Raw genomic sequence first — 46802 nt, forward strand, 5'->3', positions numbered from 1 at the left:
AAAAGAAAAGTAGACGGGCGATAGCGGCTCTCTCGTGATAGTATAAGCAGACGTAGCAGTTGCGGCGACAGGTTGCTCCGTTTGTACAGGTTGTACCGTTTTTTCAGCCTTTCCACGCTGTACCAGCCGCAATGTCTCGCTGGTCGTTATCGTTGTGGCTTCGTAAACCGGAGCTTCCTCTCCCCTGCCATCTTTCGCCGACTCATCCACCACAGAGGCCAGACGGTAGTCCTCCAGTTCTGAACGGTCGAACAAAGGGTCGTCTATACGGTAGACCTCACGATCGAACCCTTTCAATTCGCCACGGCGGTAAAGGTCTACATAAGGGATTTCGCCATATTTCTTCAATTGTATCCTGATTGCTTCCGGATAACGGCTTTCACTGTACCAGATCGCTGTGTTGACAAACCACGGCAGCGGTTCATAGACCAGGTAGACATGCACGCTGTTGGGAAAGTTACTGCTACGGTCGATATAGAAAGCGACACATTCATGGGGAATATCCAGCCTTCTTCTTATATAGGCACGGACACGGTTCGCACGAAGCGACGCCTCATTTATGACATCTGCCAGTACATCCGGCTTTTCTTTGGCAATGGAACCGACATGCGAGATAATTAACAAATGATAACGACCTGAAGATAATTGCTCGCGACGTACACGCAGCACCTGTCCCATACGTTCCAGCTGGTAGGCGTTGTCACCGTAATCGGCCAGGAACATGTCATTATTTTCTTTAAAAGAGAACAAAAAGGATTCTGCTTTTATGTATGTAGTAGTCTGAGCTTCACTTCCTAAAGAGAAAAACAGGGACAGGCAAAACAGGATTATCATCATCACTTTTTTACTAATACTTTTTTGCTCTTTCATTTTATCCATCTGATTACTGAGTTTATTATTCAATCGATTCCCGAAAAGGCATCCTTATTTATGAAATAAGGGAGAAAGTAATCAAAGGGGACTCCTTAAAAGAGTAAAATTGTCTCCCGAAGGGGTAAATTAGTACAGGATTGGGATCTTTTTAGAGAGATTTTTGGGAAAACAAGAGGAAATAGTTATTGTTTTTTTCCAAATGAACTTTAAAGGGATGACAGTCCCGGTCCCCTTCGTGCCTGTGTTACATTATTTTCGATTTACAGGGAAATAAAGCAGATAAATATGTGAAAAGTATTTAAAACGAAGTGTTTTTTTTAATAAACAGCCCTATACCGTTTGTTTTTTAAGGGAAAACTGTCTATGTTTGTACCGTTTCCTGTCGCAAATAAATTTTCGAAGGGCTCGTAAGACCCTATATTTGAGACTAAAAAGGATACACCTCCCTTATTTCATAAATAAGGATAAATTACCCTCTGACCAGCATTTCTATTCTTCCGGAAACCTGTTTATTCGCTTGCGCCAGTTTATCGAGTCCGAATTCTGCCAGATAGTCGCGTGTCATCATCTCCGTGCTGTGTCCAAGCCCCTGGCTGATGATACCGATCGCCACATGACGGTGATAGGCCTCAGAAGCCCAGGTATGGCGGAACACGTAAATCGTCAGTTTTCCATCCATTCCCAACTGCTGACGGATTTCATCCAGATAACGGTTTTGAGTAGACAGACAATGTTTATACTGTTCATGCGTAGCATCTTCCGGCAGGACAGGGAAAAGATATTTGGCACCTGCACAGCTGTAACGATCTATCAGGGCCTGCATACCCGGAGTAACCTCCATCCGGATCAATGCACCCGTTTTCTGACGATGATAAGACAGAACTTTGCCGCCATCGGTCAGGTTTTCACGTGTCAGGTGCACCAGATCGACGAAAGGCATACCGCAGGCCACAAACGAAAAAAGCGCCAGATCGGCCGCCTGTTGTTTCCTAGGTTCGTCCTTCAGATCAAGAGAAGCGATACGGACAATCTCTTTAACCGGGATCGCTCGTTTACGGCTCTTTTCGCGCCTCAGCCGAAGCCCGGCAAAAGGCGATTCCTGCGGTTTCTTTTTCCAGCCAAGACAGGCACGGTTATACATGGCACGCAGGTTACTCAGATAGCTGTTCACACTGTTCACACGCAATCCTTTTTCGCGTAGCCACTCGATAAAGCCATAAATCACTTCCGTTGTCATATCGGTGAGGAAGAACTCCCGACCACGATTGTAATCCTTAAAATGTCTACGGACGGCACGATACAGGTCGGCCGTACTTTCATCGCCTGCAGAGCGTTTATCTCTTTCCTGCAAGCTCATTAATTTGTAAAATTCCTTATGTTTCATAACTTATCCTTCATTTTTGGGAAGGCAAAGATACAACAATCAGGAAATGAGAAAAGTTAGCCACCTTTAGCTATCAGAATGACAGCAATAAACAATTTATACTTTCAATAAGTTTCATTTTTTTTATTTTTCACAAACAGACATCCGGATCAAAAAAGGTATAACAGAAAAATAAACCATCATTTTGAGAAATTCATCACAATCATTTTTCAAAACATCACAATAATCCGAACAAAACATTGTAATAACTCCGGACACTTATCACAATAAATCCGGCAAATCATCACAATCATTTTTTTTGTCTGTCGAAAGACAAAGATAAACCGGAGAAAACCAGTCGTTTTTATCGTTCCCCTACCCTCATCACAAAGCCAGAAGAGACTTCGACGCCTTCATTTACAAACTAACAGATTGTAAGATATATATATCCTTTCCGACTTCATTCACAAAAATCATTGCAATCCTCTTGACTTTTCTCTACTAAATGTTATCTTAAAAAAGAAAATGCATCCAAATCGATATTCATTACCCCCATATAGTGCGCATAAAATCTCCTACTCCTCGCTCCCCCCCATACATAGCGAGGAAACAAGGGATCTATTATCAATATGACATTTTCTTCAGTAAAAAAAACTGCCTTCAGTTGAAAAACAGACTTTCTCTTTAAACAAAACTTCACGGCTCATTGTTCTTTTTTTATAAAAACACACAAACCATGAAAATTTTGTTGGCTTTGGATAATAGTATTTATGCAGAATATATATCCTTAAAATTGAAAAAAAAAGGGTACGGGGTGACTGTTGTTCCGGATGGGTTGGTTGCTTCAGAGCTATTGGAAAAAGAAGTATGGGACAAACTTATCATTGGCATTGCAATTAATTTTTTCAGTGGGCTGGAAGTGGTAGAACAGATAGATAAAGAGCGAAAAAAAAATATGCAAATTATTGTAATTACCCACATCAGAAATGAAAAAGTGAAGAAAAATGCTTATGCATTAGGGGTTACAGACTTCCTGCTCCTTCCCTTGGATACGGAGATATTAATGGATAAAATAGGGTGATATGAAAAGAAATACAAATTACTTACTACTGCTATCGGTCTGTTGTTGTACCATAATGCCAGCCCAAGCACAATCAGAAGGGACAGGAGTTAAGAGTGTAGCTCTGAATTACTTTCTGGAACATGTCTCAGAACCCGTGGAGCTAAACTGGCAGATATTGTCGACCGAACTAGCCTGGGCTGTGACAGCCAAAGAAAATAAAACGACATTACTATTGATTCCCCGCCTGAATATGGGACAGCGTACCGGAGCCGGTGTATCATGGTTTGATCATGTAGCTCTGCAAGGACAACTGGATGCTTACTGGAATATATCGTCTCGTTTCTCACTCTTTGCCGGATACGGCTACTCCGGTGCTAACACCTTTGCCAAACATCAGTTTTTCGGCGAACTGACATATGCCTTGCCAAAAGGGTGGGCTATGACAGGCGGGGTAAAAATGACACAATGGGAGCACACAAACATGACCTACCTGCTGGAAGTTGAAAAATATGTGCATAACTTTCACTTTACATTGCGCCCAATGTGGGTGATAGCAAATAAGGATAATTTCATGGCTGTACGTTTCAGTACCCGCTATTACCTGAATCAAACCACCAACTTCATACATCTGGCGGTATTTTACGGAAATTCACCGGAATATGCAAACTATATGCCCGACCTGCAAAAAATCCTCTCGCTGGGAAGCTGGGGCGGTTATGCCTATTGGCAACAAGATCTGGGGAAAAAACTAGCTCTGAGACTGGGAGCATCCTGGAGACATGAAGAATATAAAAACAATACCTGGCGAAGTGTATGGGGTATAAACACCGGTATCACCTATAAATTTTAAGGCTATGAACTTCTATGAATCATATTACCAGAGTATCCCGACCTATTTTCATGGGTTATTCCTGATAATGTTGTTGTATATCATACTCATAACAACCATCCCGATCATTACATTGGGGGTAAGATTCCTACGCAAACAAAGCCAAAAAAGGCAGGCAGGTATAGCAGAAATATACAAGACTGCTGTTTTCAATTACCTGATGGATACGGAGCACTCTATTCCCGCCGTTCTGGAAAAATGTAAAGGCAACGTAAAGAAAGACATTATACTGGATATTATATATGATCTGCAACGCTATATGACCGGGAAAGAAAAACAATTACTGATCGAACTGGCCGCCCGGTTACAATTGGAAGATTATGTAATAAATCGCTTACAACATTTTTATTGTTACAAGAATGCTTATTATCTGCATCGGGTAGCCTCCCTCTCCTTCCCGAAGATTTCAGAGGAACTGTTGAAGCAAAACCTGCACAGTAAGAATGCAGAACGTAGGTTATATGCACTGGAAGCTTTGATACGAAAACATCCAGAGCAGATAATCCCGTTACTGAATACATACCGTTATCCACTGACACTGTGGGAACAAATGAATCTGTATGATTTCTTTACCTCAATAGATAAAGGATTGCCTGACTTCCATCCACTGGCTTTATCAGACAATAGTTCAGTAGCTGCATTTGCCATCCGTATGGTGAGAGTATTCAATCAGAAGCGGGGAAACATTGTCGGCTATGAGTCACTCTTACAGCATCCGAATCCGGAAGTACAGGGAGAAATGTTCCGTACGTTAGCAGAATTCGGGTATACCAACCTAGATAGCTTATTCAAAGATTTTATAGGAAAATATCCCTTACAGATTCAAAATAATATTATTACGTATCTGGCAAAGCAAACGGATGCAGGACCAGAAGAACTAATGCGTTATTTCAACGCAAACAAGTCCGCCGACTTCAGGATGCATGTGTTGTACTGCATTTACAACTTTGTGGCAGGAGGAAAAGAAGCCATAGATGGTTTTATCAGCCAAAAAGAAGATAAAATATTACATGATTTAAGTAACCATTTAGTCACAAACGTATTATGATATATAAGGTAGTAGAATTACTGACTCCGATAATAGATAAGCTGGTATTTGCCTATTCACTGGCTTTGATTGTGTCTTATATCCTGATGGGTATATTGGCCACATATGCACTGATGCGCTACATAAATCATAACAGATCAGCCGATTACAATACAATTTTCCATTCCGATTCACTGGTCCCCGGCATTTCGATCATTGCCTCCTGTTATAATGAGTCGGCTGTAGTTGCCGACTGTGTCCGCTCGCTCCTCAATCTACATTATCCGGACTATGAAGTTATAGTTGTGAATGACGGTAGCAAAGACAATACCCTGGAGATTCTTTGTAAAGAATTTTCGCTGGAAAAATCAGACTATTATGTCGACATGAAGTTGTCTACTCAAGTGGTCAGGGGTGTATACAAATCTAAAAATAAAGCATTTCACAACCTGCTGGTGCTCGATAAAGAGAACGGAGGAAAGTCTGATGCTATGAATGCCGGATACAATGTAGCATCGAAATTGTATACGGTTTCCATCGATGTGGATTCAATTCTCGCATCGGATGCCCTGCTGAAACTTGTAAAGCCTATTACAGAATCGGCTGCAATGGCTGTTGTTTCGGTGGGTGGTGCGGTACATGTGGCAAATGGATGCCGTTTCAACCGTGGAGTACTGACAGAGCGGCGGGTACCGAAAGGATACAACACACGTATGCAAGTGGTGGAATATCTGCGTGCTTTCCTGATCGGGCGTATGGCTTTCGGACAAATCAACGGATTATTTCTGGTATCCGGAGCACTAGGTATTTTTCGAAAAGACCTGGTATTGGAGATTGGAGGCTACCGTACAGATTGCATCGGCGAAGATATGGAGTTAACGATACGTTTACGTAAATATCTTTATGAGAGGAAACTCCCCCATAAGGTAGTCTATATCCCCGAACCATTATTGTGGACCGAGGTCCCTCCAACACTGAAAGTTATGGAACGGCAACGGACACGCTGGACACGAGGATTGATAGATTCACTCCGTCTGCATAAGAATGTATTCTTCAACCCACGCTATGGTGTAATGGGGCTGGTGACATATCCTTACTTTGTTTTCTTCGAATGGCTGGCACCTTTTGTTGAAGTATCGGGATTGATGTTTGTAATACTTCTTATAACACTCGGCATGATAAAATGGAAGATTTTCCTCTTTTTGTTCCTGTTCATGTATCTGTTTGGCATCAGCTACTCCTTTTTCAGTATTTTCCTTGGTGAAATGACATATCATGTGTATGACAAAAAGCGTGATTTGTGGAAACTCTTCTTCGTTTCACTTACAGAGATCATGTTCTATCATCCTTTATTAGTCTATTGGTCCTTAAAAGGAAACTGGATGTTTTTGCGCGGCAAGAAAAGCTGGGGAGAAATGACACGACGAGGGTTCGGTAGTTCGAATAATTGAGTGGACGAAACTCACACCTGACATGGCATACGGACAGCTAATCTTCTACAGAATCCGTTTGCTCAAACACTTACGCTTCAGCCATTTCCAAAACATAGGGAAAACCTCCTCACTCCGTCTTTATTGACTTCACCGGATTGGCAATAGCAGCTTTCAGCGACTGGAAGCTTACCGTCAGTAAGGCGATTAAAGATATAAATAAGGCTACACCTGCAAAAATATCCCAACCAAGCGTAATCCGATAGGCATAATCCTTCAGGTAATGATTGGCTGCATACAATGAGATAGGGATACCTATCACAAAAGAAATAAATAAAAGCATCATATATGCTTTGCCTAATAAGAACAGTATATCGATTATTTTAGCACCCAACACCTTACGAACCCCGATTTCTTTGGTTCGTTGTTCGGCAGAGAAGGCACTTAAACCCAACAATCCTAAACAAGAGATAAAGATAGCTAGAGCAGCAAACAAGGCTGACAATTTTTCCACCAGATGTTCATCTTCAAACATACGATCGAAACGTTCGGTCATAAAAGTCGGCTCAAACGCATGATAAGGAGTAAAAGAACGTAATACAGCCTGTATCCGTACTATTGCTTCTGCTGCATCGACATCCGATTTCAAGCGAACAAACAAATAATTGGTTCTCTTGGGTCCATAGTAAAATAATACCGAACCGGGGCGGATCGCATAAAGATCTTCAAATACAAAATCTTTCATGATACCGACTATCTCCCATTTATCGTCCGGCGACTGACCGATTTTCCCTCCTACACGACCTTCCTTTCTCATCCTTTTAGCCAAAGTTTCATTGATAAGAACCCCTCTGCTACCTTCATCATTTTTCTTAGCCGGATCGATATCTGTACCATCGATCAATTTGATTCCGGCTGCATCGATCAGACCATCCGATACAAAATTAAAAAAAACAGAGGTATCATCATCCGGGTCTTTTCCGTTCCAATACCAGGGATTAGTCCCTAAATATGACTTCAAAAGCGGACTGCTTGAAAACCCGCTACTCGCTACCATACCTGTATTCATGAGCTCATTTTGCACAGCGGACGACGAATTATACAACTCTGCGGTGACAGGAAAACTTATCAGATTTTCTCTTTTTATCCCCAGATCACGTTTTTGTGCCAACTGTATCTGAAGATAAATCACAAAGGTGATACAGATCAGGATAAATGCCATCGTAAACTGGAAAACAACCAAACCCTGACGGATCCATGCAGCACTCCCCGTTTTGGTTACTTTCTGCATTTTCAAAGTGGTCAGCGGATTGAAAGAGGATAAATACAATGCCGGATAACTACCGGCCAGGAAAGTACAGAACAAACCTATCATTACCAATCCTATCACAATTGTCGGATTAAAAAGGCTGAAAACAAGCTGAGTTCCTATAAATCCGTTAAAGAAAGGAAGACTCAACCAGATCATCCCGACCGAGAGCAGAAGAGCGATTACAGTGATCATTCCCGACTCGATCAGAAATTGCTTGATCAGATATTTTCGTTTGGTTCCGAATGTTTTTCTGACTCCGACTTCCAATGCCCGTTTCTGCGAACGTGCCGTCGAAAGATTCATAAAATTAATACAGGCGATAACCAAAATCAGTATGCCGATAAGAAAAAAGAGGGAAACCGTTTTAATATACCCGCCATTGGTTTCCACCCCATTCTCAAATTGCCCGTACAATAGTTTTTTGTTGAGAGGATAAAGGAATATTTGTAAAAAGTTATAATCACCACCCGCTTTTTGGTAGGCCAACCCTTTCAGCTTCTCATTCAATTGATACAAATCCACACCGGGTTGCAGTTCGACATACGTTTGTAGCCAGGAATAGCCCCAACCATCTATATCGAAATATTTTCTCTGAGCCTGTTCCTGCACACGAAAAGGGATCAGCCATTCAAATTGAAAGGAGGTGTTACGTGGCATATCTTCAAACACGCCTGTTACCTGGTATATGGCTCCCTCATTCAGTAACCCCTTCCCCATGGGATCTTCCTCCCCATATATTTTCCGGGCCATAGACCGACTGATGACAATCGCTTGCTGTGGTGTAAAAACCGAGGAAATATCACCACTTAAAAACTTCATGTCGATCATCCTGAAAAGTGTAGAATCGGCGTATGCTCCTTTTTCTTCGAAAAAGTTGGTCGTATTTTCGGGTACAAAAATGAGCGTGCGATCATAGTATCTTGCAGAGCTTTTCACTTCAGGAAACTCGTCATCCAGTGTTTTTTTCAGCGGATTATTCGTTTCGAAATAAGTTTCACATTCTCCCGAAGCAGAGAAATAATTGAATGCACTGACATACATATTCCGGGAGTTGGGGATCGCTTTATTAAAATTCACTTTACTCTCCACCCAAAGAAAGATAAGTGCGGCCGAAGTTATTCCTATTGCCAATCCCACAATATTCAATAAACTGTATGTTTTATTCCGGAAAAGAATCCGGAGAGATCTTTTTATATTCATTGGTATAAGTCTTTTAGTTTGCAGTATAAGCTAATTCTTTCAAAAAGTTCTCCGTAATCGGTTTGCCATCCAACATGTGAACGATCCGATGGCTGTAACGGGCATCATGCTCGCTATGGGTTACCATGACGATAGTGGTTCCCGCATCATTAAGCGTAGTGAGCAAATCCATTATTTCCAAACCGTTGCGACTATCCAGATTTCCGGTAGGCTCATCTGCCAGGATCAGTTTGGGATCGTTGACAATAGCCCGGGCAATCGCCACACGTTGTTGCTGTCCGCCGGAAAGTTGGGACGGGAAGTAGTTACGGCGATGATTGAGCAAGACGCTTTTCAGCGCTTTCTCGACTTTCATTTTCCGAAGTGAAGCTTTCATCCCACAGTTTTCCAGCGGTAATTCTATATTTTCAAATACGGTTAGTTCTTCTATCAGGTTGAAACTTTGGAAAACAAAACCTATATTTTCTCTTCTCAAGTCGCAGCGTCTATCTTCGTTCAATCCGGTCACCTCAGCGCCATTAAAAAGATAGGAACCCGTATCAACATCGTCGAGTAATCCCAGAATATTCAGCAAAGTAGACTTACCACATCCCGAAGGCCCCATGATAGCTACAAATTCATGTTCCTTTACATGGAGCGACATGTTATCCAAAGCGATCGTTTCTACTTCATCCGACCTGTATACCTTCCGCAAATCATTTATTCGAATCATAGTCTTATGAATTATTTATCATGTTACATACAATCAGATACAAGTGTTATGCCAAATATTTATTCAACTAACTATCAGGACACTAACAAAACAACACCTTCTAAAAAGTGTCCATAAACGGACACCGGATGTCTGCCAACAGACAAAAAACAGGAACGACTTGGGCATTCACCTCATTCTTGATATATTTGCAATCTATTAAAAAGAGTTATTATGAACTTACACCAGGCAAATATACTGATTGTTGATGATGATAAAGACGTTCTGACCGCAGTACGTTTCTTGCTGAAGATGGAAGTAAAAACGATATTGACCGAAACAAATCCTGAAAATATCCATAAGTTGATCATGACCAACGATATCGACATTGTTATGTTGGATATGAATTTCAGAAGTTCGATCAATACGGGCAACGAAGGGATCTTCTGGTTGAAGGAAATAAAGAAATGGAAGCCTGCCCAATCCGTCATCATGATCACCGCCTATGCTGATATCGATCTGGCTATCAAAAGCCTGAAAGAAGGGGCGGCCGATTTTATCGTCAAGCCCTGGCATAATGAAAACCTGATAAATATCCTGAGGGAAACGCTTCACAAGCAGACATCTTCCGATATCAAAGAAAAGATAAATGAAAGGAAGACAGATGTAAAGATTGTAGGAGCTTCGGAAAGTATGCAGCTATTGTTTCATAAATTACAAAAGATAGCACCTACCGATGCCAATATACTAATACTGGGAGAAAACGGGACAGGTAAGGATCTGGTAGCCCGTTATATCTATCAGTTATCCCTGCGTCGGAACTACCCGTATATAAAAGTGGATGTAGGTTCCCTGACAGAGACTCTTTTCGAAAGTGAGCTTTTCGGACATAAAAAAGGAGCCTTTACAGATGCACGCGAAGACCGAACCGGATTAATCGAGGCGGCCGACAAGGGCACGCTCTTTCTGGATGAAATAGGTAATATCACTTTACAGCAACAGGCCAAACTGCTGACGGTATTACAAAACCGGGAGGTAACACGTCTGGGAGCCAACTCACCGACACCGGTGGATATCCGTTTGTTATCCGCCACCAATCTACCACTACGGGAATTGGCTAATGAGACACGTTTTCGTAAAGACTTGATCTACCGGATCAATACGGTAGAAATAACGGTGCCCCCTCTCCGTGAACGGGGTGAAGATATTATCTTGTTGGCAGAACATTTCCTGGAGATGTATGAGAAAAAGTATTTCAAGCAAAAGTTCCGTTTATCCGACTCAGCCAAAAAGAAACTGATGTTGTATCATTACCCGGGAAACGTTCGCGAATTGCAATATACTATTGAAAGAGGTGTTATCATGTCAGACAGTAATGTTCTGAAAGCCGAGGATATCACCTTCTCTCCTATGGAACAACCGGAAGAGAACAACCAGCCGATACCTACCCACAATCTGGAAGATCTGGAAAGAGCCGCTATCGAGCAGGTGATCCAAAAACATAACGGAAACATATCACAGGCGGCCAAAGAACTGGGACTGACCCGGGGAGCTTTATACCGCCGGTTAGAAAAATACGGACTATGACCATCCTGTTATCCATCCTAATCGTCCTGCTCCTTATATATATAATATATGTACGGAGAAAAACAAACCGGGAAATCGACGAGTTTGCCGAGTCGATTCTTTACAAAGACTTTTCAAAAAAATATCCGCGCTTCCAGACCATCACGGATGCATTCCTGAACCTGGCACGTGAAAAAGAAGCGCAGCAACATTATCTGAAAGAAATGCTGGAACTGGTCGATACCGGCATTCTCGCCTACAACATAGAAACCTATGAAACGTTATGGATGAACGACGCTTTTACAACGATGCTCAACATTCCTCATATCAAGAATATCAACTGGCTGAAAAAACAGAACGAAGACCTGTTCAATGAATTACTCGATATTCCGGTAAACGAAAGTACCCTGATGACTATCCATGCCCGAAAACAAACCATCAAAACAATGACCAATGCTTCCGTCTTTCAAACAGGAGGAAAAACCTATAAGCTGATAGCTTTCCACAATGTAAGCGCCACAATGGAAGAGGTTGAATCGGGCGCCTGGAAAGGATTGCTAAATGTGATGACCCATGAGATAATGAATTCTATCGTACCCGTCTCCTCTCTTTCTGATACACTCAGAAGAAAGATACATGCACTGAAAGAGACTTCTTCCCCACTATCGGAACCGGATGTGGAAGATATGGAGTTTGCGCTGGACACCATTCACCGGCGGAGTGACGGATTGTTACGTTTTGCCGAGACATATCGCAGTTTAAGCCAGAAGATAGTGCCTGAAATGAAATTCTACAACATCTACGAGCTGTTAAGCGCTATTCATTCCCTGATGAACCCATCTTTGCAGCAGAAAGGGATCGGATTCACTCTTAAAACAGATAATCCGGACGTGACAGCCTATATGGACAGGGATCTGATCGAACAGGTGATAATTAATTTTGTCACCAATGCGACCTATGCCGTAAAAGAAAAGGAGAATCCGGAAATCCATCTTTTTTCAGGTTGTGATAACGAAGGACATCCCTACATCACTGTTGCCGACAATGGATGCGGTATATCCGATACGATACGTGACAAGATATTTATCCCATTCTTCAGTTCTAAAAAGAACGGTAACGGTATCGGACTGAGTATTTCGCGGGAAATCGTCAAACTCCATAACGGAAAGCTGCATGTGCAAAGCCAGGAAGGTGCAGGAAGTGCTTTCACCGTTTTATTCAGCTCCCAAAACAAACATTAGCCTCATCCCGATGATACAAAATAAAAAAGCGGAACATCCTTCCGGACATTCCGCTTTTCTTATTCTTTCGAGTAAAGCGAATTATGCTTCTGCTGTAATTTCCTGGATAGAAACGAAAGATCTGTTTTCTTTACCTCTACGGAAAGTAACAACACCATCTTTCAAAGCGTACAACGTATGATCTTTACCGATACCAACGTTTTCTCCCGGATGATGAGCTGTACCTCTCTGACGAACCAAAATGTTACCAGCTTTAGCAACTTCACCACCAAAAAGCTTAACACCTAATCTTTTACTTTGTGATTCACGGCCGTTCTTAGAACTACCCACACCTTTTTTATGTGCCATTTCTTTTTTTCTCCTTTAAACGTTAAGCAACAATTTCTTTAATACTCACTTCAGTGAACTGCTGACGGTGACCGTTCAGTTTACGATAACCTTTTCTTCTCTTCTTGTGGAAGATCAGCACTTTATCACCTTTTACCAGCGGAGACAGTACTTCGCATACTACCTTTGCGCCTTCTACGGTAGGAACACCTACTTTAACTTCTCCATTGTTGTCAACCAACAACACTTTGTCAAACTCAACAACAGCACCGCTTTCTGCGTTCTGAATGTGATGAACGAACAACTTCTTACCTTCTTCAGCTTTGAACTGCTGTCCGTTAATTTCTACGATTACGTACATCTGTCTTTTTATATTTAAACAGGTTATGTCCCGGGGGTGGATATATATTCCATATCACTTGTTTACCCTCTGCGGAATTTCAGACTGCAAAAGTACTGTTTCCGAATATATTATGCAAGAATAACCCCTTTTTTTTGATTAAAAATTCTTCAATTCCTGATATAACCGCTGTACCGGCAAGCCCATTACATTATAAAATGATCCGTTGATGGCCTCTACACCGATATAACCGATCCATTCCTGTATACCATAACTTCCGGCTTTATCGAAGGGACGGTATTTATCTACATAGTACAAAATATCCTCTTCTTCCAGTTTTGCAAAGCTCACTGCCGAATCTACGGAAAATGAGACTGTTTTTTCTTTGGTTGTCAGGCAGACCCCGGTTATTACTTCATGTACATGACCGGACAAATAACGAAGCATCTCAACCGCATTCTCCCTGCTATCGGGCTTACCCAGGATTCGATCGTAGGTAGCCACGATCGTATCGGCAGTAATAAGCAGTTCGTCGTCGGACATCTTTTCAAGATAGGCTTCAGCTTTTTTGCGCGCTATATATAAAGGTATAGCAGCAGAGGTTAATGTGTCGGGATACGATTCGTCAATACCCGGAATTACCTCCACGTCAAATTCAAGATCGAGTCCGGCAAGCAATTCTTTTCGGCGGGGAGAGTTAGAACCCAGCACGATTCGATATTTTTGTAAATTTGCTAGCATATTGTTTTTCGTGTTACTACCATCCGAAGGCTTCGTCGCTCATCCAATGGCCTTGTGCTTTCATTGTCTGTTCAATTATATCGCGGGCAACACCTTCGCCGCCTTTGCGCAAAGAGATATATTTAGCAATCTGCTTGATTTCCGGGGCTGCATCAGCCGGAGCGACAGGTAAACCGACCTGCTGCATAACTTCATAATCAGGGATATCGTCACCGGCATACATTACCTCTTCCGGCTTCAATCCGGTCTTTTGTAAAAAATCATTGAAATCATGAATTTTCACGGCACTCCGCATATAAATATGCCTGATACCTAACCGGGAGAAACGAATCTGCACAGCTTCTGTATACCCTCCCGTTATAATACCGACATGATAACCTTTCTTTACAGCTAACTGCAGCGCATACCCGTCCTTGATGTTAACCGTACGCATCGGATCACCATTGGGATGTAGCGAAACCACATCACACGACAGCACCCCATCGACATCAAACACAAATGCTTTTACTTTTGTCAGGTCATAATTGACACTACTCATTTTGGGCCTCCTTATATATACTTCGGCTCAAAAGCTGATAAATCGATCTCATATCGGGATCGTTCAGCATAGCCAAATGTTTATTTATCACATTTTCATCATAACGGATAGCCGGTCCTGTCTGAGCGGCAGCCGGCGACATGAGATGTATCTTTGCAGCCGTTTCATCTATCAGCGGCAAAAGCACATCGGCAGAGATACCTTCTTCTTCAAGCAATTTATAGGACAATGCATAAATATGATTGGTAAAATTGCAAGCAAAGACAGCTGCCAGGTGTAAGCTACGCCGTTTTTCCGATGACATAAAACGGACATTCTCCGAAAGCGCACTGGCTATATTTTTCAGATAGTCGGCATCCTTTTGTGTATTGGCTTCCAGAAAAAGCGGGATCACATCGAAGCTGACTTCCCGACCCTTACTGAATGTCTGTAAAGGATAGAGTACGCCATAACGCGCGGCGTGTCCTTCAAAAATATTCATCGGCATACTTCCGGCAGTATGTATCCACAAACCGTTGTTCGGCCTTACCTTTGCGACCGCCTCAGCCAGAACTGTATCTTTCAGTGAAAAAACATACATATCCGCATCCGGCTGCAAAGCTGAAAGGTCTGTAGTCCAGGGACACCCCAGCTTAATAGCCAACTGCCGGGCATTCTCCGGAGTATGGCTGTATACCTGTCCGATCTGCATACCGACCCGCTGCATAGCTAACGACAGACGAGTCGCCAGATTACCGGCACCTATGAATACTATTTTCATACTTCACTATTTTCTTCCGGCATCTTATAGGTGCCGAGATGTATTTTTTCCCATTGCAAATGTGCATCGTCAAATGGTTTACGTTCCTGATCTTTATATCCGAAACCGATAATCGATAACACTTCGAGCTGATAAGGGACATCCAAGAGATTACGGACATATACGTTCGCATCCGTATCGTCTTCTGTCTGCCGGTTACGAATCTGGCACCAACAACTTCCCAACCCCAGATCTTCCGCCTGAAGTTGCATGTAGATAGAAGCAATCGAGGCATCTTCTACCCAGACATCACTTTCCATCACATTTGCCATCACCACAACAGCCAGGGCACAACTTTCAAGGAAAGAAGAACCTGCCGGTTTACAAGCAGCCAGTTTTTTTAACATCTCCTTGTCTTCCACAACCACGAACTGCCAGGGATTTTTACGTTTGGATGCCGGAGCCATCAATGCAGCTTTCAGTATCATCTCCACTTGTTCGGGCGAAAGCAACCGGTCGGTAAACTTACGTGTACTTCTTCTATTCTTGATAAGAGTTGCAAAGCTGTCCATTTTTATCTTATTTTTGTAGCTGTTAATTAAATTCTTTATGTTGAGAATGCATTCCCCATAGGGCAAAGATAAAGATTTTTTACATGCTGAATATACGCTTCCTTTATTTTTCGCGTTAGTAAAGCTATAACATTATTAATTATGAAGATTCGTGCGATAGCTGCACTGCTATTTATATTATTTTCTATCAGTGCTTTTGGACAAAAGCATGTTAAAATCACAGGATATGTTCGTGACGCCGATGGCAGTCCGCTTGAATTGGTTCTTGTCCAGATAAAAAACACCCTGAACGGAGCGATGACCAATGAAAAGGGATATTATTCGCTCACAACGTCTCCCGGAGATTCCGTTTCCGTCATTTTCTCGTGTCTGGGATATAATAAAGCCGAACGTATTTTACCAAGCGTACAGCAGGACATGCGCCTGAATGTACAAATGAACTATACCAGTATCGACCTGGGAGAAGTGGTTGCAACTGCCATCCGCAAACAGACAACAACCCTTGAAACACTCGACGCTAATCGGGTCAAACTCCTACCCGACCCGGCCGGTGGCAGTATCGAAAGTCTGGTAGTGACTTTCGCGGGTGTTTCATCCAGCAATGAGTTGAGTTCACAGTATTCGGTTCGTGGTGGTAGTTACGATGAAAATATCGTCTATGTGAACGGACTGGAGGTGTTCCGCCCTCTGCTGATACGCTCCGGACAACAGGAAGGATTGAGTTTTATCAATCCCGACATGACCGAGTCGGTCAATTTTGCTGCCGGAGGATTCGAAGCCCGCTACGGAGATAAAATGAGTTCGGTACTCGATATCAAATATAAAAAACCAAAAATATTCGAAGGTTCGGCATCTGCCAGCCTGCTGGGAGCGAATGCCTACGTGGGCAGTTCGATCGGCAAATTCACACAGGTTACCGGCATTCGCTACAAAACAGGCCGTTCACTACTAAAAACAATGGATACGGACGCTGAATACCAACCGGACTTCGTCGATCTTCAGTCATACATGACCTACCAACTGGCTCCCAAATGGGAAGTTAATTTCCTTGGGAACCTGGCTTCAAACACATTCAAATACACACCGCATAAACGCGAAACAACTTTCGGCACAGTTGAAAATGCTAAAAGATTCGAAGTTGCTTTCCCCAACAGTCGCGAAAGTGATAAGTTTCAGACCTTATTCGGGGCATTAACATTAAAACACAATCCAAGCGAAAATACCGAACTGGGTATCCAGGCTTCCGCCTTCACCAGCAAGGAAATAGAGACATACGACATCACCGGCGAATACTGGCTGGGAGATGCTGCGGAAGAAAATGAGCAAGAACAAGTCCCTCTTTCCGTTGCCCGTTATCATGAACATGCACGCAACCGATTGAACTCTACCATTATGAACGCCGGACATTATGGTAGTGCGCGCATTAAGAACAATACGATCAAATGGGGAGCAACCGTACAGATGGAAAAGATCAACGACCGTATCAGCGAATGGGAAAAACGCGACTCGGCAGGCTATTCGCTTCCACAAACGGGAACGGGCGTAAACGTTATCTCCAACCTTTATTCCGATAATGACCTGTCCAGCACACGACTATCCGCTTATGTGCAGGATGCTTTTAAGTTCCGTACAAAACAAGGAATGTTTACACTGGTAGGTGGCCTTCGCGGAAGCTATTGGAGTTACAACAAGGAATTTATCATCAGCCCGCGTGTATCTCTCGGATTCATCCCGAACTTCGACCAAAACCTCACATTCCGGGTCGCGAGCGGTATTTACTATCAATCACCGTTTTATAAGGAACTACGTACGACTGTACGGGATGAAGCGGGAAACGATATTATTGCACTGAATAAAGAGATCAAATCGCAACGTTCCATCCATTTCATTGTGGGAGGAGATTATACATTCCGTGCGGCAGACCGGAACTTTAAGGTAAGTGCCGATCTATATTACAAAAAACTGGACGACCTCATCCCTTATACTGTCGACAACGTCAAGATCCGTTATTACGGGGAGAACTGTGCCAAAGGACATTCAATGGGTATCGATGTCAAATTCTTCGGCGAATTCGTACCCGGCACCGACTCATGGATCAGTTTCTCACTAATGAAAGCCGAACAAACGATACGCGACCAGGTTACCGTTCCGATGCCTAACAGCCAGGGATATAATGTATCACTTTTCTTCCAGGATTATTTTCCGGGATATAAACGAGTCAAACTGAACCTGAAAGGTGTTCTTTCAGGAGGTCTTCCCTTTATTGCTCCACGAACGAAATACGAAGATGTAAAAAGCGTCTTCCGTACTCCGGCATACAAACGTGTCGACCTGGGATTCTCTTACCAACTCGCCGGAGAATCGGACGCAATCATGGACCGGGGCTTTTTCCGCCATTTGAAAAATATCTGGGTCGGAGTCGACGTATTCAACTTGTTTGACATAAAAAATGTAAGTTCATACTACTGGATCACCAATATAGACAACCAGCAGTTCGCCGTACCGAACTACCTGACAGGCCGACAGCTTAATGTCCGTCTGATAGTTGATTTCTAAGAATATACTAATCATATAACAAAGCAAAGAGCCAATAAAAGATACCCCCTTTCATTGGCTCTTTTAATTATTGGCAAAATGACACATTATTAGCTTTAATAATTGATGAAATTTTTCTTGATTCTTCAAAAAAGAATGTACCTTTGCCTGCAAAACAAAAAGCATTATAAATTTTTAAATTATTATTGACATGGAAATTACACATATTGAGCATCTGGGCATTGCAGTAAAAAGCATCGAAGCTTGTCTGCCGTATTACGAAGAAATTTTAGGTATGAAATGCTACAACATCGAAGAAGTTGCAGACCAAAAAGTAAAAACAGCATTCTTCAAAGTAGGCCAGACAAAGATTGAATTACTGGAACCGACCAGCGAAGACAGCACTATCGCTAAATTCATCGAAAAGAAAGGTGAAGGCATTCATCATATCGCATTTGCCGTACCCGATGTACAGGCTGCTTTAAATGAAGCAGAAGAAAAAGGCGTTAAGCTGATCGACAAAGCTCCCCGTGGTGGTGCAGAAGGTTTGAACATCGCTTTCCTTCACCCGAAATCAACCTGCAGCGTTCTGACAGAACTTTGCATGCCTGGTAAAAAATAACAAAAACACTTCATTTCTAACAACAAATCAGAAATACAATGAGTAACCAACTTGAAAAAGTAAAAGAGCTTATCGCTCTTCGCGAACAAGCCCGTCTCGGTGGTGGAGAAAAAAGAATCGAGTCTCAGCACAAAAAAGGCAAGTACACAGCACGCGAACGTATCGCCATGTTACTTGACGAAGGTAGTTTCGAGGAGTTCGATATGTTCGTTCAACACCGTTGTACCAACTTCGGTATCGAAAAAACAAAATTCCTGGGTGATGGCGTTGTAACAGGTTATGGTACGATCGACGGCCGTCTTGTTTACGTCTATGCACAAGATTTCACAGTATTCGGCGGTGCTTTGTCAGAGTCATTAGCTATGAAGATCTGTAAAGTAATGGATCAGGCCATGAAGATGGGTGCCCCTGTCATCGGTCTGAATGATTCAGGTGGAGCACGTATCCAGGAAGGTGTCAACGCTTTGGCCGGTTATGCCGAAATTTTCCAGCGTAACATTCTGGCATCAGGTGTTGTTCCACAGATTTCCGGTATCTTTGGTCCATGTGCCGGTGGTGCCGTTTATTCTCCTGCACTGACAGACTTCAACATCATGACACGCGGAACAAGCTACATGTTCCTGACCGGTCCGAAAGTTGTAAAAACTGTTACCGGAGAAGACGTGACTCAGGAAGAACTGGGTGGCGCAAGCGTACATACAACCAAATCAGGTGTTGCCCATTTCGCTGTCGACACAGAAGAAGACGGTCTGCAGTTGATCCGTAAATTGATCAGCTTCCTGCCGCAGAACAACCTGGAAGAAACTCCGCTGATCGAATGTAAAGATCCGATCGATCGCCTGGATGACGTATTAAATGATATTATCCCGGATAACACCAACCAATCATACGACATGTATGAAGTGATCGGTACAATCATCGACAACGGTGAATTCCTTGAAGTACATGCCGATTATGCTAAAAACATCATCGTTGGTTTCGCCCGTTTCAATGGACAGACAGTTGGTATCGTAGCCAACCAGCCAAAAGTTATGGCCGGATGTCTTGACAGCAATGCTTCACGTAAGGCTGGCCGTTTCGTTCGTTTCTGCGACGCATTCAACATTCCTCTGGTCACATTGGTCGACGTTCCGGGATTCCTTCCGGGAACAGGACAGGAATACAATGGTGTAATCCTTCACGGTGCTAAATTGCTTTATGCTTACGGTGAAGCTACTGTACCTAAAATTACAGTTACTCTGCGTAAATCTTATGGTGGCGCTTATTGTGTGATGAGTTCTAAACACCTGCGTGGCGATATGAACTATGCATGGCCGACAGCTGAAATCGCTGTAATGGGCCCGAGCGGTGCAGTAGAAGTTATCTTTGCAAAAGAAGTTGCCGCATCTGAAGATCCTGCAAAAGCAAGCGCAGAAAAAGAAGCAGAATACAAGAAAGCATTTGCCAATCCGTACAATGCTGCCCAATACGGTTATATCGACGATGTGATCGAACCGCGTAACACTCGTTTCCGTATCATTCGTGCTTTACAACAATTGCAGACTAAGAAGTTAAGCAATCCTGCTAAGAAACATGACAATCTGCCTCTATAATTCTTAAAACAGGAAAATGAATATGACTAACAAAAGATTTGGAGTATTGCTGCTGTTCGTGCTGCTCGTTTCATTCGGGGCACAGGCGCAGCGTGCAACCTCCATGCGAATAAATGAAGTGCTGGTCATCAATGACGACAATTTCGTTGACGACTATGGCAAACGCCACCCCTGGATAGAATTATTCAATACTTCTGCCGGAACGGTTAATATTGCGGGATGTTTTTTGACAGATGACAAAAACAACCCCAGAAAATATCCGATCCCCAAGGGTGATGTACTTACTCAGATTCCCCCCCGCCAGCATACATTATTCTGGGCTGACGGAGAACCGAGCCGTGGTACTTTCCATGTCAACTTCACATTAGATCCGTCCAAAGAGAATTATATCGGTCTATACGATGCTGATGGTAAAACGCTGATAGATGAAATTACTATTCCGGCTACACAGAAAAGTGACATTAGCTACGGTAGAGTAATCGACGGAGGAGAAGAATGGGGCATACTTCCAAAAGTAACTCCCAGCACAAACAACCTGACGTTAGACTCTAACGAAAAGATTGAAAACTTCAAAACGAACGATTCTCTGGGTATTGGTATGACTATTACAGCTATGGCTGTTGTATTTCTGGGGTTACTCCTCCTCTTCCTTATCTTTAAACAGGTAGGTAAAGCAGCTATTGCAGCCAGCAAACGTAACGCTCAGAAAGCCGGAGCTCCGGTTTCAGCCAGCGCTCCGGACGAGGTATCGGGAGAAGTTTTTGCAGCAATATCCGCTGCTTTGTATGAAATGAGCGACGACAACCACGATGTTGAGAACACTGTTCTTACCATTCGTAAAGTTGCACGTACTTATTCTCCGTGGAGCTCGAAGATCTATAGCTTACGTGATGTACCCAGAAAGTAATTATCTCTAAAAACAAACAAGAATGAAAAGTTTTAAATATACCATTAACGGTAACGTATATAAAGTACACATCAATTCAGTGGTCGACGATATCGCTGAAGTAGAAGTAAACGGTACTCCCTATCAGGTTAAGATGGAAAAACCGGCGAAGAAACAAATGGTTACACTGAAACGCCCGGCACAGGCTCCGACCACTCCCAGTGGCGAATCGGTTATCACCCGTCCGGCTGCATCTACCACACAGGGTGCTATTAAATCTCCGCTTCCCGGCGTAATCCTTCAACTGAAATGTAACGTAGGCGATACTGTCAAGAGAGGACAGGTTCTACTTATTCTCGAGGCCATGAAGATGGAAAACAACATCAACGCAGACCGCGACGGTAAGATCATTGAAATTAAAGTACATAAAGGAGATTCTGTACTGGAAGGTGCCGATCTCGTTGTAATCGGATAAGAGTATGCAAGAGAGTTTTATGTCATTCCTGGGTGATAACCTACAGTTGTTCCTCACCTACACAGGAGTATATAACGCAACTCCGGGGCATCTCGTTATGCTATTGGTCGGTTTGCTTTTTATATTCCTTGCGATTAAATACGAGTTTGAACCCATGCTTTTGATCCCTATCGGATTCGGTATCCTGATCGGTAATATTCCTTTCAAAGATGCAGGACTACAGGTAGGTATTTATGAACAAGGGTCTGTACTGAACATCCTCTACCAGGGTGTAACCTCCGGATGGTATCCGCCATTGATCTTCCTCGGTATCGGGGCCATGACCGACTTCTCCGCTTTGATATCCAATCCAAAGCTGATGTTGATCGGTGCTGCAGCCCAGTTCGGTATCTTTGGTGCTTATATTATCGCTCTTCAGATGGGATTCGAACCGAACCAGGCAGGTGCTATCGGTATTATCGGTGGTGCCGATGGTCCTACGGCTATCTTCCTGTCATCCAAACTAGCACCGAACCTGATGGGGGCTATTGCGGTGTCGGCTTACTCGTATATGGCGTTGGTACCTATTATCCAGCCACCGTTTATGAGACTGCTTACTACACAGAAGGAACGTTTGATCCGCATGAAACCGCCGAGAGCCGTTTCTTCTACAGAGAAGATTATCTTCCCGATTGTTGGTCTGTTGCTGACTTGCTTCCTTGTACCTTCGGGTCTGCCCTTGCTGGGTATGTTATTCTTCGGAAACCTGTTGAAAGAAAGTGGTGTAACACGTCGTTTGGCTGAAACAGCCCGTGGTCCGCTGATCGACACGATCACGATCCTGTTAGGTATTACAGTAGGTGCTTCTACACAGGCTACACAGTTCCTGACGCTGAACTCTATTAAGATTTTCGGTCTGGGTGCATTGTCATTCGTGATCGCAACCTGTGCTGGTATACTGTTCGTTAAGTTCTTCAACCTGTTCCTGAAAGAAGGCAACAAGATCAACCCGCTTATCGGTAATGCCGGTGTATCTGCGGTACCTGACTCTGCACGTATCTCTCAGGTCGTAGGTTTGGAATACGATCCAAGCAACTATCTGTTGATGCATGCTATGGGGCCGAACGTAGCAGGTGTGATCGGTTCTGCGGTAGCAGCCGGTATCCTGTTAGGATTCTTAGGATAATCTGATAGATTATAAATCCAAAAGGGATTGAATCGTTAAGATTCAATCCCTTTTTATTTGCTTGTACTTTCAGTTAAACATTCTGTTCGATCATCATCGGATCGGTTTCAGGATTAGTTACTTCTTCCAACGTCGTTCCCACAAACAACCATACCATCAGGAGGATTATTGCAACTATCACACCAAATATTAACCATACATTTTTCTTTTTCATACACTGTTTCTGCTTTTGTTATATATGAACATAGAACAGTAGAAACAATGATTTAGTTTATTTTATAACATATTTGCTTCCAGTTCTTCCAGTGGCAGGAATATATGTCTTTCTTTAGTTACCCCAGCACCTTGTTCTTCGCAATCGTTGCCTGGAATTCTTTCAGGTAGAACGGTTCGAAATAGGCCACATCTTCAAACTTGCTTTCGGCAAAGGCCTTTTCCGAAAGAGGGATCATATTGACCGCCAACGGATGAATGTCATCGATAAAGAGGGCGTTCGGAGAAGTAATCACTTCGCGGCACTTGGCTGCACCGTTTCCGAAGAAGCAGACTTTTCCCTTTTCCTGGTAAGAAACATATGTATCCGCTTCGACAATATCGGCCGAAGTTTCACGAACCGTATTCAGGTTTGCATCATAAATAGCAGCATATACTTCCATACGACGGGCATCCAGCATAGCGCAATACAAACAGTCGGCAGCGTTCTCCTGCTCTTTCAAAGCAGCAACCGCCAACACTTCCAATGTATGAATGCTGATTAAAGGAATACCATACCCGAAACAAAGACCTTTGGCTACCGACACACCAATACGCAATCCGGTATAAGAACCGGGACCGCTGCTGACAGCCACTGCATCCAGCTTTAATCCTTTGCTTTTCATCACGACCAGCGCCTCTTCGACATAAACGCCCAGCAAGGCAGCATGTGAAGGACCTTCAAACGAACTTTTCTCAAAAAGTACCTCACCGTTAGCAGACAGTGCTACGGAACACACCGAGGTTGATGTTTCGATATTTAATATATAAGACATAATAGTCAACAATTAGGGGTTGACGGTTGACAGGTATTTTCTTATACAATTCCATCAATCATCAACCGGATTAATTGACCGCAAAAGTACAAAAACGTCCTTGTACGGAAGCGAAAAAAACGAACTTTTTCTTTACACGAACGAATAAATGTCAACTCTCGACTCTCAACTCTCAATTGAATACCCTATCTTTGCACAAATTTTTAGAACAATGATACAATCAATGACTGGATTCGGTAAGGTTACAGCCGAACTTCCTTCAAAAAAGGTAACCGTAGAAATAAAAGCGCTCAACAGTAAGCAACTGGATTTATCAACCCGCATTCCGTCTATCTACAAAGATAAAGAAATGCAAATCCGTAGCCAGCTGCTTCAGTCGCTCGAACGGGGTAAGGTCGATTTCAGCATTTACATTGAATATATTGGGAAAGATACTCCTACACAAATCAATCTGACTGCATTTGAAAGTTATTACAGCCAGATCAAGGATATAGCCGATAAACTGAATATAGCACTTCCTACAGACTGGTTCCAGACATTACTGAAAATGCCGGATGTTATCAAGTCGGAAATTGTAGAGGTAGACGAAAGCGAATGGGAAGTTGTTTTCACAGCAGTAAAAGAAGCCGTCAAGCATCTTTGCGATTTCCGTATCCAGGAAGGAGCTATGCTACAGAAGCTGTTTGAAGAAAAGATCGGCAACATCGCCCGCTTACTTGCAGAAGTGGAAGAATACGAAGGCGAACGTATTGAAAAGATCAAAGCACGTATCATGGATAACCTCGAAAAGGTGGCAAACCAGGACTACGATAAGAATCGTTTTGAACAGGAAATGATCTATTATATAGAAAAACTGGATGTAAACGAAGAAAAGAACCGTCTCGACAACCACCTGAAATATTTCATCAGCACAATGAAAGATGGACACGGCCAGGGCAAAAAGCTTGGTTTCATCGCTCAGGAAATGGGACGCGAGATCAACACACTCGGTTCGAAAAGCAACCATGCAGAAATGCAAAAGATCGTCGTTCAGATGAAAGACGAACTGGAACAGATCAAAGAACAGGTATTAAACGTTTTATAAAATGGCTGGTAAACTAATTATATTCTCTGCCCCGTCAGGCTCAGGTAAATCAACCATTATCAACTATCTGCTAACACAGAACCTGAACCTGCATTTTTCCATTTCGGCAACAAGCCGTGCTCCTCGCGGAACAGAAAAGGACGGTGTGGAATACTATTTCCTGACTCCCGACGAATTCCGCAGCCATATCGCAGCCGGTGATTTCCTGGAATACGAGGAAGTATATACCGACAAGTATTACGGGACACTGAAAAGCGAAGTGGAACGTATCCTGGACAAAGGTAATAACGTGATATTCGACGTTGATGTAGTAGGCGGTTGTAATATCAAGAAGTTCTATGGCGACCGTGCTTTGTCGGTTTTCATTCAGCCTCCCAGTATCGGTCACCTGCGTGAACGTCTGAAAGGTCGTGGAACAGATACACCGGAAGTGATCGACAGCCGTATTGCCAAAGCGGAGTTTGAGCTGGGATTCATCCCTCACTTCGATGTTTGCATTGTGAACGATGATCTTGAAACGGCACAGAAAGAAGCCTTTGAAGTAATTAAAAACTTTCTGACGAAGCCATGAGTACCAACGGTAAGCTGCCACGTAAATGGGGATACATATTTGCTCTGACAGCTCTTGCTGCACTGGGAACTTGTATTGCCGCCCTTATTTATAAAGAATATATTATTGCCTCAGCCACCGGATTGGTATTCGGAGCACAGGCATTTAATTTCATAAAGTGGAAACGACAATAAAGAAACTAAAAACCGGAATCTTTTCCGGCTCGTTCAATCCGGTTCACATCGGCCATCTGGCATTAGCCAACTGGTTGTGTGAATTTGCCGGACTGGATGAACTCTGGTTTCTTATCACTCCTCACAATCCTCTGAAAGACCGCGAAGAATTAATGGACGACCAGCTTCGTTATGAATTAGTCGAAGCTGCTATCGCCGGTTATCCGAAATTCCGTGCCAGCAATTTTGAGTTCTCTCTTCCCCAGCCGACCTATACGATAGACACGCTCCGGGCGCTCGACCGCACCTACCCTGACCGTGAGTTCCATTTCATCATGGGAGCCGACAACTGGGCTTTCATTAAACGTTGGAAAGAATCCGAAGTACTCATATCCAGTTATCCGATCCTGATCTATCCCCGTAAAGGGTATGAAATCATTCTGCCGGCAAACTTTCCTGATATTCGTGCAGTAGAGGCGCCATTGATGGAAATCTCATCTACCTTCATCCGACAATCATTAAGAGACGGCAAAGATGTTCGTTTTTTCCTCCCTGAAGCAATACGGAATCATAAGTGCCTTTCAAATATATAATTAAGTAAACTACTACTTACTTTTGACCGATAAGTGAGAAAAGTTTTGTACTTTTGCGCCGTATTATACAAAATAATAGCGTAATGAATCTATTAGAACTGAGTGAACAGGAAATCATAAGACGCAATAGCATGGAGCAATTGCGCCAAATGGGGATAGAACCTTATCCCGCTGCCGAGTACGTAACAAACGCATATTCCAATGAAATAAAGACATCCTTTAAAGACGATGCCGAACCTCGTCCTGTAACTATTGCAGGCCGTATCATGAGCCGCCGTATCATGGGAAAGGCTTCATTTATGGAGTTGCAGGATTCCGAAGGCAGAATACAGGTATATATTTCCCGCGATGATATCTGTCCGGGTGAAGACAAAGAAATATACAACACCGTTTTTAAGAAACTGCTCGATATCGGTGACTTTGTCGGAATCAAAGGATATGTATTCCGCACTCAAATGGGCGAAATTTCCGTTCATGCACAGGAGTTGACGGTATTAGCCAAATCACTCAGACCGCTGCCAGTCGTTAAATACAAAGACGGCGTTGCCTACGACGGATTCAACGATCCCGAACTGCGTTACCGTCAGCGTTATGTCGACCTGGCTGTCAACGAAGGGGTGAAAGATATCTTTGTGAAACGTACAAAGATCTTTAACTCGATGCGTAACTTCTTTAATGAACGCGGTTATCTGGAAGTAGATACCCCGGTACTGCAAAGCATTCCCGGCGGAGCTTCTGCCCGTCCGTTCATTACCCACCATAACGCGCTGGATATTCCTTTATATCTGCGTATTGCAAACGAATTATATCTGAAACGTCTGATCGTAGGCGGTTTCGAAGGTGTTTACGAATTCAGCCGTAACTTCCGTAACGAAGGTATGGACCGTACACACAACCCGGAATTTACCGCGATGGAGATTTATGTATCTTATAAGGACTACAACTGGATGATGAACTTCACCGAACAGATGCTTGAACGTATCTGTATGGATGTTCTCGGAACGACCAAGGTGACCTACAACGGCCAGGAGATCGACTTCAAGGCTCCTTACAAACGTATCTCCATGATCGACGCCATCAAGGAAAATACAGGTATCGACATCAACGGAATGAACGAAGAGCAATTGCGCGACGTTTGCCGCCAATTGGGTGTCGAGCAGGACGAAACAATGGGTAAAGGTAAACTGATCGACGAGATATTCGGTGAAAAGTGCGAAGGCAACTACATACAGCCGACCTTCATCACCGACTATCCGAAAGAAATGTCACCGCTGACCAAGAAACACCGCAGCAACCCGGAACTGACAGAACGTTTCGAACTGATGGTGTGCGGAAAAGAAATCGCCAACGCTTATTCAGAACTGAACGACCCGATCGACCAGCGCGAACGTTTCATGGAACAGCTTCGTCTTTCTGAAAAGGGAGACGACGAAGCCATGTTCATCGACCAGGACTTCCTGCGTGCCTTGGAATACGGTATGCCGCCTACAAGCGGTATGGGTATCGGTATGGATCGCCTGACAATGTACCTGACCGGTCAGACTACCATCCAGGAAGTTTTATTGTTCCCACAGATGCGTCCCGAAAAGACTGTAAAGAAAGATGCAGCCGATAAATACGTGGCATTAGGTATCGACGAAGCCTGGGTTCCTGCCCTGCAGAAAGCCGGCTATCTGACAGTTGACACCCTGAAGGAAGTCAACCCTAACAAGCTGCGCCAGGAGCTTTGCGAAATGAACAAGAAGTATAAGCTGGAACTGCAAAATCCTGCAGCCGAAGAGGTTGAAGCATGGATTGCAAATGCAGCCAAATAATAAGGTAGTACCATGAATTTACCCGGAAAAATTGCAATAATGGGAGGCGGTAGCTGGGCTACTGCCTTAGCCAAGATTGTACTTTCTACACAGGATAGCATTAACTGGTACATGCGCCGTCAGGACCAGGTGGATGATTTTATAAAAACAGGGCATAACCCCAGTTATCTCTCTGCCGTCAAGTTCGATACGGACAAAATTAATTTTTATACAGACATCAACGCCGCAATCGAGGATTCCGACACCTTGATTTTCGCAACACCTTCTCCGTTCCTGAAGCAACATTTGATGAAGGTGACTACTCCTTTGACCGATAAGTTTATCATTTCGGCCATCAAAGGTATTGTTCCGGATGAAAACATGCTGGTCGCAGATTACTTTACGGAATATTATAATGTTCCGCAAGAAAACATTGCAGTGATCGGTGGTCCGTGCCATGCAGAAGAAATTGCTCTCGAACGCCTCTCCTATATCACCCTGGCTTGTTCCAAGATAGAAAATGCACGGGCGGTAGCTCCGGTGTTTCAAAATCCATATCTGAACAACTATTGCTGCAAAGATGTTAGAGGTATAGAATATGCATCCGTCCTCAAAAATGTATATGCTATCGTTGCCGGTATCTGCCACGGTATGAAATACGGGGATAACTTTTTGGCAGTTTTCATCTGTAATGCAATCGAAGAGATGCGGAATTTCCTGAATTCGGTACATAGCCTGGAGCGGGATGTAACTGACTCTGTTTATCTCGGAGACTTGTTGGTGACTGCTTATTCACGTTTCAGCCGTAACCGTACTTTCGGAACTATGATCGGGAAAGGCTACTCTGTCAAGATAGCCCAACTGGAAATGGAGATGATTGCCGAAGGATATTACGGAACCAAGTGTATTCACGAAATAAACGAGAAATATAAGGTGAATATGCCGATCCTGGATGCCTTATACGATATATTATATGAAAAGAAATCGCCGACTACCATTATACGGCAGTTGACAGAAACATTTAAATAGGTATGAAAAACATCAGTCTTAACATCGACAAAGCACTGGGCGCTGTTACAAAGGAACAGGTGTACGCACAGGAAGCCAAGGCAAACGAATGTATTGCCACTTTACATAACGGAAACGGAGCAGGTAACGACTTTCTGGGTTGGTTGCATCTCCCCTCTTCTATCACGGATGCAGAATTGACAGATATCGAGAATACTGCCAATGTGCTTCGCTCTAAATGTGACGTTGTTGTTGCTATCGGTATCGGCGGAAGCTACCTGGGTACAAAAGCGGTGGTTGAAGCCTTGAATAATAGTTTCGACTGGTTACAGTCCGACCGTAAGAACCCGGTTGTTTTATATGCCGGACAGAATATCGGCGAAGATTATCTGTACGAATTGTGCGAAGTGCTGAAAGGCAAACAGTTCGGTCTGATCAATATCTCTAAATCCGGTACAACGACTGAACCGGCCCTGGCATTCCGCATGTTGAAGAAACAGCTGGAAGATGCCGTAGGTAAGGAAGAAGCAAAACATCGTATCGTTGCTATTACAGATGCAAAAAGAGGTGCTCTTCGTACGTTGGCTGATCAGGAAGGTTACAAGACATTTATCATTCCTGACAATGTAGGCGGACGTTTCTCCGTTCTGACTCCGGTTGGTTTGCTACCTATCGCAGTAGCAGGTATCAGTATCCGCGACCTGGTGGCCGGTGCTGTTTCTTTGGAAAAGGCTACGGGTATCGAAGTGCCTTTCGCTGAAAACCTGTCGGCTATCTACGCTGCTACGCGCAACGAATTATATAAGAGCGGTAAGAAGATCGAAATCCTTGCCAACTTCCACCCGAAATTGCATTATATCGGCGAATGGTGGAAACAGCTGTACGGCGAAAGCGAAGGTAAAGACGGAAAAGGTATTTTCCCGGCATCTGTCGACCTGACAACCGACCTGCACTCAATGGGTCAATGGATACAGGAAGGCGAACGCATCATCTTCGAAACAGTTATCTCTGTTGAAGAACCGACCCACAAGGTAATGGTTCCGACTGACGAAGCCAACCTGGACGGTCTGAACTTCCTGGCGGGCAAACGCGTGGACGAAGTAAATAAGATGGCGGAATTGGGTACCCAGTTGGCACACGTGGACGGCGGTGTTCCCAACATCAAGATCACCATGCCGGAAGTAAATGCTTATTACATCGGCCAGTTGTTCTACTTCTTCGAAAAAGCATGCGGTATCAGCGGTTATATGCTGGGCGTTAATCCGTTCGACCAACCGGGTGTTGAAGCTTACAAGAAGAACATGTTCGCACTGTTGAACAAGCCCGGATATGAAAAAGAAAGTGAAGCGATCCGCGCAAAACTATAAATCGGATATTCTACTATTATAAAAGAAAGCGGGTAAACCTGGTTAATACCGGATTCACCCGCTTTTCTATGATTCATAAAAGATGCTTTTCATCAGTTTTTAATCGTTATTACCATACCCGGCTTTACAGGTTGTTCACATCAAAGATAGGAAATAAGTATAAGAATTTTCGTAACTTTGCAAAGACTATTAAGAATATGAACATAATGATACAAGAAGCTATCAACCGTTATCTGCTAAAACATAAGCAGAATAATCTTTCCCCCAAAGCTGTACTTTTCGATATGGATGGTGTACTCTACGACTCAATGCGCTTCCACGCCCGAGCCTGGTACGAAACAGCAATGAACCATCAACTTCAGGCTGTAAAAGAAGATTTCTATATGTTTGAAGGCCGTACAGGAGAAAGTACCATCAATGAGTTATACCAGCGTACATTTCAGCGTGACGCAACAGATAAGGAGAAACAGGAGATATACGACGAGAAAGCAATGCTCTTCAACAAATACAACGACGGTAAAGCAATGACCGGTGCCGGAGAAGTTCTAAAGCAGGCTAAAAGTCATGGATTACAGACACTGGTTGTCACCGGTTCCGGACAACACAGCCTGATCAATAAACTGGAACATACTTATCCTGGTTGTTTTACCCGCGAAAAAATGGTTACAGCTTTCGATGTAAAGTACGGTAAACCTCATCCCGAACCTTACCTGATGGGACTGGAAAAAGCCGGAGTAAAAGCAAATGAAGCATTCGTGGTAGAGAATGCCCCTATGGGTGTTGAAGCAGGAACTGCTGCCGGTATCTTCACTATTGCAGTCAACACCGGTCCCCTCCCCGACAAAGTACTATTGGATGCAGGCGCCGACTTATTATATCCGGATATGACCAGCCTGGCTAACGACTGGAATAATATTATAGCGTATATAAAGGCAATCTGACCCTTTAATCAAAAGGAAAGGCGATGCTTATCGGTTTGCAATCCGACAAGCATCGCCTTTATAACGAATAACCATCTATTCAATACTTTTTTTCACATAATCCGCTTTGTTCAGGAAATCGAAACTTTGCTGGCAACTTTCAACCGGATCGTTGTTTGTATATTCTTCCACTTCAACATACCAGTCTTTTACTCTGTTTGCATACATCTGATCGAAGATCGGTTTGAAGTCGATCTTTCCGCTTGCTCCAATTTCCATGTCATCTTTAATATGGATAGTCTTGAACTGGCGCGGACGTTCTTTCAGGTAAGCAACAGGATCTGCACCACCTTCTTTCACCCAATAAACGTCCATCTGGAAGAATACATGGTTCGGACTTACGTTATCCAACAGAAAATCGTAGATTAACTGATCTCCTATCTTACGGAATTCGAAAGCATGATTATGATAACCGAATGCGATACTGGCGGCAGCAGTCTTATAACCTACCGTATTGAAATAGTCGCAATACATCTTCAGGTCGTCAAGAGTCGTCTGATCGTTTACAGGCATCCAGGGTTGAACCATATATTTAACACCCAACTCGTTGTGAGCGGCAATAGCCTGATCCCACCAACTCATCACCTCTGCTTCTTTTTCTTTAGTGAACTCTTGTCCCAGGTGGGCACTCGTACATTTCATGCCGAGGTCATTACACATTTTCTTGAATTCAGCAGGAGCCATGCCGTAAATCTTACCATTGTCGTAACCCGCTGTTTCCAGATTTGTATATCCCATTTTAGAAGCAGCTTCCAATACTTTCTGAATACCTTCATCTTTTACAAGGTCTCTCAAAGAATACAACTGTAAACCGATATGTTTGGTCGATTCTGAAGTAGCCCCTTTCCCGGCACAAGAAGATAATAACTGAGGCACAGCTATACCTCCTGCAAGCATCATGGAGGCCCGCTTTAAAAAGTCACGTCTGTTTTGCATAGTACTAAATTAATTAAGTTTGATTGAGAATTTGTACAAAAGTAAGACTATATTTGAAGGATTCTAACATTATTTCGTTAAAATCAGCAAAAAGAAAAGGGTAGCTCACAAACTACCCTTACTTTACTTACGCAACATCCGCTGCATCTTCATATATCGATATTGTTTTATTATCAGCTTACGGCTACGTAATATCTGATACCTGTAAATCACGCAAGCCGTAATGAAATAGACTCCAGCCAGTATCCACAGGGTTCGAAACTCATGAGCCACTTCGCTCAATGTCGCTCCCGATGTATTGATCCGGATAAATCCTTGTATACCCGGTGTAGAGGGGAACAGATAACCGACCGCTTTCCAGAACGGCGGTATCGCCTCTTTCGGCCAGGAGACACCGGAGATAAACAACAGGATCACCGAAGTAAAGACAAACACGAGCATGGGAGATTCGCGACTCGTCATAAACCCGGACAAAGTCATCGACAAGAATATACAAGCGAACAGATAGGGCAATACAAACAACATCACTGTCCACGGTTCCCCGACCTGGGGTAGCGAGAACAACTTCGGTACGACTGCCAACGCCCATATACAAACGACAACGTACAGCAATATATAGGTAAACGACTTACCCAATACGATACGCAATGTTCCGTTAAAATGACGACTGATCGGAACAAGACTATGGAATCGGTTCTTCTCGCGGGCTGTCCCGCCCAGCATGCCGATACCCAGGATCAGTGTCTGCTGGATGACCAATATCAGAATGGCCGGTACCAGAAAACTGGCAAAACCATTCTGTGAGTTAAAGATGGCAACCGATTCGTAAGGAATTGGATTAACCGTTATTTTCTCCTGCTCTTCTGTCGAGGAAGGATGGTTTTGCGCACGTATCTCCTTTCCGATTTCAAGCGAAACTTCTGTTGTAGCCAGCAGGAACGCCTTATAAAATAACAATGCGCTCATATCGCAATACAATGAAACAGTAGCCTGCTTTCCTCTATGGATGTCTTTACTGAACTCACTGGGGAAATATAGAATACCATAGGCTTTCTTTTCATCCATCATTCGCTTTGCCTCTTCCATATCCGTACAGACCGCAATCACCTTTACATCCGCAGTTGCATCGACCTTCCGGATATATTCACGGCTCAGATAGGTATCAGACTGGTCGACTACCACCATTTTAGCTTCGTGCACTACCTCGTTATTATATATGAAAGCATATAGAAGAGGATAGATAAACGGAACCAGGAAGAAGAAGATCATAACGCCCGAATCTTTGAATACATTCTTCAGTTCGTCTTTCCAGATAAAAAAGGTATCTTGTATTCCCTCCCTTATTATATATCGTAAACGATGTTCTCTTTTCATTACTTTCTGATTTACGGAATATATTTAAAATACAACAGAGCCTTCTTCAGATTCCTTCCGATCAGGAAAGGTAAGATCAGGAAACCTGCCAGCCAGACATATTCAGTCCATGTATAGAATAAATCCCTTCCGTTCAACGCCTGGTCGACATAAATCAGGAAATAGTGACGAAGCGGAAATAGATTACTCAGCGCCTGCAAAGTCGGATCCATCCCCAGAACAGGAAAAGAAAAACCGACAATAGAAAACGCAATCATACCGAATAAACTGGCAAAACTCAACCCCAGACGCAAAGTAGGCAAAACTCCGATCATAAACACACCGACAGCCTGTGAAGCCAATACCAGCAGAATCATAGCCGATATCATAGGCATCCAACCGCTGTTTAGCGGGAAAGAGTTGAAACCATACAAAGCAGCACAACACATCATGGCCACCACGATAAATATCACCGTCTGCGGCAGCAACTTACCTAGCAAACTTACAGTCAAAGAGTTCCCTCCGGTCTGTAACCATTGCCGTGAAGTTGAATGCTTGATCTCCGTCCCAATACTGAACACGGTAACCAGAAAGATCATTAACTGCAATACACCGGGCAAAACCGTATTATTCAGATAAACCGAATAGTTCAGCCAGGGATTACCGATAACATGCGAATCGATCACGATCGGCTGCAACTGTGCCATGATCTGGTCGGTGGTAAACCCTTTAGCCAGTCCGGTCTGCAATCCGACCGATGCGCCTGCCAGTACGGACATTGTCTTCATATCCCTGAAAAGCAAGGATGCGGCAATCAGATAAGTTGCATTCGTATAGAATGAAAGCGTAGGTTGCTTACCCGTTGTTGCCTCAACAGAAAAGTTTTTGGGTATATAGAAAATCCCATATACATTTCCCTTTTGCATTTCCCGGCGTGCCTCGTCAAAAGAAGCGGTCTTATAGACAACTTCCGTCTGTGCAAAAGCATCGAGCTGGCGGATCAGATTGCGGGAAGTGGCAGAGCCGTCCATATCGACCACTGCAATGGGCAGGTTGGTCGGCAGTCCGTCTTTCATCAACGACAGGAAGAAGATGACACAGAGAGCCGGAGCGATCAACATGCAGAAGAAATAGATCGGTTTCGATGTCAACCGCTGTACCTCCCGCTTCGCAACCTTCCAGATACTATGTAAACCCTGCTTCAATGTCATAATATTTCGTTTCCTTTTTTCTTCATTACAACGGACATTCCAGGACGCAGGTCAGCAATCTTTTCCTGCGGGCGGGCACGTACTTCGAACGTCTTCGAATCAAACTGACCGGTTGTTTTAGTCGCTTTCCAGGCAGCATACGATCCCATATCCTTCAAATAATAGACTTTCAATTTAACCGGCTTATTGTCGAGTGCCGGAATAAAGGCATTCAATTCGGAACCTATCTTGATATCTTTCAGTAAATCTTCGCGAACACTGAAAGTAACCCACATATCATTCAAATCAGTGATATTCATAATCGGTGCTCCGGTCCCTACCAGCTCTCCTACCTGCGGAAAGCGTTCAGAAACTTCTCCATCGATCGGTGAGACCAAAGCCGACTCTTTTAAGTACGATTCAACTTCGGCAACTGCACCACCTGCCTGTTGCACCAATGCAGCTGCAGCCGCTTTATCTTCCGAGCGGGCACCATCCATCGCCATATCGTACTGTGACTTCGCAGCTTTCTCGGTAGCAACCATTGCTTTATAATTGGCTTCCGCCTCATCTCTTTTCTGGGCAGACATTACCCCTTTTTCATATAAGTTCTGAACACGGGTATACGATTTTTTTGCTATCTCGAGGCCGGCCTGTGCCTTCTGCCACATTTCATAAGCTCCGGCTATTTCCTGTACACGAGCTCCTTTAATCGCCTTGGCACTTTGTGCTTCAGCAGCCTTCCGGGCAGCTTCCGCCTGTTGCAACTTAGCTAAAACTTCCGGAGTATTCAGATAGACCAGTGTATCGCCGGCTTTTACCCGATCACCTTCATCGAAACGATAAGATTCTACACGTCCGGGTACTTTCCCTGAAATTCTAACCTGATTTGCTTCGGCTTGTCCCATAATAATATCATCGGGAGGAGTCAGCAAAAAGAAACCGGTCAGTGCGACTAATCCGATCACGACCAATACCGTGATAAATGCCAACATCATGTTGCTGATCGAAAACTTTTTATTCTCGTTCATCTCTGTATATTTTTATTGTTATTACTTCTGTTCATTGACAGACAGCTTACCCATCGCCTTAGTCAGGTAAACTTCCGTCAGTTTCATTTCTATCTGAGCATCTATCAGGCTGGAACGCGCGGATACCCAGGCTGTTTGTGCTTCCATCAGGTTCAATGCGGGAATTACGCCTTCTTCAAAGCCCAGGTTGGCATGACGAAGATTTTCTTCTGCATTTTCCATATTACGGGATGAGGCTATGTATTTCTTGTTCGCTTCATTCACCTTATACACAGATTGGTTCACTTGTAACTCCACTTTCTCACGTGCTTCCATCAACTGAAGTTTTTGAATACGTGTTTCCGCACGGGCAGCATTCCTCTTATGAGTACCTTCCCACCAGCCGGACAACGGGACTTTGACCATCACTCCGACATTGAACATTCCGGCAAACTCGTTTTTAAAACCATTGAACGCATTAGGATTAGTCACCAGGTAATTGGCAGACAGGGCTACATTAGGCAACATATCAGCCAACACGATGCGTTCTTTTTTCTGATAGATTCTGGCAGCCAGTTCCAGGCTTCGCAATTCATCACGATTGGCGAACGCTTCATTGACATTGGCTGAAACCTCATTCGATTTTACGGGAAAATCCTCAATATTCTCATCGGCCAAAGCCATCGGATCATCCAGGGGAAGTCCGCATATCTGGGCAAGAAGCATACGCGAAAGGGCCAACCCGTTATCGACTTTAGTCTGCGCCATTTCCGCTTCATTCAGTTTCACCTTAACCGACAGACCATCGGCTTGTGTAGCTACACCTTCCGAAATCATAGCCGTCACATCACTATCCATCTTCCGTAATAGATTGACATAAGCATCAGCCAGCTTTTTCTTGTTGACAAGCGAAATGACCTGCCAGTAAGTCTCGTCGGTCTTATAAATGACTTCCTGCAACTGCAGATCATTCATAGACTCTGCCAGCTCACGGGCATATTTGGTAATTTGATTGTAAGAGACGATCTTCCCTCCCATAAAAACCGGCTGAACCAATGAAACACCGCCTACCCAGATGTTCTGAACATCCAAATGCTGCATCTCATCGACACCTCCCAATAATTGTCCGAACACAGGCAGTTGAGCGATCGGTCCCAAAGCCGAACCGAGCTTAGCACTCAAAGCATCCATATCCAACAAATTGATATCTTTCTGATTCCACATATATCCTCCCATGGCTGAAAGTTGTGGAAAGTATTTGGTAAAGGCAGCCTTCCGCTCTTCGTCGGCGGCTTTCACTTTTTGCCCGGAGATCTGTAACTCCTTATTATTCTGGATAGCCAGATTCCGACATTCTTCCAATGTCAGTGTCTGTTGGGCATTTGCATAACCAGACCAGACCAATAACCCTACTAATACGATAATCCGTTTCATCTTTTTATTGTTTTTTCATCCGGAGATTTTATATTATAAAACAATTTATCACCCTTATTCCTAAATAAAAAACAACAGGTTATCACCGATTGTTTACACCTAAACAGATATACATTCATCGTTCTCAGACAAATGTACGATTTATCGATGCAAAAGTACTGGTTTACTTTAAATATAAAATTGAATTAATTCAATTAAAGATGCGCTTTTTCAGCTTACAATACCATGCATTGCTGATTCCCATATATTGAGCAATATATTTATCGGGAACACGCTGCATGATCCACATGTAGTGATTATAAAGATATTTGATAAATTCTTCGGCGGTACACGACTGCCGGATAGCAAACATAGAATAAAGTTTTGATATGATAGTAAGCATCGCATTCTGATAATAGGATGCAAATAACGGATAACGCAAAGATAGTTCTTCTATATGTACGCGCGAAAAACGGAGCAGTTCGCCCGACTCCAACGCTTTGATTTCGAACTCGGATGGCGCCTGTGTAAAATACCCGATGGCAGACAGAAAAGGATATAAATAATCAGAGGAGAAACCGGTTACACATTCATCCCCCTTTTCACTTACATATAAATTAATGAATAAGCCTTTATTGATAAAATAGGCATCCTGGCATAGTTCACCTGTACGGAGCAGATAATCTCCCTTATCGACAGATACCACCTGTGAGATATTCTTCAATTCATTTACAAAAACTTCATCGCGTGCCAGGGATTCCGGGAGATCCGCTAAAAGTTTTGCAAAGTGGTTATCTGTCTCCATTATTAATCTTCCAGAACGAAGTTTCTCTTTCCGATCATATTTCCATCGATAAAAATATCTACGCGATAGGATCCCGGAGAAAGGAATTCTTCGATATCCCAATACATCGTAACAGGATATTCTTCTCCATCGTACTCGATCAGTTTCTTCATAGAATAATTAATATCTTTTCCTTCGAAGGGGAAAACATCTGCACGGCTCTTTACAAGCACATCGTCGTCAGGCTTCAGGATACGTACATATACAGTTTTTTCTCCTACTGGAGCAGTTATATTTTTTGCAATACGGAAATCGACTACGAAGCGTTCCATCTTTTTGATTTTCTTAGCCAACTTTCCACGGGAATTGACCGGTGTAACAGTGATTCCTGTTGCATCCAGACGGCTGGCCAGGGTAACACGTTCCGACAGTTTCTCTTTTTCTTTCTTCAATGTGGCAGCCTGGGAAGTAGCACGCTGGTATTTCTGTACCACCTCTTTCTTTTCTACTTTCAGCTGTTCGTTTTCCTTATTTAGTGAATCGATCTGAGCCACATAATTACGCATGATCTTACGCAGGGTCTCGAGTTCTTTCTTCAAACGGGCTATTTCTTTGGTATTGGTAGCTTTTACGGTACGCAACTCTTCCATCAACCGCTGCACCTTGGACTGCTCGGTCGACAAAAGGTTCATCAGCGAATCATTTCCGACCTTAAACTGATAGCCTTCATATTGCATCGACAATTCATTAAATTCATCTTCAAGCGATTCCTTATCCAGATCATAAGCCTGAACCAGGTCGGTCATCTGTTGTTTCTGCTGATAAATATAATATCCGGCACCACCGATAATCAGTAATAACACGATGATCGCCATGATTAATAATGAGAGCTTATTTATTTCCTTTGTTTCTTTCTTTTCTGTATCCATACGGTTCCTGATAAAATGAACGTACAAAGGTAATGTTTAATCGGATGTATTAAAACACATCCGCCCCATTTATACACTTTTTAAGAAAGAGGGATATCATTCAACATTTGCATGGTCAGATATGGGTGGCACGTTACAATATTTTAGAAATAAAATTACTACCTTTGCCCCACTCAATTAAATAATAACACTGCATGCACGAGAAACTTATTATTCTTGATTTCGGCTCGCAAACAACTCAATTGATTGGCCGCAGGGTCAGAGAGTTAAACATGTATTGCGAGATTATTCCCTACAACAAATTTCCGCATGATGCAACCGACGTAAAAGGAGTGATCCTTTCAGGTAGCCCCTATTCCGTTTATGACGCTGACGCTTTCAAAGCAGACCTGAGCGAGATTCGCGGAAAGTACCCGGTACTCGGTATTTGTTACGGAGCACAATATCTTGCTTATACATCCGGTGGAAACGTCGAATCTGCCAATTCGCGGGAATATGGACGTGCCAACCTGTCGTATGTAAACAATAATGATCCGTTATTGAAGGGAATCGACACAGGTTCTCAAATTTGGATGTCGCATGGCGATACAATAACCCTGCTTCCTGACAACTTCAAAGTAATCGCCAGCACAGATGATGTAAAGGCGGCTGCATATCATGTTGAAGGCGAGCAAACCTGGGGTGTACAGTTCCACCCGGAAGTATTCCATTCAACCGACGGAACAAAATTACTGGACAACTTCCTGAATATTTGCGGATGTGCCAAAGACTGGACGCCCGCTTCATTCATCGAATCGACAGTTGCCGAATTGAAAGAACAGCTAGGAGACGATAAAGTGATCCTGGCACTCTCGGGCGGTGTCGACTCATCCGTAACAGCCGTTCTCCTGAACAAAGCGATCGGTAAAAACCTTACCTGTATCTTTGTGGATCACGGATTGCTCCGTAAGAATGAGTTCGAGAACGTAATGAAAGATTACGAACACCTGGGATTGAATGTGATCGGGGTGAACGCAAAAGATAAATTTTATAGTGAACTGGCTGGAGTTTCCGATCCGGAACAGAAGCGCAAGATCATCGGTAAAGGTTTTATCGACGTATTCGACCAGGAAGCTCACAAGCTGAAAGATATCAAATGGTTGGGACAGGGTACAATCTATCCTGACGTAATCGAGTCGTTGTCTATCACCGGTACGGTTATTAAAAGTCATCATAACGTAGGCGGTCTTCCCGACACGATGAAGCTGAAACTGGTCGAACCGCTTCGCCTTCTTTTCAAAGACGAGGTTCGCCGTGTTGGCATGGAGATGGGTATGCAACCACACCTGATCAAACGTCATCCGTTCCCTGGCCCGGGTCTGGGTATCCGTATCCTGGGTGATATCACGCCGGAGAAAGTTCGTATCCTGCAGGATGCCGACGAAATCTATATGTCGTTGATGCGTGAATGGGGATTATACGATAAGATCTGGCAGGCCGGAGTGATCCTGCTTCCGATTCAGTCTGTCGGAGTAATGGGCGACGAACGTACCTATGAAAATACGGTTGCCTTACGTGCCGTAACATCTACCGACGCCATGACCGCCGATTGGGCGCAATTGCCTTACGAATTCCTCGCTAAAGTGTCCAACGAGATCATCAATAAGGTTAAAGGCGTGAACCGTGTCGTCTACGATATCAGTTCCAAACCGCCTGCAACGATCGAGTGGGAATAAGCATACAAGAAGGATAATCTAATTAACTTAATAATTTTAGGAGGAATACGATGAAACAAGATATGATCGTTATTTTAGACCTGGGAAGTCATGAAAATACGGTATTAGCCAGAGCTATCCGTGCATTGGGCGTTTACAGTGAAATTTATCCGCACGATATCACGGTAGAGGAGCTGAAGGCATTACCGAATGTAAAAGGTATAATTATCAACGGTGGCCCGAACAATGTGATCGACGGCGTTGCTATCGATGTAAATCCGGGTATTTATTCTTTAGGTATCCCCGTAATGGCTGCCGGCCATGACAAAGCATTATGTGAAGTCAAACTCAGTCAATTTACAGACGATATAGAAGCCATCAAGGTTGCCGTAAAGTCTTTCGTTTTCGATACCTGCAAAGCGGAAGCTAACTGGAATATGACAAACTTTGTCAACGACCAGATCGAGCTTGTCAAACGTCAGGTGGGCGATAGAAAAGTGTTATTGGCTTTATCGGGAGGCGTAGACAGTTCTGTAGTTGCTGCATTACTACTGAAAGCTATCGGCGACAAACTGGTTTGCGTACATGTAAACCATGGCCTGATGCGTAAAGGCGAATCGGAAGATGTAGTTGAAGTATTCAAAAATCAACTTCAGGCCAATCTGGTTTATGTCGATGTAACCGATCGTTTCCTGGGTAAACTGGCTAACGTTGCCGATCCGGAAGAAAAACGAAAGATTATCGGTGGCGAATTCATTCGTGTATTCGAAGAGGAAGCCCGCAAACTGGACGGTATCGACTTCCTGGCACAGGGTACGATCTATCCGGACATCGTGGAAAGCGGTACAAAGACTGCCAAAATGGTAAAATCTCACCATAACGTAGGTGGTCTGCCCGATGACCTGAAATTCGAACTGGTTGAGCCTCTGCGTCAGTTATTCAAAGACGAGGTTCGTGCATGCGGCCTGGAATTAGGATTGCCTTACGAAATGGTTTACCGCCAGCCGTTCCCCGGTCCCGGACTGGGAGTACGTTGTCTGGGTGCTATCACCCGTGACAGACTGGAAGCTGTTCGTGAAGCAGATGCTATCCTGCGCGAAGAATTCCAGCTTGCCGGATTAGACAAAAAGGTATGGCAGTATTTCACTGTTGTTCCCGATTTCAAATCGGTAGGTGTACGTGATAACGCCCGCTCTTTCGACTGGCCTGTTATTATCCGTGCCGTCAACACCGTAGACGCCATGACTGCTACCATCGAACCGGTAGACTGGCCTATCCTGATGAAGATCACCGACCGTATCCTGAAAGAGGTGAAGAACGTAAACCGCGTTTGCTACGACATATCGCCGAAACCGAATGCGACGATCGAGTGGGAATAACAGATATATCTGTCCTAAAATATAAACCACGGTATCGATTTCTTCTGATACCGTGGTTTTCTTTTTATAAGTTATCTAATTTCTTACTTATCGGAGACTATCTTTATCTAATCTATTTCCTTTATTACCTGACAAGGATTTCCCACCGCCAACACATTTGCCGGAATATCCTTCGTCACTACGCTTCCGGCACCAATCACAGCATTATCTCCAATCGTTACTCCCGGCAAGATGTTTACACCGGCACCGATCCATACATTATGGCCGATAGTTATGGGGCGGGCATACTCCAGGCCTTTGTTACGCTGCGGAGCATCCAACGGATGACCGGCAGTATAGATACCAACATTCGGGGCGATAAAAGCATTATCACCGATAGCCACCTTAGCACCATCCAGGATAACCAGATTCACGTTGGCATAGAAATTCTCCCCCACTTCTATATTATATCCGTAATCGCAGGCAAAAGGCGGCTCTATGATCAAACTCTCTCCTGTTTTACCTAAAAGACGCTTCAATACCTGCATCCTTTCTTCCTGTTGAGAAGGGCGCAGACGGTTGTAATCGTACAACTGTTCCTTTGCTTTCTCGCGGTCAGCCAACAGTTCCTGATCATAATTGGCATCATACAACAATCCCTGACGGCATTTTTCTTTTTCTGTCATCATCTTATTATCAATGGTTATCCTTATATTATACCCGTATTTACTGATTCAGCACATGAATCGTATGACAAGCCACCAGCGCAGCTGTTTCCGTACGAAGCCGGCTTTCTCCTAATGAGATCGGTTCAAATCCCTGCTGCAAAGCCAGTTCTATTTCTTCAGGACTGAAATCACCTTCGGGGCCGATCAGAATCAGAGCATTCTCGCCCGGATGATAGGTCTGTTTCAACAATCTCTTTTCACCATCCTCACAATGGGCGATAAACTTCCGGCCATCAAATGGTTGGCTGACGAATGATTTGAAATCGGTCATTCCTATCAGTCGGGGCAATGTAGCCTTCTGCGATTGCTTCATGGCGCTGACCAGTATCTTTTCCAGACGAGCCGGTTTTATCTCCCGACGTTCTGAAAAACGACAGTTCAGGCAGGTGATCGTATCGATACCGATCTCAGTAGCTTTCTCCGCAAACCATTCCATACGGTCCATATTCTTTGTCGGTGCTACGGCAACATGAAGCTGAAAATTCCATAAAGCCGGCTGTTTCCAACTTTCCAGAATAGAAACCTCGCAATGTTTATGATGGGCACGGCTAATAGCCGCCTTATAAAAAGAACCTTTGCCATCGGTAAGCAAAATCTCATCGCCTTCAGTCAGACGAAGTACACGGATGCAGTGACCTGCTTCCTCTTCCGGCAATTCCGGATTTACTGTAATATCCGGCGTATAAAATATCTGCACAACTATTTAGTTTTCTGTTTTCAATATTCAATTACCCTAAGATCATCCCTATGATCGTTGCTGACAACACAGAAACCAAAGCTCCTGCTATCATGGCCGGAAACCCGAAGCGAGTAATCATCTCCTTTTTATCCGGTGCCAGCACTCCCATTCCACCCAACAAAATCCCGATAGACGAGATATTGGCAAAGCCACATAATATATAGGTAGACATCAATATGGATTTCTGGTACATAAACATCCCGGTATCTTTCCATTCCTGCAACTGAAAATAAGCCACAAACTCATTCAGGATCGTTTTTTGCCCCAGCAACGAGCCCACTAGCATTATGTCGGAAGAGGGAATACCTATCAGCCACATGAACGGAGCCAGAATCACCCCCAGTATAAACTGGAATGTCAGTCCCTGCGCTTTTCCATCCGTTATCGAAACGATCCAGTCGTTCAAACCGGTATATCGTCCGATCAGACCTTCCAATATATAATTGGCCAAAGCTACCAATGCGATAAAAACCAATAACATGGCCGCAATATTCACCATCAGCCGGATACCAGTCGAAGTTCCGGCTGCCAGTGCATCCAATGCAGTCGGATGGGCACTTTTCTTTTCCAGGCCGACGGCATGGTCGACAGCCACCTCTGTTTGCGGGCAAAGCATCTTTGACAAGACGATCGATCCGGGAGCCGCCATCAAAGAAGCTGAGATCAGGTGCTTGGCAAATAAAACCCTCGACACCGGATCTCCACCGGACAACATGCCGATATAAGTGGCCATCACAGTACCGGCAATCGTACCCATTCCGGACACCATCACCAGAAAGATCTCAGAACGGTTCATAGCCGGCAGATAATTCTTGATCAGCACCGGCGACTCTGTCATTCCCATAAATATATTACCGGAAGTAACCAGTCCTTCCGCCCCTGAAATATTCATAAACTTCCGCAGTAGCCAGGAAAAAGCCCCTACTACACGCTGAATAATTCCCCAGTGATAAAAAAGGGAAACTAAAGCCGAGAAGAAAATAACCACCGGCAAAGAGTGGATCAAGAATATAAAACCTTTACTTTTCGCGGCATACGGGCCAAGTAGAAAGCCAACTCCGGCCTGGGTAAAATCCATCAGTTTAATGAAAGCCCTACCCATTAATTCGAGCGCCGTTCCGATAAACGGAATATACAGAACAGCCAAAGCAAAGACCAATTGCATAAAAAGTCCGCCGCCGATCAGTTTCCAGTCGATCCGTTTACGATCGTAACTCAGGGCGTATGCGACGGCCAGAACCGTTACAATACCCAGTATTCCTCGTAATAGCGATTCAAGGCTTATTCCACTCTGTTGTTCTATCATTCTGCTTCGTCCTCCTCTTCCCGCCGACGAATTTCGTCTTTATACATCTTTGCGTATTCGTAATTCTCATCGGAGACGGCTTCGTCCAACCGTTCGGTCAATTCGTCCTCATCCAGCAAAGAGAGCCATTTCTTCAGTTCTTCTGCGTCTTCGATATCTTCGGGTTCTTTATCCAACAGAGCATATTCGTCATCATCCTTGTCGGTCATAGAGGAAGCTTCTTCCAGTACGACTCCACATTCGACAACAATCTGATCGGTAGTATAAATATCACATTTCACACGCAAAGCGATAGCTATCGCATCCGAAGTGCGGGAATCCAGGCGCACCTGCGTAATGCCATCGTCAAATAACAACTCGGAATAGAATACCCCATCTTCAAACTTATAGATAAAAACTTCACGCAACTGAATGCCGAAAGCTTGTGCGAAAGTGACAAACAAATCGTGAGTAAGAGGTCTGGGAGGTGTAATATGTTCCAACGCGATAGCGATAGATTGCGCCTCCGATGTCCCTACAATAATAGGTATACGACGGGCTCCCTCTTCTTCAGCCAGTATCAGTGCATACGCACCCGACTGGATCTGACTATTAGTCAAGCCCTGAACCCGTAATTTTATTTTTGTATCCACACCATATAAATTTATAGTAACTATACAAAAGTAATATTATTTCGGAATTAAAAGAGAGAAAGGTTGAAAATGATTAAGTAAGGTATATAAAAAAGAAAAGGTTGTCATCACGACAACCAATCTTCATTGCTAACCTTAAATCTAATACCATGAAAAACACAGTGCAAATATAAGCGATTTATGTTATTCAGCATAGTTTTGCAGCACAAAATAGCTACTATTTAGCAATATTTCAGTAAAACACCCAGCTTAGAAAGGTGTATTAACAATTAATTCTTATCCTTCATATATTCATCCGCCTTCTCCTTCATCCGTTCGACGCGCTTAGCTGTTTCCGGATGACTTGAAAACATCTGGCGGAATTTGGATGATTTCGGTGCTTCCCCGCTTAAACTCATCAGTTTATTCAGTGAGTTATGCATACTGTACGGATCGAGACCATTGGCTACACTGAATTCAAAGCCATAATCGTCTGCTTCATTTTCCTGTTTTTGCGAATATTGCGCACCCGCCAATGCTGTTGCCAGGTCACCTAACTGGGAATCAGACAATTTTGCTACAACATCGCTTGTCGCTCCCGCAGCATTCTTTGCTGCCGAAGTCAGATAGGCGTTTTTCATGGCATCTTTCGAATCGGAATGGAGCACATGACCGATTTCATGGCCGATAACCGCCATTACTTCATTGTCATCCATTACTTTCATCAATCCGCCACAGACACGGACACTGCCGTCGCCGCAGGCAAAAGCATTTACGTCGATAACATTGTATACCTTGAAGTTCAGATCTAATCCGTTGACTTTGATATCTTTTGTCAAACGCTCCAGACGCTGTCCCATTTCCGTATCGGGACCGGCCACTTCATTATGGGTATCCATCCACTCGATATACTCCCGGCTCATGGCGGCTATATCGGCATCACTAAGGGTGACGGCTTTAGCTACATCGGTTGCGGCATTTACTACTT

The 46802-nt window shown here is 43.7% G+C and carries 45 protein-coding genes and 1 pseudogene; 22 read left to right on the forward strand and 24 right to left on the reverse strand.

Annotated elements, in window-relative coordinates:
* Together QZ076_RS13350 and QZ076_RS13355 are read right to left on the reverse strand one after the other, a co-directional pair.
* Positions 1-879: pseudogene (locus QZ076_RS13350) on the reverse strand (hypothetical protein); the annotation flags it as partial.
* Positions 880-1342: 463 nt separating this feature from the next.
* Positions 1343-2257 (reverse strand): site-specific integrase, encoded by a 915-nt coding sequence (locus tag QZ076_RS13355; protein ID WP_293713766.1) that lies wholly within the window; start codon positions 2255-2257, stop codon positions 1343-1345.
* A 715-nt stretch (positions 2258-2972) separates the two neighbouring features.
* Between QZ076_RS13355 and QZ076_RS13360 the strand changes: the two genes are divergently transcribed.
* From QZ076_RS13360 to QZ076_RS13375, 4 genes are read left to right on the forward strand one after another with little or no spacing between them, the layout of a single operon-like run.
* Positions 2973-3317, forward strand: coding sequence for a response regulator (locus QZ076_RS13360; RefSeq protein ID WP_293713767.1), 345 nt, complete (start codon positions 2973-2975; stop codon positions 3315-3317).
* Between the two features lies 1 nt (position 3318).
* Positions 3319-4149: a YaiO family outer membrane beta-barrel protein gene (locus QZ076_RS13365; protein ID WP_293713768.1), complete on the forward strand. Its 831-nt coding sequence runs from the start codon at positions 3319-3321 to the stop codon at positions 4147-4149.
* 4 nt (positions 4150-4153) lie between these two features.
* A complete protein-coding gene (locus QZ076_RS13370) occupies positions 4154-5236 on the forward strand; it encodes a hypothetical protein (RefSeq protein WP_293713769.1) in 1083 nt (360 codons plus the stop codon).
* Positions 5233-6666: a glycosyltransferase gene (locus tag QZ076_RS13375; protein ID WP_293713770.1), complete on the forward strand. Its 1434-nt coding sequence runs from the start codon at positions 5233-5235 to the stop codon at positions 6664-6666. The genes QZ076_RS13370 and QZ076_RS13375 overlap by 4 nt, the downstream gene beginning before the upstream one ends.
* Before the next feature lie 109 nt (positions 6667-6775).
* On the opposite strand, the gene QZ076_RS13380 is transcribed toward QZ076_RS13375, so the two are convergent.
* Together QZ076_RS13380 and QZ076_RS13385 are read right to left on the reverse strand one after the other, a co-directional pair.
* Positions 6776-9157 carry an ABC transporter permease gene (locus tag QZ076_RS13380; RefSeq protein WP_293713771.1) on the reverse strand — a complete coding sequence of 794 codons (2382 nt, stop codon included), beginning with the start codon at positions 9155-9157 and terminating at the stop codon, positions 6776-6778.
* A 13-nt stretch (positions 9158-9170) separates the two neighbouring features.
* Entirely contained in the window at positions 9171-9869 is a 699-nt protein-coding gene (locus tag QZ076_RS13385; protein WP_293713772.1) for an ABC transporter ATP-binding protein, read from the reverse strand.
* A gap of 213 nt (positions 9870-10082) precedes the next feature.
* Here QZ076_RS13385 and QZ076_RS13390 point away from each other — a divergent pair, with 213 nt between their 5' ends.
* Positions 10083-11435 (forward strand): sigma-54 dependent transcriptional regulator, encoded by a 1353-nt coding sequence (locus QZ076_RS13390; RefSeq protein WP_293713773.1) that lies wholly within the window; start codon positions 10083-10085, stop codon positions 11433-11435.
* Positions 11432-12655, forward strand: coding sequence for an ATP-binding protein (locus QZ076_RS13395; protein WP_293713774.1), 1224 nt, complete (start codon positions 11432-11434; stop codon positions 12653-12655). Before QZ076_RS13390 ends, QZ076_RS13395 begins: the two co-directional genes overlap by 4 nt.
* 81 nt (positions 12656-12736) lie before the next feature.
* Here QZ076_RS13395 and rpmA read toward each other — a convergent pair whose 3' ends face one another.
* The 6 genes from rpmA to QZ076_RS13425 form a co-directional block, all read right to left on the reverse strand.
* The gene (gene rpmA, locus QZ076_RS13400) at positions 12737-13003 is read right to left on the reverse strand and encodes a 50S ribosomal protein L27 (protein WP_293713775.1); all 267 of its coding nucleotides are present in this window, start codon (positions 13001-13003) and stop codon (positions 12737-12739) included.
* 22 nt (positions 13004-13025) lie between these two features.
* Positions 13026-13343, reverse strand: a complete 318-nt coding sequence (rplU, locus tag QZ076_RS13405; protein ID WP_007657805.1) for a 50S ribosomal protein L21 — start codon at positions 13341-13343, stop codon at positions 13026-13028.
* Between the two features lie 138 nt (positions 13344-13481).
* A complete protein-coding gene (locus QZ076_RS13410) occupies positions 13482-14063 on the reverse strand; it encodes a Maf-like protein (protein ID WP_293713776.1) in 582 nt (193 codons plus the stop codon).
* A 16-nt stretch (positions 14064-14079) separates the two neighbouring features.
* Entirely contained in the window at positions 14080-14601 is a 522-nt protein-coding gene (locus QZ076_RS13415) for an HAD hydrolase family protein (protein WP_293713777.1), read from the reverse strand.
* The gene (locus tag QZ076_RS13420; protein ID WP_293713778.1) at positions 14594-15361 is read right to left on the reverse strand and encodes a DUF2520 domain-containing protein; all 768 of its coding nucleotides are present in this window, start codon (positions 15359-15361) and stop codon (positions 14594-14596) included. Before QZ076_RS13420 ends, QZ076_RS13415 begins: the two co-directional genes overlap by 8 nt.
* Positions 15358-15912 carry a nitroreductase family protein gene (locus QZ076_RS13425; protein ID WP_293713779.1) on the reverse strand — a complete coding sequence of 185 codons (555 nt, stop codon included), beginning with the start codon at positions 15910-15912 and terminating at the stop codon, positions 15358-15360. Before QZ076_RS13425 ends, QZ076_RS13420 begins: the two co-directional genes overlap by 4 nt.
* A gap of 141 nt (positions 15913-16053) precedes the next feature.
* On the opposite strand from QZ076_RS13425, the gene QZ076_RS13430 reads away from it, so the two are divergent.
* The 6 genes from QZ076_RS13430 (at position 16054) to QZ076_RS13455 (ending at position 23187) form a co-directional block, all read left to right on the forward strand.
* The gene (locus tag QZ076_RS13430) at positions 16054-18468 is read left to right on the forward strand and encodes a TonB-dependent receptor (protein WP_293713780.1); all 2415 of its coding nucleotides are present in this window, start codon (positions 16054-16056) and stop codon (positions 18466-18468) included.
* A gap of 190 nt (positions 18469-18658) precedes the next feature.
* Entirely contained in the window at positions 18659-19069 is a 411-nt protein-coding gene (gene mce, locus QZ076_RS13435; RefSeq protein ID WP_293713781.1) for a methylmalonyl-CoA epimerase, read from the forward strand.
* A 38-nt stretch (positions 19070-19107) separates the two neighbouring features.
* A complete protein-coding gene (locus QZ076_RS13440) occupies positions 19108-20661 on the forward strand; it encodes an acyl-CoA carboxylase subunit beta (RefSeq protein WP_293713782.1) in 1554 nt (517 codons plus the stop codon).
* A 22-nt stretch (positions 20662-20683) separates the two neighbouring features.
* Positions 20684-21568, forward strand: a complete 885-nt coding sequence (locus QZ076_RS13445) for a lamin tail domain-containing protein (protein WP_293713783.1) — start codon at positions 20684-20686, stop codon at positions 21566-21568.
* Between the two features lie 22 nt (positions 21569-21590).
* The gene (locus tag QZ076_RS13450; RefSeq protein ID WP_028727607.1) at positions 21591-22022 is read left to right on the forward strand and encodes a biotin/lipoyl-containing protein; all 432 of its coding nucleotides are present in this window, start codon (positions 21591-21593) and stop codon (positions 22020-22022) included.
* A gap of 4 nt (positions 22023-22026) precedes the next feature.
* A complete protein-coding gene (locus QZ076_RS13455; RefSeq protein ID WP_195373090.1) occupies positions 22027-23187 on the forward strand; it encodes a sodium ion-translocating decarboxylase subunit beta in 1161 nt (386 codons plus the stop codon).
* A gap of 73 nt (positions 23188-23260) precedes the next feature.
* Here QZ076_RS13455 and QZ076_RS13460 read toward each other — a convergent pair whose 3' ends face one another.
* Positions 23261-23401 (reverse strand): hypothetical protein, encoded by a 141-nt coding sequence (locus tag QZ076_RS13460; RefSeq protein WP_293713784.1) that lies wholly within the window; start codon positions 23399-23401, stop codon positions 23261-23263.
* Between the two features lie 118 nt (positions 23402-23519).
* The gene (gene tsaB / locus QZ076_RS13465) at positions 23520-24215 is read right to left on the reverse strand and encodes a tRNA (adenosine(37)-N6)-threonylcarbamoyltransferase complex dimerization subunit type 1 TsaB (protein WP_293713785.1); all 696 of its coding nucleotides are present in this window, start codon (positions 24213-24215) and stop codon (positions 23520-23522) included.
* Between the two features lie 211 nt (positions 24216-24426).
* Between tsaB and QZ076_RS13470 the strand changes: the two genes are divergently transcribed.
* The 8 genes from QZ076_RS13470 to QZ076_RS13505 all read left to right on the forward strand — a co-directional run bounded on the left by QZ076_RS13470 (position 24427) and on the right by QZ076_RS13505 (position 31724).
* On the forward strand, positions 24427-25299 hold the full coding sequence (locus QZ076_RS13470) for a YicC/YloC family endoribonuclease (protein ID WP_293713786.1): 873 nt from the start codon (positions 24427-24429) through the stop codon (positions 25297-25299).
* Between the two features lies 1 nt (position 25300).
* Entirely contained in the window at positions 25301-25870 is a 570-nt protein-coding gene (gene gmk, locus QZ076_RS13475; RefSeq protein WP_293713787.1) for a guanylate kinase, read from the forward strand.
* Positions 25867-26043 carry a hypothetical protein gene (locus QZ076_RS13480; protein WP_293713788.1) on the forward strand — a complete coding sequence of 59 codons (177 nt, stop codon included), beginning with the start codon at positions 25867-25869 and terminating at the stop codon, positions 26041-26043. The genes gmk and QZ076_RS13480 overlap by 4 nt, the downstream gene beginning before the upstream one ends.
* Positions 26028-26615: a nicotinate (nicotinamide) nucleotide adenylyltransferase gene (nadD, locus tag QZ076_RS13485; RefSeq protein ID WP_293713789.1), complete on the forward strand. Its 588-nt coding sequence runs from the start codon at positions 26028-26030 to the stop codon at positions 26613-26615. Before QZ076_RS13480 ends, nadD begins: the two co-directional genes overlap by 16 nt.
* An 83-nt stretch (positions 26616-26698) precedes the next feature.
* Positions 26699-28429, forward strand: a complete 1731-nt coding sequence (lysS, locus tag QZ076_RS13490) for a lysine--tRNA ligase (protein ID WP_293713790.1) — start codon at positions 26699-26701, stop codon at positions 28427-28429.
* Between the two features lie 12 nt (positions 28430-28441).
* A complete protein-coding gene (locus QZ076_RS13495) occupies positions 28442-29437 on the forward strand; it encodes an NAD(P)H-dependent glycerol-3-phosphate dehydrogenase (protein WP_293713791.1) in 996 nt (331 codons plus the stop codon).
* A gap of 2 nt (positions 29438-29439) precedes the next feature.
* Positions 29440-30783 (forward strand): glucose-6-phosphate isomerase, encoded by a 1344-nt coding sequence (locus QZ076_RS13500; RefSeq protein ID WP_293713792.1) that lies wholly within the window; start codon positions 29440-29442, stop codon positions 30781-30783.
* Between the two features lie 206 nt (positions 30784-30989).
* The gene (locus tag QZ076_RS13505; protein WP_293713820.1) at positions 30990-31724 is read left to right on the forward strand and encodes an HAD-IA family hydrolase; all 735 of its coding nucleotides are present in this window, start codon (positions 30990-30992) and stop codon (positions 31722-31724) included.
* A 75-nt stretch (positions 31725-31799) separates the two neighbouring features.
* Here QZ076_RS13505 and QZ076_RS13510 read toward each other — a convergent pair whose 3' ends face one another.
* The 7 genes from QZ076_RS13510 to QZ076_RS13540 all read right to left on the reverse strand — a co-directional run bounded on the left by QZ076_RS13510 (position 31800) and on the right by QZ076_RS13540 (position 39378).
* Positions 31800-32699, reverse strand: a complete 900-nt coding sequence (locus tag QZ076_RS13510) for a sugar phosphate isomerase/epimerase (RefSeq protein ID WP_293713794.1) — start codon at positions 32697-32699, stop codon at positions 31800-31802.
* A gap of 123 nt (positions 32700-32822) precedes the next feature.
* On the reverse strand, positions 32823-34073 hold the full coding sequence (locus QZ076_RS13515) for an ABC transporter permease (protein WP_293713796.1): 1251 nt from the start codon (positions 34071-34073) through the stop codon (positions 32823-32825).
* Between the two features lie 11 nt (positions 34074-34084).
* Entirely contained in the window at positions 34085-35263 is a 1179-nt protein-coding gene (locus QZ076_RS13520) for an ABC transporter permease (RefSeq protein ID WP_293713798.1), read from the reverse strand.
* A complete protein-coding gene (locus QZ076_RS13525) occupies positions 35260-36273 on the reverse strand; it encodes an HlyD family secretion protein (RefSeq protein ID WP_293713800.1) in 1014 nt (337 codons plus the stop codon). The genes QZ076_RS13520 and QZ076_RS13525 overlap by 4 nt, the downstream gene beginning before the upstream one ends.
* 21 nt (positions 36274-36294) lie before the next feature.
* Entirely contained in the window at positions 36295-37686 is a 1392-nt protein-coding gene (locus QZ076_RS13530) for a TolC family protein (protein ID WP_293713802.1), read from the reverse strand.
* 190 nt (positions 37687-37876) lie between these two features.
* The gene (locus QZ076_RS13535; RefSeq protein WP_129732561.1) at positions 37877-38470 is read right to left on the reverse strand and encodes a cyclic nucleotide-binding domain-containing protein; all 594 of its coding nucleotides are present in this window, start codon (positions 38468-38470) and stop codon (positions 37877-37879) included.
* 2 nt (positions 38471-38472) lie between these two features.
* Complete coding sequence (locus QZ076_RS13540) at positions 38473-39378, reverse strand: hypothetical protein (protein ID WP_293713806.1); 906 nt, start codon at positions 39376-39378, stop codon at positions 38473-38475.
* Between the two features lie 194 nt (positions 39379-39572).
* Here QZ076_RS13540 and guaA (QZ076_RS13545) point away from each other — a divergent pair, with 194 nt between their 5' ends.
* Positions 39573-41093 (forward strand): glutamine-hydrolyzing GMP synthase, encoded by a 1521-nt coding sequence (gene guaA / locus QZ076_RS13545; protein ID WP_293713808.1) that lies wholly within the window; start codon positions 39573-39575, stop codon positions 41091-41093.
* A 50-nt stretch (positions 41094-41143) separates the two neighbouring features.
* On the forward strand, positions 41144-42451 hold the full coding sequence (gene guaA / locus QZ076_RS13550; protein ID WP_293713810.1) for a glutamine-hydrolyzing GMP synthase: 1308 nt from the start codon (positions 41144-41146) through the stop codon (positions 42449-42451).
* Between the two features lie 107 nt (positions 42452-42558).
* Here guaA (QZ076_RS13550) and QZ076_RS13555 read toward each other — a convergent pair whose 3' ends face one another.
* The 5 genes from QZ076_RS13555 to QZ076_RS13575 form a co-directional block, all read right to left on the reverse strand.
* Positions 42559-43116 (reverse strand): sugar O-acetyltransferase, encoded by a 558-nt coding sequence (locus QZ076_RS13555; RefSeq protein ID WP_293713822.1) that lies wholly within the window; start codon positions 43114-43116, stop codon positions 42559-42561.
* Positions 43117-43156: 40 nt separating this feature from the next.
* Positions 43157-43855: a 16S rRNA (uracil(1498)-N(3))-methyltransferase gene (locus QZ076_RS13560; RefSeq protein ID WP_293713812.1), complete on the reverse strand. Its 699-nt coding sequence runs from the start codon at positions 43853-43855 to the stop codon at positions 43157-43159.
* A gap of 31 nt (positions 43856-43886) precedes the next feature.
* Positions 43887-45203, reverse strand: coding sequence for a nucleoside transporter C-terminal domain-containing protein (locus QZ076_RS13565; RefSeq protein WP_293713814.1), 1317 nt, complete (start codon positions 45201-45203; stop codon positions 43887-43889).
* Positions 45200-45835 carry a bifunctional nuclease family protein gene (locus tag QZ076_RS13570; protein WP_293713816.1) on the reverse strand — a complete coding sequence of 212 codons (636 nt, stop codon included), beginning with the start codon at positions 45833-45835 and terminating at the stop codon, positions 45200-45202. The genes QZ076_RS13565 and QZ076_RS13570 overlap by 4 nt, the downstream gene beginning before the upstream one ends.
* Before the next feature lie 269 nt (positions 45836-46104).
* Positions 46105-46802 (reverse strand): M48 family metallopeptidase (locus tag QZ076_RS13575; protein ID WP_293713818.1); only part of this gene is annotated, 698 nt, incomplete at its 5' end.

Origin of the sequence: uncultured Parabacteroides sp. (assembly GCF_905196875.1) — a bacterium.
Lineage (GTDB): Bacteria > Bacteroidota > Bacteroidia > Bacteroidales > Tannerellaceae > Parabacteroides.

Excerpts from the sequence above, each read along its gene's own strand:
- QZ076_RS13355 (WP_293713766.1), bottom strand. The coding sequence starts at position 2,257 with ATGAAACATAAGGAATTTTACAAATTAATGAGCTTGCAGGAAAGAGAT.
- QZ076_RS13360 (WP_293713767.1), top strand. The coding sequence starts at position 2,973 with ATGAAAATTTTGTTGGCTTTGGATAATAGTATTTATGCAGAATATATA.
- QZ076_RS13365 (WP_293713768.1), top strand. The coding sequence starts at position 3,319 with ATGAAAAGAAATACAAATTACTTACTACTGCTATCGGTCTGTTGTTGT.
- QZ076_RS13370 (WP_293713769.1), top strand. The coding sequence starts at position 4,154 with ATGAACTTCTATGAATCATATTACCAGAGTATCCCGACCTATTTTCAT.
- QZ076_RS13375 (WP_293713770.1), top strand. The coding sequence starts at position 5,233 with ATGATATATAAGGTAGTAGAATTACTGACTCCGATAATAGATAAGCTG.
- QZ076_RS13380 (WP_293713771.1), bottom strand. The coding sequence starts at position 9,157 with ATGAATATAAAAAGATCTCTCCGGATTCTTTTCCGGAATAAAACATAC.
- QZ076_RS13385 (WP_293713772.1), bottom strand. The coding sequence starts at position 9,869 with ATGATTCGAATAAATGATTTGCGGAAGGTATACAGGTCGGATGAAGTA.
- QZ076_RS13390 (WP_293713773.1), top strand. The coding sequence starts at position 10,083 with ATGAACTTACACCAGGCAAATATACTGATTGTTGATGATGATAAAGAC.
- QZ076_RS13395 (WP_293713774.1), top strand. The coding sequence starts at position 11,432 with ATGACCATCCTGTTATCCATCCTAATCGTCCTGCTCCTTATATATATA.
- rpmA (WP_293713775.1), bottom strand. The coding sequence starts at position 13,003 with ATGGCACATAAAAAAGGTGTGGGTAGTTCTAAGAACGGCCGTGAATCA.
- rplU (WP_007657805.1), bottom strand. The coding sequence starts at position 13,343 with ATGTACGTAATCGTAGAAATTAACGGACAGCAGTTCAAAGCTGAAGAA.
- QZ076_RS13410 (WP_293713776.1), bottom strand. The coding sequence starts at position 14,063 with ATGCTAGCAAATTTACAAAAATATCGAATCGTGCTGGGTTCTAACTCT.
- QZ076_RS13415 (WP_293713777.1), bottom strand. The coding sequence starts at position 14,601 with ATGAGTAGTGTCAATTATGACCTGACAAAAGTAAAAGCATTTGTGTTT.
- QZ076_RS13420 (WP_293713778.1), bottom strand. The coding sequence starts at position 15,361 with ATGAAAATAGTATTCATAGGTGCCGGTAATCTGGCGACTCGTCTGTCG.
- QZ076_RS13425 (WP_293713779.1), bottom strand. The coding sequence starts at position 15,912 with ATGGACAGCTTTGCAACTCTTATCAAGAATAGAAGAAGTACACGTAAG.
- QZ076_RS13430 (WP_293713780.1), top strand. The coding sequence starts at position 16,054 with ATGAAGATTCGTGCGATAGCTGCACTGCTATTTATATTATTTTCTATC.
- mce (WP_293713781.1), top strand. The coding sequence starts at position 18,659 with ATGGAAATTACACATATTGAGCATCTGGGCATTGCAGTAAAAAGCATC.
- QZ076_RS13440 (WP_293713782.1), top strand. The coding sequence starts at position 19,108 with ATGAGTAACCAACTTGAAAAAGTAAAAGAGCTTATCGCTCTTCGCGAA.
- QZ076_RS13445 (WP_293713783.1), top strand. The coding sequence starts at position 20,684 with ATGACTAACAAAAGATTTGGAGTATTGCTGCTGTTCGTGCTGCTCGTT.
- QZ076_RS13450 (WP_028727607.1), top strand. The coding sequence starts at position 21,591 with ATGAAAAGTTTTAAATATACCATTAACGGTAACGTATATAAAGTACAC.
- QZ076_RS13455 (WP_195373090.1), top strand. The coding sequence starts at position 22,027 with ATGCAAGAGAGTTTTATGTCATTCCTGGGTGATAACCTACAGTTGTTC.
- QZ076_RS13460 (WP_293713784.1), bottom strand. The coding sequence starts at position 23,401 with ATGAAAAAGAAAAATGTATGGTTAATATTTGGTGTGATAGTTGCAATA.
- tsaB (WP_293713785.1), bottom strand. The coding sequence starts at position 24,215 with ATGTCTTATATATTAAATATCGAAACATCAACCTCGGTGTGTTCCGTA.
- QZ076_RS13470 (WP_293713786.1), top strand. The coding sequence starts at position 24,427 with ATGATACAATCAATGACTGGATTCGGTAAGGTTACAGCCGAACTTCCT.
- gmk (WP_293713787.1), top strand. The coding sequence starts at position 25,301 with ATGGCTGGTAAACTAATTATATTCTCTGCCCCGTCAGGCTCAGGTAAA.
- QZ076_RS13480 (WP_293713788.1), top strand. The coding sequence starts at position 25,867 with ATGAGTACCAACGGTAAGCTGCCACGTAAATGGGGATACATATTTGCT.
- lysS (WP_293713790.1), top strand. The coding sequence starts at position 26,699 with ATGAATCTATTAGAACTGAGTGAACAGGAAATCATAAGACGCAATAGC.
- QZ076_RS13495 (WP_293713791.1), top strand. The coding sequence starts at position 28,442 with ATGAATTTACCCGGAAAAATTGCAATAATGGGAGGCGGTAGCTGGGCT.
- QZ076_RS13500 (WP_293713792.1), top strand. The coding sequence starts at position 29,440 with ATGAAAAACATCAGTCTTAACATCGACAAAGCACTGGGCGCTGTTACA.
- QZ076_RS13505 (WP_293713820.1), top strand. The coding sequence starts at position 30,990 with ATGATACAAGAAGCTATCAACCGTTATCTGCTAAAACATAAGCAGAAT.
- QZ076_RS13510 (WP_293713794.1), bottom strand. The coding sequence starts at position 32,699 with ATGCAAAACAGACGTGACTTTTTAAAGCGGGCCTCCATGATGCTTGCA.
- QZ076_RS13515 (WP_293713796.1), bottom strand. The coding sequence starts at position 34,073 with ATGAAAAGAGAACATCGTTTACGATATATAATAAGGGAGGGAATACAA.
- QZ076_RS13520 (WP_293713798.1), bottom strand. The coding sequence starts at position 35,263 with ATGACATTGAAGCAGGGTTTACATAGTATCTGGAAGGTTGCGAAGCGG.
- QZ076_RS13525 (WP_293713800.1), bottom strand. The coding sequence starts at position 36,273 with ATGAACGAGAATAAAAAGTTTTCGATCAGCAACATGATGTTGGCATTT.
- QZ076_RS13530 (WP_293713802.1), bottom strand. The coding sequence starts at position 37,686 with ATGAAACGGATTATCGTATTAGTAGGGTTATTGGTCTGGTCTGGTTAT.
- QZ076_RS13535 (WP_129732561.1), bottom strand. The coding sequence starts at position 38,470 with ATGGAGACAGATAACCACTTTGCAAAACTTTTAGCGGATCTCCCGGAA.
- QZ076_RS13540 (WP_293713806.1), bottom strand. The coding sequence starts at position 39,378 with ATGGATACAGAAAAGAAAGAAACAAAGGAAATAAATAAGCTCTCATTA.
- guaA (WP_293713808.1), top strand. The coding sequence starts at position 39,573 with ATGCACGAGAAACTTATTATTCTTGATTTCGGCTCGCAAACAACTCAA.
- guaA (WP_293713810.1), top strand. The coding sequence starts at position 41,144 with ATGAAACAAGATATGATCGTTATTTTAGACCTGGGAAGTCATGAAAAT.
- QZ076_RS13555 (WP_293713822.1), bottom strand. The coding sequence starts at position 43,116 with ATGACAGAAAAAGAAAAATGCCGTCAGGGATTGTTGTATGATGCCAAT.
- QZ076_RS13565 (WP_293713814.1), bottom strand. The coding sequence starts at position 45,203 with ATGATAGAACAACAGAGTGGAATAAGCCTTGAATCGCTATTACGAGGA.